54 protein-coding genes and 2 pseudogenes (1 of these 56 only partly in view) are annotated in these 55,617 nt (G+C 71.0%); 26 read left to right on the forward strand and 30 right to left on the reverse strand.

Annotation, left to right across the window (positions count from 1 at the left end; translation table 11 throughout):
* Positions 1-184 (forward strand): annotated as a pseudogene (locus FXF51_RS38625) (Rrf2 family transcriptional regulator); the annotation flags it as partial.
* Positions 185-235: 51 nt separating this feature from the next.
* On the opposite strand, the gene FXF51_RS38630 reads toward FXF51_RS38625, so the two are convergent.
* From FXF51_RS38630 to FXF51_RS38640, 3 genes are all read right to left on the reverse strand, one after another.
* Positions 236-430, reverse strand: a complete 195-nt coding sequence (locus FXF51_RS38630; protein WP_148439719.1) for a ferredoxin — start codon at positions 428-430, stop codon at positions 236-238.
* A gap of 28 nt (positions 431-458) precedes the next feature.
* Positions 459-1,670, reverse strand: a complete 1,212-nt coding sequence (locus FXF51_RS38635) for a cytochrome P450 (RefSeq protein ID WP_148439720.1) — start codon at positions 1,668-1,670, stop codon at positions 459-461.
* Positions 1,671-1,742: 72 nt separating this feature from the next.
* Positions 1,743-2,921: an NAD(P)/FAD-dependent oxidoreductase gene (locus tag FXF51_RS38640; protein WP_148439721.1), complete on the reverse strand. Its 1,179-nt coding sequence runs from the start codon at positions 2,919-2,921 to the stop codon at positions 1,743-1,745.
* A 136-nt stretch (positions 2,922-3,057) separates the two neighbouring features.
* Between FXF51_RS38640 and FXF51_RS38645 the strand changes: the two genes are divergently transcribed.
* Together FXF51_RS38645 and FXF51_RS38650 are read left to right on the forward strand one after the other, a co-directional pair.
* Positions 3,058-3,690, forward strand: a complete 633-nt coding sequence (locus tag FXF51_RS38645; RefSeq protein WP_148439722.1) for a TetR/AcrR family transcriptional regulator — start codon at positions 3,058-3,060, stop codon at positions 3,688-3,690.
* A gap of 88 nt (positions 3,691-3,778) precedes the next feature.
* On the forward strand, positions 3,779-5,158 hold the full coding sequence (locus tag FXF51_RS38650; RefSeq protein ID WP_262380102.1) for an alpha/beta hydrolase domain-containing protein: 1,380 nt from the start codon (positions 3,779-3,781) through the stop codon (positions 5,156-5,158).
* 9 nt (positions 5,159-5,167) lie between these two features.
* On the opposite strand, the gene FXF51_RS38655 is transcribed toward FXF51_RS38650, so the two are convergent.
* Complete coding sequence (locus FXF51_RS38655) at positions 5,168-5,902, reverse strand: SDR family oxidoreductase (RefSeq protein WP_148439723.1); 735 nt, start codon at positions 5,900-5,902, stop codon at positions 5,168-5,170.
* Between the two features lie 77 nt (positions 5,903-5,979).
* On the opposite strand from FXF51_RS38655, the gene FXF51_RS38660 reads away from it, so the two are divergent.
* The 4 genes from FXF51_RS38660 to FXF51_RS38675 all read left to right on the forward strand — a co-directional run bounded on the left by FXF51_RS38660 (position 5,980) and on the right by FXF51_RS38675 (position 9,803).
* Complete coding sequence (locus FXF51_RS38660; RefSeq protein WP_148439724.1) at positions 5,980-6,789, forward strand: helix-turn-helix transcriptional regulator; 810 nt, start codon at positions 5,980-5,982, stop codon at positions 6,787-6,789.
* A gap of 58 nt (positions 6,790-6,847) precedes the next feature.
* Positions 6,848-8,062, forward strand: a complete 1,215-nt coding sequence (locus FXF51_RS38665; RefSeq protein ID WP_148439725.1) for a winged helix-turn-helix domain-containing protein — start codon at positions 6,848-6,850, stop codon at positions 8,060-8,062.
* A gap of 192 nt (positions 8,063-8,254) precedes the next feature.
* Entirely contained in the window at positions 8,255-8,902 is a 648-nt protein-coding gene (locus FXF51_RS38670; protein WP_148439726.1) for a hypothetical protein, read from the forward strand.
* A gap of 154 nt (positions 8,903-9,056) precedes the next feature.
* Positions 9,057-9,803, forward strand: a complete 747-nt coding sequence (locus FXF51_RS38675) for an MBL fold metallo-hydrolase (RefSeq protein ID WP_148439727.1) — start codon at positions 9,057-9,059, stop codon at positions 9,801-9,803.
* Between the two features lie 10 nt (positions 9,804-9,813).
* Here the strand turns inward: FXF51_RS38675 and FXF51_RS38680 are convergent, their stop codons facing one another.
* Positions 9,814-10,890 (reverse strand): LacI family DNA-binding transcriptional regulator, encoded by a 1,077-nt coding sequence (locus FXF51_RS38680; RefSeq protein WP_148439728.1) that lies wholly within the window; start codon positions 10,888-10,890, stop codon positions 9,814-9,816.
* Positions 10,891-11,065: 175 nt separating this feature from the next.
* Here FXF51_RS38680 and FXF51_RS38685 point away from each other — a divergent pair, with 175 nt between their 5' ends.
* Together FXF51_RS38685 and FXF51_RS38690 are read left to right on the forward strand one after the other, a co-directional pair.
* Entirely contained in the window at positions 11,066-12,904 is a 1,839-nt protein-coding gene (locus FXF51_RS38685) for a DUF2264 domain-containing protein (RefSeq protein WP_148439729.1), read from the forward strand.
* A 39-nt stretch (positions 12,905-12,943) separates the two neighbouring features.
* Positions 12,944-14,329: a S28 family serine protease gene (locus FXF51_RS38690; RefSeq protein ID WP_148439730.1), complete on the forward strand. Its 1,386-nt coding sequence runs from the start codon at positions 12,944-12,946 to the stop codon at positions 14,327-14,329.
* Positions 14,330-14,371: 42 nt separating this feature from the next.
* Here FXF51_RS38690 and FXF51_RS38695 read toward each other — a convergent pair whose 3' ends face one another.
* Genes FXF51_RS38695 through FXF51_RS38715 form a run of 5 tightly spaced genes read right to left on the reverse strand, consistent with a single transcriptional unit; the run spans position 14,372 to position 19,230 of the window.
* Positions 14,372-15,460, reverse strand: coding sequence for a Gfo/Idh/MocA family protein (locus FXF51_RS38695; RefSeq protein ID WP_222871638.1), 1,089 nt, complete (start codon positions 15,458-15,460; stop codon positions 14,372-14,374).
* Positions 15,457-16,236, reverse strand: coding sequence for a ThuA domain-containing protein (locus tag FXF51_RS38700; protein WP_148439731.1), 780 nt, complete (start codon positions 16,234-16,236; stop codon positions 15,457-15,459). Before FXF51_RS38700 ends, FXF51_RS38695 begins: the two co-directional genes overlap by 4 nt.
* 13 nt (positions 16,237-16,249) lie before the next feature.
* Positions 16,250-17,056, reverse strand: coding sequence for a carbohydrate ABC transporter permease (locus FXF51_RS38705; RefSeq protein ID WP_148439732.1), 807 nt, complete (start codon positions 17,054-17,056; stop codon positions 16,250-16,252).
* Positions 17,053-17,991: a carbohydrate ABC transporter permease gene (locus FXF51_RS38710; RefSeq protein ID WP_148439733.1), complete on the reverse strand. Its 939-nt coding sequence runs from the start codon at positions 17,989-17,991 to the stop codon at positions 17,053-17,055. Before FXF51_RS38710 ends, FXF51_RS38705 begins: the two co-directional genes overlap by 4 nt.
* Positions 17,992-18,003: 12 nt before the next feature.
* The gene (locus tag FXF51_RS38715; protein ID WP_148439734.1) at positions 18,004-19,230 is read right to left on the reverse strand and encodes an ABC transporter substrate-binding protein; all 1,227 of its coding nucleotides are present in this window, start codon (positions 19,228-19,230) and stop codon (positions 18,004-18,006) included.
* A gap of 238 nt (positions 19,231-19,468) precedes the next feature.
* On the opposite strand from FXF51_RS38715, the gene FXF51_RS38720 reads away from it, so the two are divergent.
* The 5 genes from FXF51_RS38720 (at position 19,469) to FXF51_RS38740 (ending at position 27,131) form a co-directional block, all read left to right on the forward strand.
* Positions 19,469-20,476, forward strand: coding sequence for a LacI family DNA-binding transcriptional regulator (locus tag FXF51_RS38720; protein WP_148439735.1), 1,008 nt, complete (start codon positions 19,469-19,471; stop codon positions 20,474-20,476).
* A gap of 132 nt (positions 20,477-20,608) precedes the next feature.
* A complete protein-coding gene (locus FXF51_RS38725; protein ID WP_148439736.1) occupies positions 20,609-24,562 on the forward strand; it encodes a metallophosphoesterase in 3,954 nt (1,317 codons plus the stop codon).
* A 62-nt stretch (positions 24,563-24,624) separates the two neighbouring features.
* Positions 24,625-25,257 carry a hypothetical protein gene (locus FXF51_RS38730; protein ID WP_148439737.1) on the forward strand — a complete coding sequence of 211 codons (633 nt, stop codon included), beginning with the start codon at positions 24,625-24,627 and terminating at the stop codon, positions 25,255-25,257.
* A gap of 76 nt (positions 25,258-25,333) precedes the next feature.
* Positions 25,334-26,698 (forward strand): sensor histidine kinase, encoded by a 1,365-nt coding sequence (locus tag FXF51_RS38735; protein ID WP_262380103.1) that lies wholly within the window; start codon positions 25,334-25,336, stop codon positions 26,696-26,698.
* Between the two features lie 145 nt (positions 26,699-26,843).
* Complete coding sequence (locus FXF51_RS38740) at positions 26,844-27,131, forward strand: hypothetical protein (RefSeq protein WP_148439738.1); 288 nt, start codon at positions 26,844-26,846, stop codon at positions 27,129-27,131.
* A 5-nt stretch (positions 27,132-27,136) separates the two neighbouring features.
* Here FXF51_RS38740 and FXF51_RS38745 read toward each other — a convergent pair whose 3' ends face one another.
* Positions 27,137-27,505: an STAS domain-containing protein gene (locus FXF51_RS38745; RefSeq protein WP_187414800.1), complete on the reverse strand. Its 369-nt coding sequence runs from the start codon at positions 27,503-27,505 to the stop codon at positions 27,137-27,139.
* Positions 27,506-27,686: 181 nt separating this feature from the next.
* Here FXF51_RS38745 and FXF51_RS38750 point away from each other — a divergent pair, with 181 nt between their 5' ends.
* Positions 27,687-28,031, forward strand: coding sequence for a winged helix-turn-helix transcriptional regulator (locus tag FXF51_RS38750; RefSeq protein ID WP_222871639.1), 345 nt, complete (start codon positions 27,687-27,689; stop codon positions 28,029-28,031).
* Here the strand turns inward: FXF51_RS38750 and FXF51_RS63020 are convergent.
* The 3 genes and pseudogenes from FXF51_RS63020 to FXF51_RS63905 all read right to left on the reverse strand — a co-directional run.
* Positions 28,012-28,899 carry a DNA-3-methyladenine glycosylase family protein gene (locus tag FXF51_RS63020; RefSeq protein ID WP_148439741.1) on the reverse strand — a complete coding sequence of 296 codons (888 nt, stop codon included), beginning with the start codon at positions 28,897-28,899 and terminating at the stop codon, positions 28,012-28,014. The two genes, FXF51_RS38750 and FXF51_RS63020, sit on opposite strands and share 20 nt — an antisense overlap.
* A 26-nt stretch (positions 28,900-28,925) precedes the next feature.
* Complete coding sequence (locus tag FXF51_RS63025) at positions 28,926-29,132, reverse strand: hypothetical protein (RefSeq protein ID WP_262380104.1); 207 nt, start codon at positions 29,130-29,132, stop codon at positions 28,926-28,928.
* A 65-nt stretch (positions 29,133-29,197) separates the two neighbouring features.
* Positions 29,198-29,296: pseudogene (locus tag FXF51_RS63905) on the reverse strand (hypothetical protein); the annotation flags it as partial.
* Positions 29,297-29,549: 253 nt separating this feature from the next.
* Here FXF51_RS63905 and FXF51_RS38765 point away from each other — a divergent pair.
* Entirely contained in the window at positions 29,550-30,131 is a 582-nt protein-coding gene (locus FXF51_RS38765; protein ID WP_148439742.1) for a TetR/AcrR family transcriptional regulator, read from the forward strand.
* Here the strand turns inward: FXF51_RS38765 and FXF51_RS38770 are convergent.
* Together FXF51_RS38770 and FXF51_RS38775 are read right to left on the reverse strand one after the other, a co-directional pair.
* Complete coding sequence (locus FXF51_RS38770; RefSeq protein ID WP_148439743.1) at positions 30,106-31,044, reverse strand: MerR family transcriptional regulator; 939 nt, start codon at positions 31,042-31,044, stop codon at positions 30,106-30,108. The genes FXF51_RS38765 and FXF51_RS38770 overlap by 26 nt on opposite strands.
* A 33-nt stretch (positions 31,045-31,077) precedes the next feature.
* Positions 31,078-31,776, reverse strand: coding sequence for an SDR family oxidoreductase (locus FXF51_RS38775; RefSeq protein ID WP_148439744.1), 699 nt, complete (start codon positions 31,774-31,776; stop codon positions 31,078-31,080).
* An 82-nt stretch (positions 31,777-31,858) separates the two neighbouring features.
* Here FXF51_RS38775 and FXF51_RS38780 point away from each other — a divergent pair, with 82 nt between their 5' ends.
* The 4 genes from FXF51_RS38780 (at position 31,859) to FXF51_RS38795 (ending at position 35,024) form a co-directional block, all read left to right on the forward strand.
* Positions 31,859-32,221 carry a MerR family transcriptional regulator gene (locus FXF51_RS38780; protein WP_148439745.1) on the forward strand — a complete coding sequence of 121 codons (363 nt, stop codon included), beginning with the start codon at positions 31,859-31,861 and terminating at the stop codon, positions 32,219-32,221.
* Between the two features lie 41 nt (positions 32,222-32,262).
* Positions 32,263-33,078, forward strand: coding sequence for a patatin-like phospholipase family protein (locus FXF51_RS38785; protein ID WP_148439746.1), 816 nt, complete (start codon positions 32,263-32,265; stop codon positions 33,076-33,078).
* Positions 33,079-33,103: 25 nt separating this feature from the next.
* Entirely contained in the window at positions 33,104-34,117 is a 1,014-nt protein-coding gene (locus FXF51_RS38790) for a 1-acyl-sn-glycerol-3-phosphate acyltransferase (RefSeq protein ID WP_148439747.1), read from the forward strand.
* A 94-nt stretch (positions 34,118-34,211) separates the two neighbouring features.
* Positions 34,212-35,024, forward strand: a complete 813-nt coding sequence (locus FXF51_RS38795; RefSeq protein WP_148439852.1) for an SAM-dependent methyltransferase — start codon at positions 34,212-34,214, stop codon at positions 35,022-35,024.
* A gap of 59 nt (positions 35,025-35,083) precedes the next feature.
* Here the strand turns inward: FXF51_RS38795 and FXF51_RS38800 are convergent, their stop codons facing one another.
* Complete coding sequence (locus tag FXF51_RS38800; protein ID WP_148439748.1) at positions 35,084-36,568, reverse strand: cobyric acid synthase; 1,485 nt, start codon at positions 36,566-36,568, stop codon at positions 35,084-35,086.
* A 125-nt stretch (positions 36,569-36,693) separates the two neighbouring features.
* Here FXF51_RS38800 and FXF51_RS38805 point away from each other — a divergent pair, with 125 nt between their 5' ends.
* Entirely contained in the window at positions 36,694-38,019 is a 1,326-nt protein-coding gene (locus FXF51_RS38805) for an MFS transporter (RefSeq protein WP_148439749.1), read from the forward strand.
* 44 nt (positions 38,020-38,063) lie between these two features.
* On the opposite strand, the gene FXF51_RS38810 is transcribed toward FXF51_RS38805, so the two are convergent.
* Entirely contained in the window at positions 38,064-38,345 is a 282-nt protein-coding gene (locus tag FXF51_RS38810; protein WP_148439750.1) for an antitoxin, read from the reverse strand.
* Positions 38,346-38,492: 147 nt separating this feature from the next.
* On the opposite strand from FXF51_RS38810, the gene FXF51_RS38815 reads away from it, so the two are divergent.
* From FXF51_RS38815 to FXF51_RS63030, 3 genes are read left to right on the forward strand one after another with little or no spacing between them, the layout of a single operon-like run.
* Complete coding sequence (locus FXF51_RS38815; protein WP_148439751.1) at positions 38,493-39,404, forward strand: ATP-binding cassette domain-containing protein; 912 nt, start codon at positions 38,493-38,495, stop codon at positions 39,402-39,404.
* Positions 39,382-40,173 (forward strand): ABC transporter permease subunit, encoded by a 792-nt coding sequence (locus FXF51_RS38820; protein ID WP_148439752.1) that lies wholly within the window; start codon positions 39,382-39,384, stop codon positions 40,171-40,173. The genes FXF51_RS38815 and FXF51_RS38820 overlap by 23 nt, the downstream gene beginning before the upstream one ends.
* Entirely contained in the window at positions 40,173-41,510 is a 1,338-nt protein-coding gene (locus FXF51_RS63030; RefSeq protein ID WP_262380105.1) for a PucR family transcriptional regulator, read from the forward strand. Before FXF51_RS38820 ends, FXF51_RS63030 begins: the two co-directional genes overlap by 1 nt.
* Positions 41,511-41,778: 268 nt before the next feature.
* Here FXF51_RS63030 and FXF51_RS38840 read toward each other — a convergent pair whose 3' ends face one another.
* Together FXF51_RS38840 and FXF51_RS38845 are read right to left on the reverse strand one after the other, a co-directional pair.
* On the reverse strand, positions 41,779-42,399 hold the full coding sequence (locus FXF51_RS38840; RefSeq protein WP_148439753.1) for a LysE family translocator: 621 nt from the start codon (positions 42,397-42,399) through the stop codon (positions 41,779-41,781).
* 36 nt (positions 42,400-42,435) lie between these two features.
* Positions 42,436-43,383, reverse strand: a complete 948-nt coding sequence (locus FXF51_RS38845) for a quinone oxidoreductase family protein (RefSeq protein ID WP_148439754.1) — start codon at positions 43,381-43,383, stop codon at positions 42,436-42,438.
* 107 nt (positions 43,384-43,490) lie between these two features.
* Between FXF51_RS38845 and FXF51_RS38850 the strand changes: the two genes are divergently transcribed.
* Entirely contained in the window at positions 43,491-43,988 is a 498-nt protein-coding gene (locus tag FXF51_RS38850; RefSeq protein ID WP_148439755.1) for a hypothetical protein, read from the forward strand.
* 377 nt (positions 43,989-44,365) lie between these two features.
* On the opposite strand, the gene FXF51_RS38855 is transcribed toward FXF51_RS38850, so the two are convergent.
* Positions 44,366-45,322: a virginiamycin B lyase gene (locus FXF51_RS38855; RefSeq protein ID WP_222871640.1), complete on the reverse strand. Its 957-nt coding sequence runs from the start codon at positions 45,320-45,322 to the stop codon at positions 44,366-44,368.
* A 256-nt stretch (positions 45,323-45,578) separates the two neighbouring features.
* Complete coding sequence (locus FXF51_RS38860) at positions 45,579-47,240, reverse strand: ABC-F family ATP-binding cassette domain-containing protein (RefSeq protein WP_262380106.1); 1,662 nt, start codon at positions 47,238-47,240, stop codon at positions 45,579-45,581.
* Positions 47,241-47,427: 187 nt separating this feature from the next.
* Here FXF51_RS38860 and FXF51_RS38865 point away from each other — a divergent pair, with 187 nt between their 5' ends.
* Positions 47,428-47,964: a TetR/AcrR family transcriptional regulator gene (locus tag FXF51_RS38865; protein WP_262380107.1), complete on the forward strand. Its 537-nt coding sequence runs from the start codon at positions 47,428-47,430 to the stop codon at positions 47,962-47,964.
* A gap of 169 nt (positions 47,965-48,133) precedes the next feature.
* On the opposite strand, the gene FXF51_RS38870 is transcribed toward FXF51_RS38865, so the two are convergent.
* The 8 genes from FXF51_RS38870 to FXF51_RS38905 all read right to left on the reverse strand — a co-directional run.
* Positions 48,134-49,747 (reverse strand): serine/threonine-protein kinase, encoded by a 1,614-nt coding sequence (locus FXF51_RS38870; protein WP_411268419.1) that lies wholly within the window; start codon positions 49,745-49,747, stop codon positions 48,134-48,136.
* A 64-nt stretch (positions 49,748-49,811) separates the two neighbouring features.
* Positions 49,812-50,387, reverse strand: coding sequence for an RloB family protein (locus FXF51_RS38875; RefSeq protein WP_262380109.1), 576 nt, complete (start codon positions 50,385-50,387; stop codon positions 49,812-49,814).
* Positions 50,388-50,449: 62 nt separating this feature from the next.
* Positions 50,450-51,652, reverse strand: coding sequence for an AAA family ATPase (locus FXF51_RS38880; RefSeq protein ID WP_148439759.1), 1,203 nt, complete (start codon positions 51,650-51,652; stop codon positions 50,450-50,452).
* 41 nt (positions 51,653-51,693) lie between these two features.
* Positions 51,694-52,299 carry an HAD family hydrolase gene (locus FXF51_RS38885; protein ID WP_148439760.1) on the reverse strand — a complete coding sequence of 202 codons (606 nt, stop codon included), beginning with the start codon at positions 52,297-52,299 and terminating at the stop codon, positions 51,694-51,696.
* Positions 52,289-53,362, reverse strand: coding sequence for an ABC transporter ATP-binding protein (locus FXF51_RS38890; protein ID WP_148439761.1), 1,074 nt, complete (start codon positions 53,360-53,362; stop codon positions 52,289-52,291). Before FXF51_RS38890 ends, FXF51_RS38885 begins: the two co-directional genes overlap by 11 nt.
* Positions 53,359-54,210, reverse strand: a complete 852-nt coding sequence (locus tag FXF51_RS38895; protein ID WP_148439762.1) for an ABC transporter permease — start codon at positions 54,208-54,210, stop codon at positions 53,359-53,361. Before FXF51_RS38895 ends, FXF51_RS38890 begins: the two co-directional genes overlap by 4 nt.
* Positions 54,198-55,025 (reverse strand): ABC transporter permease, encoded by an 828-nt coding sequence (locus tag FXF51_RS38900; protein WP_148439763.1) that lies wholly within the window; start codon positions 55,023-55,025, stop codon positions 54,198-54,200. The genes FXF51_RS38895 and FXF51_RS38900 overlap by 13 nt, the downstream gene beginning before the upstream one ends.
* Positions 55,022-55,617: the 3' portion of an ABC transporter substrate-binding protein gene (locus tag FXF51_RS38905; protein ID WP_148439764.1), read on the reverse strand. Its footprint extends 559 nt past the window's final position; the window shows 596 of its 1,155 coding nt (coding positions 560-1,155); its start codon lies off the right edge, out of view; the stop codon is at positions 55,022-55,024. The genes FXF51_RS38900 and FXF51_RS38905 overlap by 4 nt, the downstream gene beginning before the upstream one ends.

The raw sequence follows: 55,617 nt of genomic DNA on the forward strand, positions 1-55,617 counted from the left end.
GCAGGGGCGGGGCGCGCTGCCGCCGGAGGAATGCCGGCGGGCCTGCGTCCTGGCGGAGAAGATGGCCGACGCGCACCGGGCGTGGCGGGCCAGCCTCGCCGGGGTCACGCTCGCCGACATCCTGGCCGAGCTGCCCGCGCACGCGCCCCGGCGCACCAGGTCCATCCTCGCCGGCAGGCCATGAGAAGGGCGCACGTGCGATCGATCACGCACGTGCGCCCTCAGCCCTTCAGGGTTACTCGCTCACCTCGATGGCGGCTCCGGGGCACACCACGGCGGCCTCGCGGACCGCCGCGTGCTGGTCCTCGCCCGGCTCGGCGTTCAGCAGGACCACGATGCCGTCATCGTCACGCTGGTCGAACACCTCGGGGGCGACCAGCACGCACGAGCCGGCGCCACAGCACTTGTCCTCGTCGACGGTGACTCTCATATCAGGGTTCCCTCCTCGTGAATCGATGTCACCAGCGGACCGGCACCGTACGCAGGCCGCCGACCGCCAGCCCCTCCACCCGCTCCAGCTCCGCCACCGGCACGGCCAGCTCCAGCGCCGGCAGCTTGCGCAGCAGCACCTCCAGCACGACCTGCAGCTCCGTGCGGGCCAGCGACTGGCCCAGGCAGGAGTGGGCGCCGGAGCCGAAGGCCAGGTGCGCGTTCGGGCTGCGGGTCAGGTCCATCTCGGCCGCGTCCTCGAAGGCGCTCTCGTCGCGGTTGGCCGCGGCCATGCTGCAGATCACCGTGGTGCCCTTGGGCAGGGTCTCGCCGCCGATCTCCGCCTCCACGGGCAGGTAGCGGGGCAGGCCGAAGCCCGAGTTCGCGTCGAGGCGCAGCGTCTCCTCGACGGCGGTGCGGATCAGCGACGGGTCGGCCTGGAGCGCCTCCCAGCGGGCGCGGTCGGCCAGGAGCATGGAGACCATCTTGCCGATCATGTTCGCGGTGGTCTCGTGGCCCGCGACCAGCAGCGCCATGCCGGTGACGATGATCTGCAGGTCGGCCAGCCCGCCGTCGTCGGGGCCGCCGGCCGCGAGCAGCTCGCTGAGCAGGTCGTCGCCCGGCTCGGCGCGCTTGGCCGTGATGAGGTCCGACATGTACTGGAAGAACTCGGCCTGGGCGGTCTCGATCTCCTCCTTGCCGTACCTGGTCAGGTTGAGCAGCGTGTCCGACCAGTACGAGAACCTGTCACGGTCCTCGGCCGGCACGCCGAGCATGTCGCAGATCACGTACACCGGCAGCGGGAAGCCCAGCGCGGCCCGCAGGTCGCCGGGAGCGCCGCGCTTGACCAGGTCGTCGATGAGGTCCTCGGCGATCTGCGCCATCCGCGGCCGCATCGCGGCCATGCGCTTGGCCGTGAACCACTTGCCGACCAGGCGCCGCCAGTGCAGATGCCCGTCGCCGCTGTCGGGGATGATCGTGGCCACGTCGCTGTTGAAGACCCCGCCGCCGTCCGCCGACAGCCGGGCCGCGTCGGGCGCGGTGAGCTGGCGGGTGAAGCGGGGGTCGGCCAGCACCTGCTTGACGTCCTCGTAGCGGGTGATCAGCTTGGCCGCGTCGCCGCTGGGCAGCTTCACGTGCGCCACCGGGCACCCGCTGCGCAGCTCGGCCCACTCGGCGGGCGGGTCCAGCGCCGCGTCGTTGGGGATCGGGTAGCTCAGGACCTGCTCGTTCACACTCATTCGGCATTCTCCTCGTGCGCGGATCGGACGACCGCCACCGGGCGGCCGGTGTTCATGCCCGGGTCGCCGCCGTCACGCCGTGACGGGACGGGCAGTGAGGTGCTGCTGTCTCAGTACGCGGGCCTGCTTGGCCATGTTCCAGCCGAGCACGCCGGTGACCTGGCCGTTCTCCTGGTAGAGCGCGGCGAAGCGGCCCTGCTCCGGGTCGCCTTCCGCGACGCTCACCTCGGCCGCCGCTGACAGCAGGCCGTGGGCCTGGATCTTGGCGTCGTACTGGTCGGTCCAGAAGTACGGGATCGGCTCGTACGGGCGGTCGGCGCCGAGCACGTTGGCCGCCACCACCTGCGCCTGCTCGGTGGCGTTGGTGCGGTTCTCCAGGCGCAGCCGCCTGCCCAGCCCCTCGTGCTGCCAGGACGCCACGTCGCCGACGGCGTACACGCCTTCGGCGGCGCGGCAGCGCGAGTCGCACTCCACGCCGTCGCCCAGCGCGAGGCCGCTGCCCTCCAGCCAGCCGGTCGCGGGCCGGCAGCCGATCGCCACCACGACCGCGTCGGCGGGCAGCAGCTCGCCGGTGGCCAGCCGCACCCCGGTGACCCGGCCCTCGGCGGACGTCAGCTCCTCCACCGCGACGCCGAGCCGCAGTGCCACCCCGCGTTCGGCGTGCGTGCGGGTGAGCAGCTCGGAGGCGGGGCCGCCGAGCTGGTCGGCGAGGATCGCCGGGCCGAGGCCGACGAGGGTGACGTCGAGGCCCAGCTTGCGGGCGGTCGCGGCCACCTCGCCGCCCAGCACACCCTCGCCCACGACCACCAGCCGCCTGGCGGCGGTCAGGTGGGCGCGCAGGGTGAGCGCGTCGTCGAGGCCGCGCAGCTCGTGCACCCCCGCGAGCCCACGCTGCCCCGGGAGACGGCACGGCGTCAGGCCCGTCGCGATGACGACGGCGTCTCCGCGCAGCACCCGGCCGGTGACCGTGCGCACCTCGCGGGCGGCGGCGTCGAGGAAGGCGGCGGGCTCGCCGCGGACGAACTCCGCGTCCAGCGCGTCGAGCTGCGCCTGCGTACGGAGCTGGGCGCGGGACGGCTCCCAGTCGCCGGCCAGGACCTGCTTCGACAGCGGCGGCCGGTCGTAGGGGAGGTGCGGCTCGGCGTCGAGCAGCGTGAGCCGCCCCTGGTGGCCTTGACGCCGCAGCGCCTCGGCCGTGCTCAGGCCGGCGGCAGAGGCGCCGACGATCAGGACGCTGCCGGGCGTGGTCACGCCGCTCCGCTCCGGTGGGAGGCCGTCCTACCTGCAGAAATCCGCATAGGTCGTAGTCCTTTCCCTCGTGTCGCCCACAGATTACCCTACATCTGTAGGAAAACCTGCACATGTAGTGAGACGGTAGGGTGAAGTCGTGGCCACGAGCAGAGGAAGCACCACCCCGACGGGCGACCGGCGCGTGCGCCGCACCCAGGCGGCCCTGGCGCGGGCCCTGCTGCGGCTCGTCGAGGAACAGGACCTGTCCCGCGTCACCGTCGCCGACGTCGCCGAGCTCGCCGGCGTGAGCCGCTCCACCTTCTACGACCACTACCGCGACGTGCACGAGCTGGCCGAAGCCGCCTGCACCGCGATGATCGACGGCCTCATCGAGTCGCTGCCGGGAGACTTCAACGCCGCCGACCCCGGGCGGGAGGCCACCGAGTCGCTGGAGGCGTTCTTCGGCAGCCTCGCCGAGCACGCCGGGCTCTACCGGGCGTTGCTCGGGCCGCAGGGCAGTGCCCGGGTGGCCGATCACATCCGGCATCGCAGCACCGTGGCCATACAGGAGCGGCTGCGGGAGGCTGTGGAGAGCGCCGAGGTGCCTGAGATGGCGCGGCCGTTGCTGGAGTTGCCGCTTGACGTGCCGGCGGCGTTCACGGCGGGGGCGCTGATCGGGGTGGCCGCGGAGTGGCTGCAGGGTGGGTGTACGCGGTCGCCGGGGGAGATGGCGGCCTTGACGTGGCCGTTGTTCCACTCGCTCTTCCGCATCGACGCTCGTCCCGCTTGATCGCCGGTGATTGTGCCGATGCGCGCGACCGGCGGACGGGGGAGCATCGGACGTGGCGTCTTCCTGGGCCCCGGAAGGAGATCACGCGATGGCGGCATTTCCCAGAGCGGCACGGATCGCGGCCGCGGCACTGCTCACCACGACCCTGCTCCCCGCGACGGCCTCGGCACGGGCGGCGGTCACTCCGGTGGACGTCCCGAGAGCCGCCCCGGTGGACGTCCCCAAGGTGGAGGGCCCGCTGCCGGGCGACCTGCCGGGCGACCCCGCCTCGCCCGAGCTGTCGGAGACCTACCCCTGGCTGGCCACCGACGCCGACCTGCGCGCCCTCGGCTATGTCGAGCAGGAGTTCCACCTGTCGGGCAACGCCGACGCCTACAGCGCCACGGGCGAACTGCTCGCCCCGGACGTCCCGTACAGGACCAGGGTGGTCGTCCGCCGCCCGGCGAGCCAGGCCAAGTTCAACGGCACCGTGCTGATGGAGTGGCAGAACGTCACCGCCGGATACGACCTGGACGCCCTCTGGAGCACCGAGCAGCTCACCCGCGCCGGGTACGCGTGGGTCGGCGTCTCCGCCCAGCGCGTCGGAGTGAACCAGCTCCGCCAGTGGAGTCCCGCCCGCTACGGCACCCTCGACGTCACCGGCGGCGGCCGGTTCATGACCGACCAGCTCTCCTACGACGTGTTCTCCCAGGCGGCCCAGGCCATCAGGACGTCGGCCCGTCCCACACTGCTGGGCCGCCTGCGCGCGGACACCGTGCTGGCCGTCGGCGCCTCGCAGTCGGCCGGACGGCTGACCGTCTACTACGACGCCGTGCTGCCGCACATCGAGAGCGTCTTCGACGGGTACGGCCAGATCGTCGGCCCCGCCCCCACCCGGGCCGGCGCGGAGCCGGTGTTCCAGGTGCTGTCGGAGACCGACGTGCGCACACCCGTGCGCCCGCCGGACACCGAGCGGTTCCGCCGCTGGGAGGTGGCGGGCAGCGCGCACTCCGGCTGGCACGGTTACAGCGCCCGCGCCCCGCTGCTCGCCCGCGATCTCGGGAGCGCGCCGACGTACACGTGCGACAGGCCGCCCTTCAGCCGCGTCCCGCTGCACCACGTGCTGGCCGCCGCCTACGATCACCTGACCCGCTGGGCCCGGCGGGGTGCCGCGCCGCCCGTGGCGCCGCCGCTGGAGTTCGCCCCGGACGGCACCAAGGCCCGCGACGAGCTGGGGCTGGCGCGCGGCGGCATCCGGTTGTCGCAGGTGGCGGCGCCCACGGCGCTGAACACGGGCGACAACTCCGGCGAGACGTTCTGCGTGCTGTTCGGGACACACGTCCCGTTCGAGCAGGAGCAGCTCGACGAGCTGTACCCGACGCACGGCCACTACGTGGCGGCGGTCGTCCGCGCGGACGCTCACAACCTCAAGGCCGGTTACCTGCTGCCCGGCGACGCCCGCCAGAACCTCGCCGACACGCGGCCGTGACCGCCGGGGTCACCAGGGCATGGGGGTCCCGTCCCAGGAGAAGAAGCCGCCGGTGGGGCCGTCGTCCGGCAACAGCGCCAGCCTGACGGCCCCCGCCGCGGCCTCGGCGGGATCGCCGTCGCTCCCGGCGGCCCGGTCGTTGAGCTCGGTCCGCCGCAACCCCGGGGCCAGCGCGTTCACCTTGAAACCGGCCTCGGCCAGGGTCTGGGCGTAGAAGAGCGTCAGGGCGTTCAGCGCCGTCTTGGACGAGCGGTACGCCGCGCCGGCGCCTCCCGCCACCGCGAACCCCTGCGCGGGGTCCGTGCTCAAGGTCAGCGAGCCGGTGCCGCTGGAGACGTTCACGATGCGGGGGGCGGGTGAGCGGCGCAGCGCCGGGAGGAAGGCGTTGGTGACGGTGAGCACGGCGAAGAGGTTCGTCTCGAACGTGCGGCGGAAGCTCGCCGCGTCGGCCTCGTCGGGACGCCTGTCGTCCACCATGATCCCGGCGTTGTTCACCAGCACGTCCAGGCTGCCCACCAGCCGCGCGGCGGCGGCGACGCTGTCGTCGTCGGTGACGTCCAGCAGCAGCGGCCTGGCGCCGCCGCCGATCTCGCTTGCGGCCCGCTCTCCCCGTGCGGCGTCGCGCGACCCGACGTAGACGGTCAGCCCGGCCGCCGCGAGCTGCCGCGCGATCTCCTTGCCGATGCCCTTGTTGGCCCCGGTGACCAGGGCGATGGAATCCTTCGACGTCGCAGAGTGGTTCATACCGTTGACCCTTCCGCGCAGGTACGGGCCGCATCCAGGGACAACCGATCCCTGGCAGCCGGCATTGGAGGAGACGCGTGGCGAAACAGGAACTGGCCCGCTTCCTGCGGGCACGGCGCGAAAGCCTGCCGCCCGCCGACGTCGGCCTGCCCGCCGACCGGCGCCGCCGCACCCCCGGCCTGCGGCGGGAGGAGGTGGCCGAGCTCGCGCACATGTCCGTGGACTACTACGTACGGCTGGAGCAGGCGCGCGGGCCGCGGCCGTCGCCGCGCATCCTCGACGCGCTCACCGGCGCGCTCCGGCTCACCCGCGCTGAGCGGCGGCATCTGTTCCAGCTCGCGGGCACCGGCCCCACGCCGCCGCCTGGGCCGGTGCGCAGCGTCCGGCCGCAGGTGGCGGCGTTGCTGGAGCGCATGCCCGACACGGCGGCCATCGTCACTGACGCCGCCTATGACGTGCTCGCCTGGAACCCGCTCGCGCAGGCCGTCCTGGGTTATGACCAGCAGCTCAACCTGGCCCGCCGCCGCTTCGCCGACACTGGAGGGTTCGGCTACGTCGAGTCGTCCAGCGCTGAGGAGTTCGGCCACATCGCCGTCTCCCGGCTGCGTCGCGCCGCCGAACGCTACCCGCGCGACGAGGCACTCCAGCTCCTCCTGACGGAACTACGCGCGGGCAGCGAGGAGTTCGTGCACATCTGGAACACCGACCCGGTCCACGAACCAGGCCACCGCACCAAGGTCGTGCAACACCCGGAGGTGGGAGCGCTGCGCCTCAACTGCGACGTCCTCCTCGTCCCCGACGACGACCAGCAGGTCGTCTTCATCACCGCCGACGCCGGCACCCCCTCCGCCCGCGCACTCCGCCACCTGTCCGCCTCGGTACGGTGAGCAACCCGCCCCCCGCCCCCGCTTTGCCCTCGAACACCTCTTCGATTAAGCTCCTCCCGTGGCCCTCACCCTCACCCTGGAGTCGGCACGAAAACTGGCCGTGATGTGCCAGCAATTGGGCGGCCCACGCCCCGGCAGCGACCTGGCGGGCCTGCGCTCGATCCTGCGCAGCCTCCGCTGCCTGCAACTCGACCCGGTGAACGCGGTGGCCCGCAGCCACCTCCTCGTCCTCTGGAGCCGGGCGGGCCACTACGACCTCACCGCCCTCGACACGCTCCTCTGGCAGGAGCGCTGGCTGTTCGAATACTGGGCCCACGCCGCCTCGATCGTGCTGGCCGAGGACTACCCGATCCACCACCTCATGATGCGCCGCCACGCCGCCGGCGACTCCGACCACGCCCGCATGGTGCGCGGCTGGCTCGACTCCAACGACGCCTTACGCCGCCACGTGCTCGACCGGCTGCGCGACGAGGGCCCTCTCCCGCCGGGCGCGTTCGAGGACCTCGCGGCGGTGCCGTGGAAGTCCACCGGCTGGACCAACGGCCGCAACGTCGAACGCATGCTGGACTTCCTGTGGACGCAGGGCCACATCATGGTCGCCGCCAGACAGGGCCGCACCCGCCACTGGGACCTCGCCGAGCGCTGGCTCCCCGACTGGGCGCAGTCCGCGCAGCTGTCCGAGGAGGAGGCGGTGACCCAGGCGGCCGAGCACGCCCTGCGCGCCCTCGGCGTGGCCCGCGCCGCCGACATCGACAACCACTTCACCCGGAGCCGCTACCCGGGCCTGCCCGCCGTGCTCTCCGCCCTGCACCACTCTCAGCGCGTCGTCCCCGTCACCGTCGAGGGCGGCGACGAGACCTGGTACGCGCACGTGGACGCCCTCGCCCTGCTGGAACGCGACGCCTGGCAGCCGCACACCACGCTGCTGTCCCCGTTCGACAACCTCATCTGCGACCGCGAACGCACCCAGCGCCTGTGGGGCTTCGCGTTCCGCACCGAGATGTACGTGCCCAAGCACAAGCGGCAGTACGGCCACTACATCATGCCGATCCTGCACGAGGAGCGGCTGATCGGGCGGCTGGTGCCGCGCATGGATCGGCGGCGCGGGGTGCTGGAGATCGAGGGCGTCTTCCCGGAGGACACCGCTACGGAGGCGAGCGCTGTCCGGGCTGTCACGGGGGCGATCGAGGAGCTGGCGACCTTCGCTGGCGCACGCGAGATCGTCTACGGCGAGAAGGTGGCGGCTTCGTGGCGGGGCGCCGGGGTGGGGTAACGGGCCTGTTCCCTGCGGTATTCGGTCTGTGGCAGTCGTTACGGATGAGCCGCGGAGGCAGTTGGGCCGGTTTTGACGCCGGAGCGGGATGGGACCTCCCGGCTCCGGGGCAGCCCGACAGGTGACTGCAGGACGACGGCTCTCCCACCAGGAGCAGCGGTCGCGGAGAAGCAGGAATCGGGGGTACCCGCGATGCGGACCACCATCACCAAGTTCGCCGTCGCCGGCGCCGTAGGCGTAACGGGCCTGCTCGGCGCTGCGGCGACGGCCCAGGCCGACGTGGGCCAGGTTCGTGCCCAGGTCGCCCAGCCGGTGCCGGACGACGACGACCTCCGGGTGGCCGACCCTGAAGGCGCACCCGTACGTGCGGGGCCGGGGCCCGCGTACGAGATCGTCGATCGGATGGCTTACAGCGAGCCGGTGCAGTACGAGGAGACGGCCGGCTACATCGAGATGACGCCGGAGGAGGCCGCTCAGATCGCCGGGATGCTGCCGGGCGGTGAGATGCCTGGCGGTGAGATGATGCCGGGCGGCGAGATGCCGAGCGGTGAGATGATGCCGAGCGGTGAGATGATGCCGGGCGGCGAGATGATGCCGGGCGGTGAGATCGACGGTGACGGCACCTCCGGCGGTTCGGCGGCCCATGACGTGTACGGCGAGATGAACACCGGCGACCTGTCCGGTTCCTCCGCCGCCACACCCGGCCAGGCGACGGCCGGCTACTCAGCCGCGTACGTCGTCCAGCAGGTCGCGAACGCCATCGGCCCGAGCACCTCGCAGGACGCCTGGCTGGACGTGGGCGACGGCTACGTCTGGCTCGGCGACGTGGAGCCCGACTGAGCCTCGGCGCCCAAGGGCACGGCCCTGCGCCCGGCCCCTGAGGCAGCCTTCGCACAGGCTCCAGGAATGCGCCACCTCCTCCAGGCGATCACCGACCCGGATCCGGCACACCCGCGCCGGCCATGACCGCCCGGGGGACTGGCATCCTGGACGGATGCGACAAGTGACCGTCCTCGGCAGTTGCGGTGCGTTCCCCGAGCCGGGCCGCGCCTGCAGCGGTTTCGCCGTGGACTGGGACGGTTACCGGCTGCTGCTCGACCTGGGCTACGCCACGCTGCCGAGGCTGCTCGCGCACTGGCCGGACGGCGCGGTGGACGCCGTCGTCGTCACCCACGAGCACCCCGACCACTGCATCGACCTGCACGGCCTGTTCCGGATGCGTTTCTACGGCGACCCCGGCGGCCCGCGGCTGCCGCTGTACTGCCCGCCGGGCGTGCTCGACCGGCTCGGCGGGCTGGAGCCCGACGTCGATCTGCACGCGGTGTTCGACGTGCGTCCGCTGCCCGGCAGCCACCGGGTGGGGCCGTTCGCCCTCACCGGGCTGCCGCTGCCGCACTACGTTCCCAACGCAGGCATCCGCCTGGAGGCTGACGGGGTCGTTCTGGCCTACACCGGCGACACCGGTCCGACACCGGCGCTCGCCGAGCTGGGGCGCGACGCCGACCTCTTCATCGTCGAGGCCACTGACCGCGCCGGCGAGACCGGCCGCCCCACCCGCAATCTGCTGGCCTCCGCGGAAGCCGGTGAGTGGGCCGGGCGGGCGGGCGCGCGCCGGTTGATGCTCACCCACTTCTGGCCGGGCAACGACCGGGCCGCCGCCGTGGCCGCCGCCAGGAAGGAGTTCGGCGGCGAGGTGCTGGCGGCCGAGGAAGGCCTCACCGTCCCCCTCGGACGGAAGTGACCGGCCGCCCTCAGCCCAGCTCGACCCGCACCGGCCGTACGGAATCACGAACGATGATGTGCGTCCCCAGCAGCACATGCTGCGCGGGCGCCACCGCCTTCTCCTGCCGCCGTTCCAGCGCCAGCCGCACGGCCGTCCGCCCCAGCTCCTCGTGCGGCACGTGCACGGTGGTCAGGTCGATGTCCGCCGCCGGCGGCAGATCGTCGAACCCGACCATGGACACGTCATCAGGCACCCGCAGCCCGTGCTCCCGCAACGCCTGACGAGCCCCGGCGGCGATCAGGTCGTTCCCCGCGAAGACAGCGGTGAAGTCGGGCGGCCCCGCCGCGAGCCGTTCCCTGATCATGCGGTACCCCTCGCTCCGCTCCATCGTGCCGTCGGCCTCCAGCCCGGGGTCGTGCGGGACGCGGTGGTCGGCGAGGGCGTTGCGGTAGCCGGTGATGCGGCTGTCGGAGGTGGTGTAGCCCTCGTGCCGGCCGAGGAAGAGGATCCGCCGGTGCCCCGCCGACAGCAGGTGGCTGGTGATGGCGTACGCGCCGCCGGTGTTGTCGTACTCGACGACGAGGGCGGGCACGTCGGGCCCCAGCGTGGGGCGGCCGCACAGGACGAGCTGGGAGCCGGCCGCCGCGAGCGCGCGGGCGTAGTCGGCCATGCGTTCGCGGTAGGCGTCGTTGTTGACGACGTTCCCGACGAGGATGACGCACTCGGCGTGCTCCTGCCGCATGAGCTGGACGGTGGCCAGCTCGCGCTCCGCGTCGCCACCGGTGGTGCCGACGATGCACAGCTTGCCTTCGAGGGCGGCCTGCGTCTGCACCCCTTGCGCGACGTGCGCGTAGTGCGGCGAGACGACGGAGTTGACGATGATGGCGACGCTGCGGCTGCTGGCTCCGGCGAGGTTGCGGGCGTTGGCGTTGGCGACGTAGTCGAGCTCGCGCACCGCCTTCATGACCTTGCTGCGGGTCGCCGGGGCGCTCGGGTAGGAGCCGGACAGGATGCGGGACACAGTGGCCACCGACACGCCCGCGTGCGCGGCCACGTCGCGGATCGTCGTCGGCCGCTGCTCCCCGCTGTCGGACCGCCGGACCATGCCACCTCCCAGTGAAACACATGGGTAAACCGCTTACACGAATTGTTTCCACCTGGCTGGCGCAGTGTCAAATCATCCCGCCGACCGCCAGCCCTCCGCACTTAGGTAAAACGCTTGCAGGACGAAGCCGTCTACGGGCTCCATTTTCCCGGCTTATTGGCTTAGTATCCGCTTCATGTCGATGACCCGAGAGCGCTGGGAGGCCATGGCGGACCACCTGCTGGCCGCCGTGCAGCCGTACGCGACGGAAGGCTTCGCCCAGTACCGCCTGCCCGGCAAGGCCAGCAGGTCGGGGCCGGTGAGTGACGGGCTCGAAGGGTACGCGCGCACGTTCCTGCTCGCCGCGTTCAGGATCGCCGGAGCGCGCGGCGACGTGCCGGCGGGGCTGATCGAGCGGTACGCGAGCGGACTGAGCGCCGGCACCGACCCCGCGCACCCGTACGCGTGGCCCGCGCTGACCGACATGTCGCAGCAGCTCGTGGAGGCGGCCTCGATCGCGCTGGCGCTGCACGAGACCCGGCCGTGGCTGTTCGACCGGCTCTCGGAGGTGGAGCGGGAGCGGGTGGTGCGGTGGCTGGCCGGGTTCGTGGGGAAGCGGACTCCGGACAACAACTGGGTGATGTTCCGGGTGGTCGTCGAGCAGTTCCTGGCCGAGGTGGGCGGGCCGCACGAACCGTCCGAGATCGCCGGCGGCCTGGAGCGCGTCGAGGAGTGGTACGCGGGCGACGGCTGGTACTCCGACGGCAAGGGCAAGAACTTCGACTACTACTGCGGGTGGGCGCTGCACCTGTACCCGTCGCTGTGGGCCAGGATGAGCGGCGACACCGCCAGGCAGGAGCTGTACGCGGGCCGGCTGCGCCGCTTCCTGGAGCAGTACCAGCACTTCTTCGCCGCCGACGGCGGCCCGGTGCACCAGGGGCGGTCGCTGACGTACCGGTTCGCGACGGTCGCGCCGCTGTGGCTGGGGGCGCTCACCGGCGCCTCGCCCCTGCCGCCCGGCCGGACCAGGCGCATCGCCGGACGGGTGCTGAGCCACTTCGCCGAGCGCGGCGCGCCGGACGAGCGCGGCCTGCTCAACCTCGGCTGGTACGACGCGTTCCCGCCCATCGCGCAGTCCTACTCGGGCCCGGCGTCGCCGTACTGGGCGAGCAAGGCGTTCCTCGGCCTCCTGCTCCCGCCCGGACACCCGGTCTGGACGGCGCAGGAGGAGCCCGCGCCCGTCGAGCTGGCCGACCAGTCGCTCACCATGCCCGCCCCCGGCTGGTTGCTGCACACCACCAGCGCGGACGGTGTCGTCCGCCTCGTCAACCACGGCAGCGACCGCGACCGCGTCCAGTCTCCCGACGGCGACCCCGACCCGTACTACACCAAGCTCTCCTACACCACCCACACCGGCCCTGAAGTGGGCGAACGCGCCCCGGGCGTGGACAACCACCTGGCCGTCATCGCCCCCGGCGGGACCGCGTCGCTGCGCCGCTTCATCGAGCCGCTCGCCGCGGCCGACCGCTTCGCCGCCTCGGCCTACCAGGACGGCCCGGTACGCGTGGTGACCGCCTCCGTCGTGGACGGCGCCGCGGAGATCAGGATCCACCGCGTCACCGCCCCGGCCGGGCACCAGGTGCGGGACGGCGGCCACGCCCTGGCCGCCACGACCGCTCCTGACCTGCGAGAGGGCGACTCCCTCGCGCTGGCCCGCCGTCCGGACGGGCTGACCAGCGCCGTCCGCGCCCTGCACGGCTACTCGGGCACCGGCGTCGTCACGGCGGTGGACGCCAACGCCTTCGGCCGCCACTCCGCCGTCCCGTACGCCTTCGCGACGGCCCATCCGGGCGGCACCGCTCTCTACGTCAGCCTGGTGTGGCTGTCGGGGACGGCGGTGGAGCCGCCCGGTGTGTCCGTGCGGATCGAGGACGGCGAGACGGTCGTCCTGACCCTGGACGGGGGAGAGACGGTGACCGTCCGCATGGGGGACGTGCCCTCGGCGACACGGTCGCTTCTGGCCGGAGGGGCATGATCGGTATACGTTCGGGCGATACCGGAAGGAGTGCGTATCGTGCGATTACGGTTTCTGGCCGCGCTGGCGGCCTCGCTGGCCCTCGTCCTGCCCGCAGCCCCGGCCACCGCCGCGGCCCAGGACGACCTGCTGGAACGGCTGAAGGCCATCCCCGGGATGACTGTCGTATCGGAGACGCAGCCGTCCGGCTACCGCTTCTTCGTCCTGTCCTACACGCAGCCCGCCGACCACAGGAACCCCGGTCAGGGCACGTTCCAGCAGCGGCTCACCCTGCTGCACCGCTCCGAGCAGGCGCCCGTCGTGCTGGCCACCGGCGGGTACGGGCTGCCGGTGAATCCGACGGCCTCGCGCAGCGAGCCGACCCGGCTGATCGACGGCAACCAGGTGTCCGTCGAGCACCGGTTCTTCCGATCCTCGCGACCGTCGCCGGCCGACTGGGACGACCTGACCATCTGGCAGGAGGCGACCGACGAGCACCGGATCGTGCGGGCGCTCAAGACGATCTATGGCGGGAAGTGGATCCAGACGGGTGTGAGCAAGGGCGGCATGACCTCCGTCTATCACCGCCGCTTCTACCCGGACGACGTGGACGGCGTGGTCGCCTACGTCGCGCCCAACGACCCGATCAACCCGCTGGACCACGCCTACGACCGGTTCTTCGCTCGCGTCGGCACCCCGGAGTGCCGTACGGCGCTGGAGAACGTGCAGCGTGAGGCGCTCAAGCGGCGTGACCGGATGGTGGCGCTGCTGGAGGCGGACGCCGCGGGTAACGGCTACACCTTCGCCAGGACCCTGGGCAGTGCGGACCGGTCGTTCGAGATGACGGTTCTCGATACGGCGTGGGCGTTCTGGCAGTACATGAGCGTGGCCGACTGCGCGTCCGTGCCGCCGGCGACCGCCACGGACGAGGAGTTGTACGCGTGGATCGACAACGTGGCCTCGTTCGCGTTCTACACCGATCAGGGCCTGGAGTACTACACGCCGTACTACTACCAGGCGGCCACCCAGCTCGGCTGGCCCGATCTCGCGTTCCGGCATCTGCGGGGGCTGACCAGGTACCGGGGGCTCTACCAGCCCAACTCGGTGCTGCCTCCTGAGCTGCGCTCCCGGCATGATCCGCGGCCGATGCCGGACGTGGACCATTGGGTGCGTACGCGGTCGGAGCGCATGTTGTTCGTGTACGGCGAGAATGATCCGTGGAGTGCTGAGCGGTTCGCGCCGAGCAGGAGGGATTCCTACCTGTACGTCGCGCCGGGAGCCAACCACGGGGCCAACATCGGGTCGCTGCCCGAGCAGGAGCGGGCGGCGGCGACGGAGACGTTGTCGCGGTGGGCGGGGGTGCCGGCCGACGGCCGGCGGGCCGCCGAAAGCGTGCCTCTCCTTCCGGACGACCCCATGCTGCCCGATCGGCACCACCTTTCCTGACCACGCGGGGACACCGGGCCGCGAGGCGGCGGCCCGGTGTCGTCAGCTCAGGATGGTGGCCACGGCACCCCAGGACTTCAGCCGCTCCCTGACCTCGTCCCGCATCGGCAAGGCCAGCGCCTCCTCATGAGCGCGCTCCATCAACGCCCCGACGTTCACCCGATCCCCCGTCTCGGCCGACCGCACGGCGGCCTCGACCATGGCCAGACTCCCCAGGTTCCCCCGGATGGCGCCATCCGGCCGGCTCCCCGTCCGCACCGCCTCGACGAACTCCGCGAGCGCGCCCGCGATCTGCTCGTGCGCCCCCGGCATCACGTCCTCCTCCACCTCTCGCAGGCTGGAGGTGACGCGCGACTCCCCGTCCCAGGTGGCGGTGCCGCCGGCTGCGACGGCTCGCCACTCGCCGTTCCAGGACGTGTCGCGCCCTTCCGCGCACCAGCTCCCGGTGAACACGTACCGGGTGCCGTTGGAGAACAGGAAGGTGGCGGTCGCGGACGCGTCCCCCTGGAACCAGCTCCAGGACGGGTTCCAGCTTTCGCACACGACGGAGATCGGCTCGGCGCCGAGGAGGTGGCGGCTCGCGTCGAAGGCGTGGATGGCCATGTCGACCAGCAGCGGCTGGGGCATCTCCTCGCGGAACCCGCCGAAGTGCGGGGCGCGGTAGAAGCCGGTGGTGAGGAGGCCGGGTGGGCCGAGCTCCGCGACGCGTTCGCGGAAGGCGGTCAGGGCGGCGAAGTAGCGGCGGGACTGGCTGATCATCAGCAGGCGTCCGGCCGCCTCGGAGGCGGCGGCCTGGACGAGTGCCTCGGCGAGGGTCGGGGCGGCCGGCTTCTCGCACAGGACGGGGAGCCCGGCGAAGAGCGCCTCGATGTTGACGGCGCTGTGGGCCGCCGGGACGGTGACGTTCACGACCGCGTCGGGCTCGACGGCCGTGAGCAGCTCGCCGAGCGACCCGGCCACCACGGGCGGATCATCGGGGAAGACCGACCGCACAGCGGCCTTCGCCCGCCCCACGTCGAGATCCGCCACCCCCACCAGCTCGACCCCGTCCGCCGCCGCGATGGTCCGCAGCCACGCCACCCCCATGGCGCCCGCCCCCACCTGCACGAGGCGCAACGGCCGCACACTCACTGGGCGCTCTCCTTGTTGTGCATCGCACCCCGATACCCGTGCCCGTTGAAGAAGTCCCCCGCCTCGTACCGCAGCAAGGCAGGCATCTCCCGCCGCGCGGGATCCCCGGCGGCCCACTCCACCCCGTTGGCGATGACCTGCAGCACATCGGGATGGTGGTAGACGGGATAGTCCTGATCCCCGGGACTGAAGTAGAAGATCTTCCCGTTCCCGCGCCGGAACGTGCACCCGCTCCTGAACACCTCACCCCCGGTGAAGGAGCTGATGAAGATGAGCTCGTCGGGGGTCGGGATGTCGAACTGCTCCCCGTACATCTCCTGGGCGGGAATCTCGATCGGATGCGGAACGCCGCGCGCGATGGGATGGCCGGGCATGACCGTCCAGATCAGCTCGCGATCGTTCTCGCTGCGCCACCGCAGCGTGCACGTCGTCCCCATCAGCTTGGTGAAGATCTTCGACCAGTGGCCGGAGTGCAGCACCAGCAGCCCCATGCCCGACAACACGTGCCGATGCACGCGTTCCACCACCTCGTCCGCGACCTCCGCGTGGGCGGCGTGCCCCCACCACGTCAGCACGTCGGTCCGGGCGAGCGCCTCTTCGGTCAGGCCGTGCTCGGGGTCGTCGAGGGTGGCGGTCCGTACGGTGGCCCGCTCGCCGAGCCGCTCCTCCACCCCTCGCCGGATGGCGTTGTGCATGCCGTCGGGGTAGATCTTGGCGACCTCGGGCTCGGCCTGCTCATGGCGGTTCTCGCCCCACACCAGGACACGGATCGTCATGTCAAACAACTCCTCACTTGACGGCGCCGGCGACGGCGCCTGCCGCGATGTAACGCTGCGCGAAGATCAGGAGCAGGGCCGCGGGGACGGAGGCGAGGACGGCCGTGGCCATCACCGTGTCCCAGTCCTGGGTGTTCGCGCTGATGTAGTCGTAGATGCCGAGGGTGATGGGCCGCACTTCGGGGGTGCTGGTCAGGGTCAGCGCGAACAGGAAGTCGCTCCACGCCGACAGGAACGTGAACAGGGCGGCCGTCACGATCGCGTTCTTGCTGATGGGCACGACGATGGAGACGAACGCCCGCAGGTGGCCGGCCCCGTCCACCATGGCGGCCTCCACGAGCGCCCGCGGGATGGACCCCATGAACGCCCGGATGAGCAGCACCGCGAACGGGATGCCCGCGGCGGTGTTGGCGAGGATCAGGCCGAAGATGTTGTTGATCAGGAAGAGCGAGTTGAACAGCGGGTAGAGCGCGTTCGCGATGACCATGGCGGGGATCATCTGGGTGATCAGCAGCACCAGCACGAAGGCGCTCGCGCCGCGCGAGCGCAGCCGCGACAGGCCGTAGGCGGCGGGGGTGGCGACGACCAGCGTGAGGACGACGGCGCCGAGGGCGATGAGCAGGCTGGTGACGAAGTTCTGGCCCTGCTCGGTGATGGCCTTGGCGTAGCCGGAGAAGGTGGCGTGCAGGGGGAGCCAGTCCCTGGTGGTGGCGCCGGAGCTGGACTGCAGGCTGCTGTTGAGCATCCAGTAGACCGGGAAGAGCATCACGGCCAGGAAGAGCACGCCCAGCGCGGTCATGGGGAGTCGTTTGAAGGTCATTCAGAGGGCTCCCGGCGCGAGAGGTACAGGTAGACCAGGGCGAAGACGAGCGAGACGACGATGAGCACGTTGCTGATCGCGGCCCCCTCACCGAAGTTGAACTCCACGAACGACTTGTTGTACGCGTTCGTCGCCAGCGTCTGCGTGGAGTTGGCCGGGCCGCCGCCGGTCAGGCCGAGGATGATGTCGACGACCTTGAGCGTGTAGACCACGCCGAGCACGATGACGACGCTGACCACGGGCCGCAGGTTCGGCCAGGTGATGTGCCGGAACGCCTTCCACCCGGTGGCGCCGTCCAGCGAGCCCGCCTCGTACAGCTCCTTGGGCACGGCCTGCAGCCCGCTGTAGAGGATGGCGACGTTGAACGGGATGCCGAGCCAGATGTTCACGCAGATCACGCCGGCCAGCGCGAGCGTGGGGTCGACCAGCCACGGCACGGCGGGCACGCCGAACAGGCCGAGGAACTGGTTGAGCGCGCCGCTCTCCTGGTCGAGCAGCCATTTCCAGACCGCGCTCGAGGCGATCAGCGGGATCAGCCAGGGCAGCAGCAGCATCGCGCGCAGGAACCCGCTGAGCGGGAAGTTGCGCTTGAAGAACAGCGCGAGCGCGAGCCCGATGGCGAACTGGAAGGTGATCGATCCGATGGTGAACAGCGCGGTGTTCACCATCGTCGTGGTGAACAGGTAGCTCGACAGGATCGTCGCGTAGTTGGCGATGCCGACCCAGGGCGCCCGCCCGCTGTAGAACGTCGAGGTCGTGTACTCCTGGAAGCTCATGACGACGTTCTGGACGATCGGGTAGCCGAAGAACATCGCCACGAACACGATCGCGGGCAGGCAGAACAGCCAGGGCGTGGCCCGCCGGAGCAGCCGCGTCCACAGGATGGTGCGGTGTTCGCCCGCCGTGGCCGGCAGGCTCAGATGGGCTGAGGTCATCAGCGGTGCTCCTTACTGCTCGCCCTGCGCCTGGCGCAGGGCTTCGGCGGGAGCGGCCTTGCCTGTCAGCGCGATCTGCACGGCGTTGTAGATCTTGGTCGCCGCTTTCGGCCAGTCGGGGCCGAGCAGCGCGGTACGCGAGCGCGCGGTGCGCACGGTGGTGACGAACGGGGCGAGCGCCGGGATCTCCTTGCCCGCCTGCTCGGCGACCTCGGGGTTCGACGGCACCATCTGCTTGATCTTCGCCGTCCGGAGCTGGTTGTCCGTGGAGACCAGGCATTTCACGAACTGTCCTGCCTTGGCCATCCTGGCCTGGTTCCCGGTGCGCGGCACGGTGAAGACCTCGCCGCCGAGCGGCGCGACCGTGGTCTGCGACGGGTCGCGCTTGGGGATGGTGAACACGCCCCAGTTCACGTCCCGCTGCTCCTGGAGGGCGGGGATCTGCCACGGCCCGTTGACCACCATGGCCGCCTTGCCCGCGATGAACTGGTCGATCACGTCGTCCTGGCTCCAGATGATCGAGCTGCGCGACATCGACCCGTCGTTCTGCAGGTCGAGCAGGAAGCGCACCGCCTGTTCGGTCTGCTGGGTGGTGATGTCCTGCTCGGTGCCGCCGTTGCCCCACATGAAGGGCAGGAACTGCCAGGTGCCCTCGTAGGTGTTGACGGTGCTCATCGCGAAGCCGTAGCGGTCCTGGCCGGTGAGCCTCTTCGCGGTGGCGCGCAACTCGTCCCAGGTCGTGGGCGGGGTCGTGATGCCGGCCTGCTGGAACAGGTCCTTGTTGTAGAAGATGCTCAGCGTGTTCACGGCGGGGGCGAGGCCGTACAGTTCGCCCGCGTACGTGCCCGCCTTCACCACGGCCGGCAGGATGCCCGCGCCGTCCACGCCGTAGTCGGACAGCGGGGAGAGCGCGCCGGACTCGGCGATCTGCTGCACGTCGGGGTTGTCGAGCATGAGCACGTCGGGCAGGGTGCGGGAGGAGCTCTGCTGGAGCACCTTGGGGATCAGTCCTGGCCCCGCCACGTGGCTGATCTCGATGGAGACGCCGGTGCTCCGCGCGCACGAGTGGTAGATCGGGTCCTGGGCCTCGTCGTAATAGTCCTGAATGGTCAGCGTGTTGGGGGATTCCGTGCCGGAGGCGGCCGCTCCGCCGCACGCGGTCAGCGTGAGGGGGGCGAGCACCGCCGCCGCGACAGCCACTTTGGGCGCCTTTCCGTGGCGCTTCTGCGCTGTCTCCATGTGATGACTCCTGTCCCGTTGGAGCGGGTCGCGGAAATCGGCAGTGGAGGGCTGGTGAGCAGGGGGAACGAGGGTGATGGGCCGGACTCGCGCTGATCGATCAAAGCGCTTAACCGGCGTTCGCTTGTTGTGTATGTTGCGCTGATCTGTCTGTGATGTCAACAACAAGTTAAGCGTTTTGACGGAAGCGTCCTGGAGATATAGTCGCAGTGCTTCCTCACGGAAAGAGCCGGCAGCCATGGTCACGATGCGCGACGTCGCCGCGCGGGCGAATGTCTCCATCGCCACGGTGTCCTTCGTGCTCAACGGCACCAAACGGGTCGCGCCGGAGACCAGGGCGCGCATCGAGGCGGCCATCGAGGAGCTCAACTACCGGCGCAACGTCGTGGCGCGCGCCCTGGCCAGCTCGCGCACCCGCATCCTCGCCCTGCTCCACCCCGACCTGGAGTCGCGGGCGAACGCCACGGTGATCCAGTTCGTCATGGGCGCCGCGCACGGCGCCCGCGAGCGCGGCTACGACCTGGTGCTGTGGCCGGTCAACGACGACGAGCAGATGTCACACCTGCTCGCGGGCGGGCTGGTGGACGGCGCACTGCTGATGGAGGTGCAGATCCGCGACGCGCGGGTCGAGCGGCTGGTCGCCTCCGGCCTCCCGTTCGCGCTGATCGGCCGTACGGAGAACGACGACCTCCCGTACGTCGACATCGACTTCGCCACCACGATCCAGGAGGCGGTCGCCCACCTGCGCTCCTACGGCCACGAGCGCATCGCGCTGATCACCGACCGCGCCAGGGGCGGCCCGGGGCCCGGCCGGATCATGCGGGTCGAGTCCGCCTACCGCGACGCGATCGCCCCGCTCGGCGCCCAGCCCGTGATCATCGCGGTGGACAGCACGTCGGCCGGCGGGCGGGCCGCCGCGCGCACGCTGTGCGCGGAGCATCCCGAGTGCACCGCCGCCATCCTGGTCAACGAGGGCGCCTCGGCGGGGCTGGCCAAGGAGATCAGGGCGGCGGGCCGGTCCATCCCCGGCGATCTGTCCGTGATCTCGGCGTCCACCACGCGCGAGCTGGGCGAGATGATCGAGCCCGAGCTGACCGTCATGGCCGCGCCCGCCGCGGAGCTGGCCCGCCTGGCCGTGGACGCCCTCATCGACCAGCTCGAAGGCGTCCCCGACGCGCCGCCGCACACGCTCATCCCGTGCACGCTGGTGCCGGGGGAATCCGTGGGTCCCGTCACTGTTTCGTGACAAATGACCAGAATGAGTAGACATTTCCTGTTCTCTTCAGCCACTCCACGCTCAGCGTTCACACGAGCGCCCCAAGGTGCCCGGGGGCCGCCTGACCGGCGCCCCTGAACGTTTGAGAAGGGACTGCACCCGATGCAGCCAACGGCATCACGAAGATTATTCAGGCGCGGGCGGCTGGCCATTGCCGCCACGCTCACCGCACTGCTGGTCAACACCCTGGTGACGGCAGCGCACGCGGACCCGGAGCAGCAGGAGCGGGGCAGGCCGACCCCGACCCCCACCGCCTCCCAGAACCCGCCCGCCCTCACCCCGGCCGACGGCTCCTACCTCGAAGGCACGGTCAAGGCCGCCGCGGTCCCGGTCACGGCCGGCGACAGCGTCACGAAGCTCGCCGTGGACGACGCCGCGATCGAGGGCGCCACCCGTACCGTCGGCGTCTCCAAGCTCGCCTTCGACGTCGGCTCGAACTCCACCGAGGCGATCTACCACAGCTACGTGCTGGTCAACGGCGCGTACAAGGTCGAGATCGGGAACTACGTCAGCCAGCGGGCGACGCTCGACATCCCCAACGAGCACCTGGTCAAGGGCGAGAACACCGTCGAGATCGTCGTCGGCGCCATCTCGTCGTCCTGCGGCACCAACTACGACGACTTCGTGCTGTCGGACGTGGGCCTCGAACTGCTCGGCGAGATCGCCGACGGCGAGGACAACCCGTACACGCTCTCGTTCGGCGACGGAAGCTGCGGCACCAACACCTCGCTGCTCAAGCGCGCCACGCTGAAGTTCTTCACCCAGTCCGACCCGCAGGGCACCACCGGCCTCGCCGCCGACGTGGACACCACCAAGCTGGCCAACGGCCCGCACGTGCTCAGCGCCACCACCGCGGCCGGCATCACGGTCAGGCACACCGTGACCGTCAACAACGCCCCGGCCGGCGCGCCGCGCCTGCTGCCCACCGACGGCACGCTCGTCGCGGGCACCAAGGCCGTCTTCGCGACGGTCCCGGCGGGCAGCTCAGGCGGCGTCAAGAAGCTCACCGTGGACGGCGAGGAGCCCGTCATCAAGGCCACCCTCGGCAACGGGGCCGCGATGCTCGCCTTCGACGTGGGCGCCGACCCGCTCGACGACAAGAACAACAACTTCCTGCTCGTCAACGGCAAGCGCGTGGACCTCGGCGGCTCGTACGCCAACGGCCGCGCCACCGTCGCCGTGCCCGCCCGCTTCCTGACCCCCGGCGACAACACGATCAAGGTCGTCGCCGGCGACTACAAGGAGTCCTGCGGCATCGACCGCGACGACTTCACGATCTCCAACCTGGCCCTGACGCTCGACGGCGCCACGGTGACCGGGCAGGGCGTCGAGGCGTCGTACGCGATGGGCGACGGCGTCTGCGGCAGCGACCAGGCGGCCAAGCGCGAGGCCGAGCTGCGTTACACCATCGACGCCCCCGCCGTGCACCTCGTCGAGACGCTCGGCTCCGGCGAGGCGAAGCTCAGCTTCACCGTGGGCAGCAACTCGATCGAGGCCCGCTACCAGAGCTACCTGCTCGTCAACGGCCAGAAGATCATCGTGGACGGCGACTTCGTCAGCAAGCGCGTCGACCTGACGATCCCGAACGAGTACCTGGTGCCCGGCTGGAACACCATCGACTTCGTGACCGGCACGTACCCGACGTCGTGCGGCGACAACCGCGACGACTACACGATCTCCAACATCGCCCTGACCCCGGCGCAGGGCACGGCCACCGGCCAGATGCTGAAGAGCTCGTACGGCATGGGCGACGGCAACTGCGGCGACACGGTCAACCCGCTGACCGAGATCGACCTGGAGTTCCTCGTGGACGCCCCGGCCGGCGGCCTGCGCGCCGACCTCGACACCACCGCCATCAAGGACGGCAAGCACACGCTGGCCGCCGAGTCGGGCAGCGGCGAGAGCGCCACCCGCACCCTCATCACCGACAACTCCGCGCCGAAGGTCACCAGGAGCGTCCCGGCCGCGGACGAGAAGATCAGGGCCACGGTCGTGCTGGACGTCAAGCTGGAGGACGCCTCCGGCGTGGTCACCGGGCCCGACGTCAAGCTCGACGGTCAGCCCGTCCAGCTCGGCACCCAGATCGGCCCCGGCCTGAAGGCCGGCGAGCACACGCTCTCCGTCACCGGCGCCGACGGGCTCGGCAACACCGCGACCCGCGAGATCGTGTTCGAGTCGGCCGGCATCCCTGACGTGCCCGCCGAGCTGAGCCCCGCGCTGGGCGCCGTGGACGTCTCCGACCCCGCCACCCTCTCGGCCAAGGTGGCCGAGCCGGACGGCGGCCAGGTCACGGCCACGTTCTCGCAGGCAGAGATCCTCACCCCGAACGAGGTCTACCAGGGCACGGCCAAGGAGCTGCCCACCACGCTCCAGGTGCCCGGCGAGAAGAAGGTCAGGACGCGCGGCCTGGAGCCCGCCGACGGCCAGACGCTCGACGCGCCCACCGGTCAGGACCTGGTCTACCAGCGCTTCGACGTCCAGGTGAAGGGTCACGCGGACAGCCCCGTGCTGCGCTGGGAGGGCTCGATCGACCCCGAGCGGCTGGCGTCGCTGCGCGTCTGGAACACCAAGGCCAAGGCGTGGGACCTGCTGACCAGCTCCCGCGGCGTCGCCGGGGGCAAGACCGCGCTCACGGCCGTCGTGGACCCGAAGTACATCGACCGGCAGAAGGTGCACGTCATGGTGACGGGTGAGGACCCGTTCGCCGACGACATCGAGCCCGGCGACCCCAACGGCTTCGCCGACCCCTCGACGTACGACTTCTCGATCGTGCACTTCACCGACACGCAGTACATCTCCGAAGGCGCGGTCGAGCAGGAGACGGCCGAGGAGCGCGCGGTGTGGGAGTCCGCCTACGCCGGGATCGTGAACTGGATCAAGGACAACAAGGACCAGCGGAAGATCTCCTACGTCGCGCACACCGGCGACATCATCGAGAACAACATCCGCAAGCCCGCCGACGAGGCCATGCAGCGCCAGATCACCGGCGAGTTCGAGGTGTCCTCGAAGCAGCAGCGCGTGCTGGACGACGCCGGCATCCCCAACGGCGTCATCGCCGGCAACCACGACAACCAGTCGGGCACCGAGGAGGGCCCGGGGGCCATCTACAACCAGTACTACGGCCCCTCCCGCTACCAGACGGCCGCGCAGGGCTGGCAGCACGCCGAGTACGGCGGCCCGTGGAAGGAGGGCGACAACCAGAACCACTACGACCTGTTCTCCGCGGGCGGGCTGGACTTCGTGGTGGTCGGCCTGTCGTACGGGGTGACGAGGGACGAGGCCGAATGGGCCGACTCGATCTTCAAGAAGTACCCCAACCGCAACGGCATCCTGCTCTCGCACGACTACATCGTGCCGAGCACCAACCCTGACGGGCGCGGCGCGGGCTTCTCCGCCCCCGACGGCTCGATGTTGTACAAGACGGTCGTCGAGAAGAACGCGAACGTCTTCCTCATCCTCGCCGGCCACGAGCACGGCGTGGGCACCAACGTCAAGCCGAAGGTCGGCCAGGTCGGCAACGGGGTCGTGGAGCTGCTGGCGGACTACCAGTTCTACACGGTCTCCGCCGACCGCCTCGGGCTCACCGAGATCGGCGGATACAACCCGACCGACCAGCTCCAGTTCGGCGCCAGCTTCCTGCGGATGCTGCAGTTCAACGTCAAGCGCTCGGAGCTGATCGTCGACACGTTCTCGCCGCTGCTCAACGAGTTCGGCGCCACCGAGTACGACCCGCTGCGCCGCTACAACGGGCTCGAGGACAACATGGTGCTGCCGATCGACCTCACCTCGCGCACCACGAGCCTGCAGACCGACTCGCTGGCCGTCTACAAGCCCACCCGCGTCATCGGGCGCGACCGGGTCGCCTCCGGCCAGGTCGCCTCCGTCGAGTGGGACCGGCTCAAGGACGACACGGCCTACGCCTGGTTCGTCACCGCCCGCTCCGCCGGCGGCGGCGTGACCGCGTCCGAGCCGAGCGTCTTCGTCACCAAGGACGAGCACGGCCGTCCCGGCAGGTGGGACGCCGACTCGCCCATGCACCGCTGGTTCAACCGCTAGAGAAACCTGCCGCCCCGGGCCCGGCGTCCGGGGCGGCAGCCCCTCTTTCACTGGAGATGGACATGTCCCGCTGGCTGCCCGCCATCGTGCTGCTGGCCGTCCTGCTGCTCCCCGCCCCCGCCGCCGCGCATGACGCGTCCACGACCGCCCGCGCCGAGGTGACGGGCACGGGGGTGAACGTGCGGGTCGTGCTGGACCTGGAATACGACGTCCTGATGAAGTCGGCCTGGCTGTACGCCTCCGCCTACGACGCCAAGGAGCGGGCCGAGCAACTGCGGCAGCTCGCGCTCAACCGCGACGCCGTGGTCGACTACGTCACCCGGCGCTTCGCCGTCGCCTACGACGACCGGCCCTGCGCCCCCTCCCTGACCCGCGACGCCGACGTGCGGACGCGCGAGAACAAGAGCTTCGCCGTGCTCGCCCTCGCCTTCGCCTGCCAGGGCGAGCCGGGCGGCACGCACGCCGTGTCCAGCGCGCTGTTCCCGGACGCGGAGACGTTCGTGCACAGCACGGAGACGGTCGTCCGGTACGACCTCGGCGGGGAGCGCGGCTCGGCGGTCCTGGTCGCGCAGAGCCCGACCCTGAAGGTGGGGGAGCGGGCGGAGAGCGGCCGGCCGGGCTGGCTCCTCCTGGCCGGCGCCCTGGTCGTGCTCGCCGCCGTAGCCCTCCTGCTGATCAGGCGGCTGCGCCGGTAGGCGGATTTGTCGGGGAATCTCCCGAGGTTGGCGGCGAACACACCCGCTGTGTTCTGCTGATCCTCGGGGGAGGGGCGTGAGCAGACGGTTGGGCCGGTCCTTGCGGACGCGGCTGGCACTGTTGGCGAGCATCGCGATGTTGCTGCTGAACGTCATCGTGAGCGCGTTCGTGCTGTTCGGCATCCGCAACGAGGTGGCCGAGATCAAGGTGCGGGAGGTGTCGGGCCGGACGGTGCCCGTGCTGCTGCGGGTCAAGCGCGGCAAGCTGCCGCAGGTGCTGCCCCAGGACGGGCTCGACGGCCTTCAGGTGGTGGACCCGCGAGGCCGCCCGGTGGCCTGGTCGCCGGCCATGGCGGGCGCGCCGCGACTGACGACTCAGCTTCCCCGCCGCAACATGGCCAACGACTTCGCCAAGCTCTGCGATCTGCCCCGGTTCCCCGGTGAGTGCAAGACGGTCGTGGCGCTGGTGGCGTACCAGCCGGAGGGCGAGTGGGTGATCTACGGCATCGGCCCGGCCGTGCCGTGGTACGTCGCGCCGCAGGTCATCGCGTTCCAGGCCGCCGTGACGGCCGCGCTGGTCGCGCTGGCCTGGTTCGGGGTCTCCCGGGTGGTGGCCAGGACGTTGCGGCCGGTCAGCAGCATCACCAAGCGGCTCGCCGAGATCAGCGAGGGCGGCGGCGGGATGCGGGTGCCCGTGCCCGAGACGGACGACGAGATCAGGGCGCTCGCCGAGACGGGCAACCGCACGCTGGAGCGGCTGGAGTCGGCGCTGGAGCAACTGCAGGTGGCGATGGAGCGGCAGCGCCAGTTCGCCGCCGACGCCTCCCACGACCTGCGCAGCCCCATCACCGCGATGCGCGCCCAGATCGAGGACGCCCTGCTGCACCCCGAGGACACCGACTGGCCGGAGACCGGCAACGAGGTGCTGACCAGCCTGGATCGGCTGCAGGCGATCGTGGCGGACCTGCTCACGCTGAGCAGGCTGGACGCGGGCGCGCCCGACGAGCGCGAGCCGCTCGACCTGAGCGAGCTGGCGGCGGCCGAGACGGCCAGGCCGCGCTCCAAGCAGGTCGTCACCACGTTGCAGACCGGCGTGACGGTCAACGGCGACCGGCTGCGACTGGCCCGCCTGCTGACGAACCTGCTCGACAACGCCGAGCGGCACGCCGAGTCGCAGATCATCGTGACCGTGCGGCGGCAGGGCGACGAGGCCGTCCTGGAGGTGGTGGACGACGGGACGGGGATCGCGCCCGAGCACCGCGAGCTGGTCTTCCAGCGCTTCACGCGGCTGGACGCCTCGCGCAGCCGCGACGCCGGCGGCACCGGGCTGGGCCTGCCGATCGCCCGCGAGATCGCCACGGCGCACCTCGGCACGCTCACCATCGAGGACTCCGGTACCGGCGCCCGATTCGTGCTCAGGCTGCCGGTGCAGGAGGCCTGACCGGGTGCTTTCCGCGACGTGATCCGCCAGGCGATGGGCAAGAACCCCTGACGGGATCGCCGCGCCATGCTGCGGCATGACTGACCTCGCGGCGATCGGGGCATGGATCTCCGCACCAGGGTTGCGAGACCGGAGGGAGATCCACATGGACCAGCGGGGCTTCGGCGGCGGAGACGTCCGTACCGTTGACGGGCGAGCGCCCGGACGCGTCCGCTGCACGCCTCCCGCCGCCGCCGAGCTGTTCGAGATCGCCGTGCTGGACACCACCGGCGACGACGGCGAGGCGCGCTGGCACACGATCGGCTGGGGCGTGGACCGGGGCCACGCCGACAGCATCGCGGAGGCGTACGTGACGCGCCCGCTGTGCCCCTACGACGAGGCGCAGGTGCGGCACAACGGTCACCTGGTGGGGGTGCACCGCCGTCCGGCGTAGCCGCTTCAGGCGTGCTCCGATGGGTTGACCAGGTCGAGGTCGGCGACCGCGGCGATGGCCTGCTCCACGTGGTCGTAGATCGTCACGGCACGCTCGGCCCCGGTGATCTCCAGCAGGCGGGCCGGCATCGACTGGAGCCCGGTCACGTGCACGCCCACGCCGTGGGCGCGGGCGAGCATGGCCGCGGCCAGCAGGACGGCCAGGCCCGAGCTGTCGAGGAACGACAGCTCGCTCATGTCGATGATGAGGTGCTCGTCCAGCCGTACGCGGTGCTGGTCGATGTACTCCTCGAGCTGGGCGGAGGTCGTGGTGTCGACCTGCCCTGCCACGGCGATCAGCGTGGCCCCCGGGAGGTGACGACAGGTGAGGTTCACGGGCACTCCTGGCGGTGGATGGAGCGGTGGTGGGGTCAACTGTTACCGCGGGTCTGCCTGCGTTGACCGCAACTCTATGCCCGTAGGTAGATACCGGAAAGACTTTTCGTCATAGGATCTTCGTGAAAGGTGTTTCGCTTGCCCGTCAAGGGCCATGATCGGGGCCGAAGAGGCGAAGGACGTGAGCACAGCCGACGACAGGACGTCCAGTTGGACGTTCCTCACCCACCATGCCCGGGTGCTCGTGGAGATCGCCCGGGATCCCGACATCCGGCTGCGTGACATCGCCGCCGGGATCGGCATCACCGAGCGCGCGGTGCAGAACATCGTGCGCGACCTGCTCGAAGGCGGCTATCTCAACCGCGACAAGATCGGGCGGCGCAACCGCTACACCCTCAACCTCGACCAGCACTTCCGCTACCCGACCGAGGCCGCCCTGCCGATCAGCCTGCTGATCGACATCTTCACCCAGCACGACCTGCCGCGCGGCAGCAAGGCGGACGGGCTCACTCCCGATCGTCCATGACGCCGTACGCCGTCGCCCTGAACAGGAACGACGCCCACGAGCGGTAGGGCCGCCACGAGTCGGCGAGTTTCCTGTAGGCCGACGGCGGCGCGTCCTCCGCGAGCCCGTACGCCTCGCGCAGGATCGCGAACAGCCGCGGCTCGTCGCCAGGGAACGCGTCGGGGGCGCCCGCGCCGCGGATCAGGATCAGCCCCGCGGAGAACGGCCCCACGCCGGGCAGCGCCCGCAGCTCGGCCAGAGCCTCCTCAGGGGCGAGCGAGCGCAGGTGCTCGGTGGTCAGCAGGCCGTCGAGCGCCGCCCTGGCCAGGCCGCGCACCCACTCCTCCTTCTGCGCGGGCAGCCCGAGCCCGCCCGCGTCGAGCAGCGAGACGGGCGGCGGGAAGGCGGTGTACGGCTGCCCGTCCACCTCGACGCGCGCGCCGTACCGCTCGGCGATGCGCTGCTTGATCCGGGACGCGATCAGCATCGAGGAGCGCTGCACGATCACGGCCCAGCACGCCGCCTCCCACGGGCTCCAGAAGCACACGGGACGCAGGCCGGGGCGCAGCCGCCGCAGATCGCCGAGCACCGGGTCGGCCTCGCCCAGCTTGGCGAAGCCGGCGCCGTCCACGTCGAGCGACAGGATCCGCGCCACCTCGCCCCGGATGCCGGGCCCGGCGGGGCGGGTCGTGGTGACCGCCACGCCGCCCGGCTCGCCCGTCACGCTCACGCCGATCGGCCGCCAGTCGGACTCCGCGCTGTAGGCGAAGCGCAGCGTCGTGCCGTCGGAGGGCAGCGCGCTCGTGGCGGGCCAGTCCTCGACGAAACGCAGCGAGTCGGCGAAGTCGAACGGGCCCTCGGCGGTCAGCGTGAATCCGTGCGTGGTCATGCGCGTATGGTAGGCGGGCCGTACGACTACAGGCGGCAGCTGATCTCCATGCCGTCCTCCACCGGGAACGGGACGCTCTGGTAGCCGTTGGCCGGGTCGCGCACGTAGTCGAGGTAGGGCCGGACGCTGTCGAAGGTGGTGTCGTCGGCGGCGACGAGGGTGCCGGGGGCGAGGCGGGGCTCCAGCATCCGCAGCACGGGCAGGTAGAGGTCCTTCCAGCCGTCCAGCAGCACGAAGCCGGCCGGCTCCGCCAGGCCGGCGAGGGGTCGCGGGCGTCGCCCTCCAGCACGGTGACCACGTCCTCCAGCCCGGTCTCGGCGAACGTGCGGCGCGCGGCGGCGACCTTGGCCTTGCTCAGCTCCGTGGTGAGGACGCGGCCCATGCCGTTGTCGCGCACGGCGGCGGCCAGGTGGAGGGTGGAGATGCCGAACGAGGTGCCGAACTCGACGACCGTGGCGGGGCGGGCCGCGCGCACCAGGGTGTAGAGCAGCCGGCCGCCCTCGGCGGAGATCGGCATGTAGATCTCGGCGGCGGCGTCGGCCCGCTCCTGGTGCGACATGGTGCCGCTGCCCGCGTAGGCCCGGGTCGCGTCGCGCCCGGCCTCGGCGAACAGGTGGTCGAGCGCCGTCGCCAAGCGAGGGTCTTCGAGCGTGTTCTGGCGCAGCGAGGCCGCCCGGCAGGCGGTGCTTCAGGCGGCCGACGACCTGCTGGCCGAGAAGGGCTTCGCGGGCGTCACCATGGAGGGCATCGCCGCGCGGGCCGGAGTCGCCAAGCAGACCGTCTATCGGTGGTGGAGCGGGAAGACGGCGGTGCTCGTGGACGCGTCCGTCGAGGACCTGGCCGAGGAGCTGACGCCGCCCGACCACGGCAGCCTCGCCCTCGACCTGCCCGCCTACCTCGGCCGGCTCGCCCACGTGCTGAGCGCCACCGACACCGGGGCCGTGTTCAAGGCGCTGATCGCGCAGGCGCAGCACGACCCGGTCTTCGGGGCCGACTTCCGCGCCCGCAACCTCGACGAGCAGCGGCGGCGCGACCGGCTGCCGCTGGAGCGGGCTGTGGCGCGGGGGGAGCTGCCCGCCGATCTCGACGTGGCTGCCGAGACGGATCGGCTCGTGGGGCCGCTCTACTACCGCGTCCTGGTCACCGATGAGCCGATCGGGGGCGAGTACACCGATCGGCTCGCGGCGGACTTCCTGCGGCGGGTGGTCAGCGGGCGCGCAACGCCCGCGTGAACCAGGCCGTCGCGGGGGCCAGGGGTTGCGGTGGTGGCCAGGCGTTGATCACTGCCAGGAGGCGGAGGTACCGTTCCCTGCGCGGGTCGCCGGCCGGCTCCAGGCGGGCGGCCAGCGCCTCGCGCTCCTCGCCGGTGGCCGTGACGAGCGCCGTGACGTACGGCTCCGCCTCCGGAGACGCCGGGTCGACGCCGGCCGCGAGGGCGGGGGCGGCGAGGTCGCGCGCCATGGCGGCGGGATCGGGCCGCAACACGGGCTCCCGGACGCGATCGTCGGCCGTGCCGCCTGCCCGGCTCTCGGCGCGTCCCGCGCGGCGGTCGGCGGCGTAGTCCGACGCGCTGCGGCGCATCACGGCGCGGAAGCCCGGGTCGCGGGACAGCTCCGCCAGCTCGACCCACGCCTCCACCTGCTCGTCCGACGGATCGTCCGGCAACTCGGGCGTCAGCGAGGTCATGACCCCCGCGAACTCAGCGCCCAGGCCGCCGAACGCCTCGGCGAGGAAGTCGCCGATCAGGCGGTGCCGCTCGTCCTCCGACAATTTGGCGAGCTCGTGCATCAGTTCCATCTCCTCCGGTGTGGAGCCGCGCCTGGCCACCGCCGTCAGCACCGCCCGCCGCAGCCGCAGCGTGCGGATCTGCGCGGCCAGGGCCTCGGCGTGCGCCGCCGCGACCCGCGGCAGCGACGCCTCCCGGTCCACCACCTTGCGGATGGTGGGCAGGTCGAGCCCGAGGTCGCGCAGCGTGCGCACGAGGTCAAGGCGGGCGGCGGCGGCGCGGTCGTACAGGCGGTAGCCGGCGGGGCTGCGGCAGGTGGGCGGCACGATCCCCGTGTCGGAGTAGAACCTGACGGTCTTGACCGTCAGCCCGGTGCGCCGGGCCAGGTCGCCGATCGAGTAGAGCGTGTCCCCGTCCATGTGCTCACTCTGGCGTCTCCCCTTGGTGGAGACTCAAGCGGCGTCGTAGAACGCGCGCGGGTCGCCGGCCAGCGACGCCTTGACGTGCGCGGACCACTGGTCGACCACGACCTCGTACGCGTCCGCCTCGACGCCGTCGAGCGCCGCCCGCGCGACGTCCGCCGGGTCGAGCAGGTCGCCCTCGTAGCCGGCCATCATGTCGGTGTCGGCGGCGCCCAGGTGCACGCCGGTGACCAGCGTGCCCTGGCCGCGCAGCTCCAGGCGGACGCCGTTGGTCAGGCTCCACGCGGCGGCCTTGGCCGCGGCGTAGGCGTTCGCGCCGTCGTAGGAGAACCACGACAGCGCCGACAGCACGTTCACGATCGCGCCGCCGCCGCCCGCGCCCAGGACGGGGGCGAAGGCGCGGACCATGGCGAGCGTGCCGTAGAAGTTGGTGTCCAGCTCCAGGCGGATCTGGTCGAGGTCTCCGGTGACGAGGTTCGTGTACGTGGCGACGCCCGCGTTGTTGATCAGCAGGGTGACGTCCTGGGCGGCCTCGGCCGCCGCCGCCACCGAGGCCGGGTCGGTGATGTCGAGCCGCAGCGGCTCCACGCCGGGCAGGTCGATGCGCTCGGGGTCGCGCGCGGCGGCGTACACCTTCTTGGCGCCCCGCTCCTGGAGCTGCTGGGCGAAGTGGCGGCCGATGCCGCGGTTGGCGCCGGTGACGAGCGCGACCGATCCTGAGATGTCCATCGATTCCTCCTGATTGAGTGACGTGCGGATACGCTAAAACCTGACGTTGACGTCAGAGGCAAATGGTTGTGAGGGGGATCACGTGCGAATCGGTGAGCTGGCCGCCAGGACCGGGGTGAGCGTGCGCGCGCTGCGTTACTACGAGGAGCAGCGGCTGCTCGTCGCCGAGCGCAGCCCGAGCGGGCAGCGGGTGTATCCGGACAGCGCCGTGGACCGGGTGTGGATGATCCAGCACCTCTACGCGGCCGGGCTGCCGAGCAAGGCGATCGAGCCGCTGATGCCGTGCGTGATCTCGGGGGAGGTGACGCCCGAGCTGCTGAAGCGGCTGCGGGCGGAGCGGCAGCGCATCGAGCAGCGGATCGATGACCTGGTCAGCACCCGCGACAGGCTCGACTCGATCATCTCCGTGGCCGCCGCCCACGAGGGAGGCGTCTGCCCGAGGTGAGCCCGTTATGAGCAGCCCGCCGGAGGGTACAGAATCTCTCCATGGCCGGGACCGCGTTCGTGCTCGGTGGCGGCGGCGTGCTCGGCGCTTACGAGGTGGGCATGCTGCGAGCGCTCGACGAGGCGGGCATCCGTCCTGATCTCGTGGTGGGCACCTCCGTCGGCGCGCTGAACGGCGCCGTCATCGCCGCCGACCCCGCTGAGGCCGTCTCCAGGCTGACGGGTCTGTGGCAGTCCGACGTCGTCCGTACGGCGTTCGCCGGGTCCTGGGTGTCGCGGTTGTCCACCTTGGCCAGGACGGGCACCCACCTGCACCCGATGAGCCCGCTGCGCGCGGTGCTGAGCAGGACCGTGGAGGTCGCCCTGATCGAGGAGCTGGCCGTGCCGTTCCAGTGCGTGGCGGCCTCGGTCGAGCGGGCGGCGGCGCACTGGTTCGACGGCGGGCCGCTGGTGGACGCGGTGCTGGCGTCGTGCGCGGTGCCGGGGCTGCTGCCGCCCGTCGTGATCGGTGGCGAGCACTTCTACGACGGCGGCCTGGTGCACAGCATCCCGATCGGCAGGGCCGTGCAGCTCGGCGCCGAACGGGTGTACGTCCTGCACGTCGGCCGCGTCGAGCGCCCGCTGTCGCCGCCCAGGCGGTTCTGGGAGGTGGGCATGGTGGCGTTCGAGATCGCCCGCAGGCACCGGTTCGCCGAGGACCTGGCCATGCTGCCGCCGGGGGTGGAGGTGCACGTGCTGCCGACGGGCGTGACCGAGCCGCTCTCGCCGCTGCGCTACCGCGACGTCTCGCAGATCTCGGCCTGCATCGACCGGGCGTACCAGGCTTCTTCCAGCTACCTGCGGAACAGGGCAGGATGAAGAGGTAGCCCTGAAGGAGGCCCGGGTGCTTCCACCTCGGATCGTGCGCCGGCTCGTGCTGGCGCCCCTGGTCATCGTGCTGACCGTGTTCATGGTGGTGACGCTGCCGCTGTGGCTGGTCGTCGCGGCCGCCGCCGCACTCCGGCTGCCGCCGCCGCAGCGCAGGAGCGCGCGGTTCGTCTGGTTCGCGGTGGTGTGGCTGACGCTGGAGTCGGCCGTGCTGGCCGCCTGCGCGTGGTTGTGGGTGGCGGGCGGGGCCCGGCGGCAGGAGCGCCACTACGCGCTGATCAAGTGGTTCCTGGAGAAGGTCTTCACGACAGCCGTGCACATCTTCCAGTTGCGCGTGGACATCGAGGAGCCGGAGCTCGCGGAGCTCGCGGCGGGGGAGGGCCGGCAGGTCAAGCCGATCATCGTGCTGTCCAGGCACGCGGGCCCCGGCGACTCCTTCCTGCTGATCCATCAGCTGCTGGAGCGCTACGACCGCCGGCCCCGCATCGTGATGAAGGCCGCGCTCCAGTACGACCCCTCGCTCGACGTGGTCATCAACCGCCTGCCGAACGCGTTCGTCCCCCGAAAGTCCGGCCACACGTTGGTGATCGAGGAGATTCGCCGCCTGTCCGCCACGATGAGCGGCCAGGACGCCCTGGTGATCTTCCCCGAGGGCGGCAACTTCACCCCGCGCCGCCGCCAGAAGGCGATCGCCCGCCTGGAGGAGAAGGGGCTGCTCGCCGAGGCGGAGCGGGCGCGCGGCATGGACCACCTGCTTCCGCCGCGCCCGAACGGCGCCATCGCGGCCATCGAGGCGTGCCCGTCGGCGGACGTCGTCTTCGTCGCGCACACCGGCCTCGACGACCTGGTCACGATCCGCGACATCTGGCGCTACCTGCCTGTCCGCGCGCACATCACCGCCAAGTGGTGGCGGGTGCCCGCCGCCGCCGTCCCCCGCGAGCGGGAGGACAGGATCGACTGGCTGTACGACCACTGGGAGCGCATCGACGAGTGGATCACCGCCCAGCGCATGGCCGCCAGGCACGGTTGAGATCTTCGGTGGTGATTCGTCCCTCATGCCCGGCTGCGGGCGTCTATGTTGATCTCTGACAGCAAGAAGCATGGACGCCGACGGGGAGGCACGAATGGGCGAGGGGCCCGAGATCGACAGGGCGGCGGGCCTGGCCCGCATCGACACCTCAGTCCCGCACCCGGCCCGCGTGTGGGACTACTGGCTGGGCGGCAAGGACAACTACGCGCCCGACCGCGAGGTCGGCGACCAGATCGTGAAGGTCATGCCGGACCTGCCGGTCAACGCCCGCGCCGAGCGCGAGTTCATCGGCCGCGCCGTGCGCCACCTGGCCGGTGAGTGCGGCGTCGACCAGTTTCTCGACGTGGGCACGGGCATCCCGACGGAGAGCAACACCCACGGGGTGGCGCAGTCGGTCAACCCCGCCGCCAAGATCGTGTACGTCGACAACGACCCCATCGTGCTCGTCCACGCCAGGGCCCTGCTGGTCGGCACCGAGCAGGGCGAGACCGACTACATCGACGCCGACCTGCGCGAGCCCGAGCACATCCTGCGCGAGGCCGCGCGGACGCTCGACTTCTCCCGCCCGATCGCGCTGATGCTCATGGGCGTGCTGGAGTTCGTCCCCGACGCCGATCAGGCGCACGCCGCGGTCGGCACGCTGGTCAAGGCGCTGCCGCCGGGCAGCTACCTGGCGATCGCACACAGCCTGCGCAGCCCGTCCATGGAGGAGGCCGCCGCCCGCTGGAACGCCAGCGGGGCGACGCCGCTCGCGTTGCGGACGGAGGCGGAGCTGCTGGCGTTCTTCGACGGCATGGAGCTGGTGGAGCCGGGGCTGGTGTCGCTGCCGAAGTGGCGGCCGGAGCCTGACACGAGCTTCACCGACCGCGAGGTGTTCCAGTACGGCGTCGTCGGCCGCAAGCCGTAAGGCGTTTTCTGGAGGCGGCGTCGGTCGCGAGCCGGAGCGCGTTCGGGGGCGGTCGCTTCTCACACGGTGCCGGGCGGCAGCGTCGGCATGCCCTGTGGCGGGCCGTGCTCGATGAGGCGGAGCAGCGCGTCCGTGTCGAGGTGCTGCTCCACCAGGTCGCCCAGCGCGTCGAGCCGCTGCTCGCGCAGCCCCGCGAAGTCGGTGGCCGGGTCGGGCACGAAGTCACGCCCCGCCCGCGCGGCCACGTCGGCGAGGAAGGCACGGCGGAAGCCGTCGTTCTCCAGGGCGCCGTGCCAGGTGGTGCCCCAGACGTCGCCGACCCGGCAGCCGTCGAGGAACGGCTCGCCGCCCTCGACCGTGGCGATCCCGTGGTGGATCTCGTAGGCCCGCACCGGCTGCCCGTAGGCCGTGCCCGCGGGCCTGGCCAGGCGCTTGTCCTGGCCGAAGCGCACCCGTACGGGCAGGAGGCCCAGCCCCTCGACGCGCCCGGCGCCCGACTCGACCTCGTCCACGATCTCCTCGGCGAGCATCTGGTAGCCGCCGCAGATCCCCAGCACCGGCCCCTTCCTGCCGCGGACGGCCGCCGCCAGCCCGGTCTCGCGCAGCCAGGCCAGGTCGGAGACGGTGGCGCGGGAGCCGGGCAGCACGACCAGGTCGGCGTCGTCCAGCTCGGCGGGGTCGGTGGCGAAACGCACCACGACACCCGGCTCGGCGGCCAGCGCGTCCACGTCGGTGAAGTTGGAGATCCTGGGCAGCCGCACGACCGCCACCCGCAGGGTCTGCCGTCCGTACGGGGCGCGCACGGCGACGTGGCGGTTGTCGAGGGCCAGTGAGTCCTCCACGTCCAGCCAGAGCCCGTCGAGCCAGGGCAGCACCCCGTACACCGAGCGCCCGGTCAGCTTCCTGATCATGTCGAGCCCCGGCTCCAGCAGCTCCTTCGCGCCCCTGAACTTGTTGACCACGAACCCGGCGACGTGCGACTGGTCGGCGGCGTCCAGCAGGCCCACCGTGCCGTAGAACGCGGCGAACACGCCGCCTCTGTCGATGTCCCCGACCACGATGACCGGCAGGTTCGCGGCCCTGGCCAGGCCCATGTTGGCGAGGTCGCCGCGGCGCAGGTTGATTTCGGCGGGGCTGCCCGCCCCCTCGCACACCACCACGTCGTACTGCTTGCGCAGCCGCTCCAGCGCCTCCAGGGCGGTGTCGCGCAGCAGGTCCTTGAGCGCGCCGTACTCCATGGCGTCCACGTCCGCCACCGGGCTGCCCATGAGGACGACCTGGCTGCGGCGGTCGCTGCCCGGCTTGAGGAGGATCGGGTTCATGTCGGCGACGGGTTCGAGGCCGCAGGCCTGCGCCTGCATGGCCTGGGCGCGGCCGATCTCGGTGCCGCCGGCGGTGACGTACGAGTTGAGCGACATGTTCTGCGCCTTGTAGGGCGCCACCCGGATGCCCTGACGGGCCAGCCAGCGGCAGATGCCGGCCGTGACCACGCTCTTGCCCGCGTCCGACGTGGTGCCCGCGACCAGCAATGCCCCCTTGACCATGAGATCACCGTACACGCCGGGAATTTCCCCAGATTTCCCTCTTCACGAACGCTGTGACTTCTGCCACTCTGTCTAGAACATTGCCCTAGAACTCAATTCTAGATTTCCCTACGGAAAGGGTGGGCATGGTCGGGACGTTCGGTTCGCCACGGACAGGCACCATCGACGCGCAGTCCCGCGCGCCATTCGGCTGGGCACCCCTCGTGGTGCTCTTCATCGTCGGGCTAGTGGACCGGATCGAGCACAACCTGCTGTCGGGCGTGCTCCCGCTCATCCAGAAGGAATGGGGCTTCAGCGACACCGCCGCCGGCTCCATCCCGACGGCCGCCGCGCTGGCCGCCGTCGTGGTGTCGCTACCCGCCGGATACCTGGCGGACCGCTTCAGCCGCACCCGCATCATCACGATCGTCGTCTTCTGCTGGGCCATCGCCACCCTCGGCTCCGGCCTCGCGACCGGCTTCGCGATGTTCTACCTCATGCGCGTGTTCCTGGCCGCGGCCGAGAACATCGACAACCCGGCCGCGGGCAGCCTGCTCGCCGACTACTACCCGCCGGTCAGCCGGGCCAAGGCGTACGGGCTGACGCGCGTCACCACGTACCTGGGCGGCGTCGGCACCCTGCTCGGCGGGGTGCTGGCCGACGCGTTCTCGTGGCGCACGGCGTTCCTCATCATGGTCGTCCCCGGCGTGCTCACCGCGGTGCTCGTGTGGTTCCTGCGCGAGCCGCGACGCGGCGAGCTCGACCGGCTCGTCGCCACCGGCGAGGCCGCCTCCGAGCCGGACGACGCGAAGCAGCCGCAGGTCAAGCCGCCGTTCTGGGCGCAGCTCCGCCAGGTGGTGGCCATCCCCACGCTGCTGTTCGTCTGCGCCGGCCTGGCGCTGCTCAGCCTCGGCCTGGCCGGCGTCTTCTTCTGGCTGCCCACGCTCATGGTGCGCGGCTTCGGCGCCAGTGTGGGCGCGGCCGGGTCCATCAGCGGCCTGATCACCATCGCGGGCACGCTGGTCGGCACCCTCGTCGGCTCCTGGCTCGGCAGGAAGTGGCACGGCACCCGCAAGGGCGGCAGGCTGCTGGCGGGCGGCAGCGGCATCACGGCCGGCTCGCTGGTGCTGGCCGCGGCGCTGTCCATGGACTCGCTCCTCGGGCTCACGGCCCTGGTGCTGGTGGCCTGCTCGCTGATGTCGATCGCGATCCCCAACATGACCGCCTGCCTGGCGGACGTCGTCCCGGCCGCCTCGCGCGGCCTCGGCTTCGCCGTCCTGCAGCTCCTGCTCACGTTCGGCACCGCGTTCGGCTCGCTCGTCGTCGGCATCGCCTCCGACCAGTTCGGGTCGCTGCTGTCCGGCATGTACGTCCTGGTCGTGCCCATGGCCATCGGCGGCCTGCTCACGCTGGGAGCCAGGGCCTCGTTCGAGCGGGACGCGCGCAAGGTCATGGAGGCCGCGGGCCGCTGACGGCGGCATGAGAAGGGGGCGTGGCCCGGCCACGCCCCCTTCGTTCAGCTTCGCCGCTCGCGTTCCTCCTGCGAGTACGGCTGAGCCGGCTGCTGCTGCTGAGGCGGGTACGGCGGCCGCTGAGTGTTCTCAGGGCCGGTGCCGCCGGACCCGCCGCCGTAGCGGCGCTGCACGGCGTCCACACCCTTGGTGATCTGGTCGTCGTACTTGTGCCCGGTGCGCTCCTTCACGTACCGCTCGGCGCGGTCAAGCGCCTGGTCGGCCTGCTTGGAGTGCCCTCTGGCAAGGTTCTCCGCCTTCTTCAGCCAGTCTCCTATGCGGCTCATGACCCATTCCCCGTTCCTTCAGACTCCGGTCCTTGCCCCTACCCCGGTAACCCCGGTTGATGTTTGCCGGGCTCCGGAAGCGAACCTGGGCACAAGCTGCCGTACCTGGTCCATGACGCCAGGCCCGGCAAGCGGGACGATGCGGGCATGACAGCAGTAGTGCAGGCCGAAGGGCTGACCAAGTACTACGGCAGGCGCCGGGGCCTGGAAGACCTCACGCTGGAGATCCAGCCTGGGGAGATCTTCGGTTACCTGGGGCCGAACGGCGCGGGCAAGACCACCACGCTGCGGCTCCTGCTCGACGTGATCAGGCCCACCCGCGGCACGCTGCGCGTGCTCGGTGGAGCCCCGCGCGAGCCCGCCACCCGCGCCAGGATCGGCTACCTGCCGGGCGAGCTCGTCCTGGAGGGCCGCGACCGCGCCGCCGACTACCTGCGCTTCCTCGGACAGGTGCGCGGCGGCGTGCCGGTCTCCCGCATCGAGGCGCTGGCCGAACGGTTCGACGCCGACCTGACCGTGCCGATGCGCAAGCTCTCCAAGGGCAACAAGCAGAAGATCGGGCTGATCCAGGCGTTCATGCACGAGCCCGAGTTCGTCATCCTCGACGAGCCCACCATGGGGCTGGACCCGCTGGTGCAGCAGGAGTTCCTGGCGCTGGTGCGCGAGGTGCGCACCTCCGGGCGTACCGTCCTGATGTCCTCGCACGTGCTGGCCGAGGTGGAGAGCGTCTCCGACCGGGTCGGCATCGTCCGCGCGGGCCGGCTCGTCGCCGTCGAGAACGTCGCCGCGCTGCGCGAGAAGGCCGTGCGCAGGATCGAACTGCACTTCGAGTCGCCCGTCCCCGCCTCCGCCTTCGAGAACCTGCCGGGCGTGCGGGACCTGCGCGTCGAAGGAGCCGGCGTACGCTGCACCATCGACGGACGGCCCGACGCGCTCATCAAGGCGGCTGCCGCATTCACGGTCGTCCACCTGGTCAGCGCCGAACCGGACCTCGAAGAGATCTTCCTGACCTACTACAGCGGCGAGGAGGAGCACGATGATCGCCAGAAGCCTGCGTGACCACCGGCGGATGCTGATCTGGTGGACCATCGGCATCAGCGCCTTCATCGCCCTGTACCTGAACGTCTACGCCAGCGTCCAGCAGAACCCGGAGGTGTACGGCCCCGCCGCCGCCGCCAAGTTCCCCGGCCCGCTCCGCGACCTCATGGGCGGCATGACGGACATGGTCTCCGGCGCCGGCTACCTCCAGACGGTCGTCTACCAGCTCTTCGTTCCCATGCTGTTCATCGCCTGCGCCACCCTCCTGGCCAACCGGGCACTCGCGGGGCCCGAGGAGACCGGCACGCTGGAGCTGATCGTCACCCTGCCGGTGGACCGGCGGCGGCTGGTCCTCGACAAGCTCGCCGCCCTGGCCCTCAGCCTGCTCCTCGTCGCCGCCGGGACGTTCGTCGTCGCCGCGGGGAGCAGCGCGCTCGTGGACACGGGGGTGCCGCTCGACCGGATCCTCGCCGGGCACACCGGAGTGCTCCTGCTCGGCCTCTTCTTCGGCACCGTGGCCCTCACCGTCGGCGCCGCCACCGGCCGCCGGCTCGTCGCCTCCGCCGTCGTCGGCGTGTGGGTCGCGGCCGGCTACACCGTCGTCACCGTGGGCCGGTCCGTGGAGGCCATCGCCTGGCTGAAATGGGTATCGCCCTTCCACTACTACGCCGAAGGCAGGCCCATCTTCGAAGGGCTGCCCGTCGGGGACTACCTTGTTCTGGCGGGGGCCACGGCCGTGCTCGCGCTCACCGCGGTGCTCGCCTTCGACAGGCGTGACGTAGGAGTCTGATGGCGATCTCCGAGCCGCCCGCCGACCTGCTCAAAGGGCACCGGCAGCGGCTGGCCGACCACGCGGCGACCGGTCGCCTGCCCGATCGTGAGGCCCTGGACGCCTACCGCGCCGCCGGGACCAGGGCCGCCGAGCTGGGGGTGCCGCTGCGGGCGCTGGTCGATGCCGCGCTCGCCGCCGGGGAGGGGGTGCCGGGGGTGGTGCCGGCGCTGCGGAAGGCTGTTTCGGCGTTGATGGAGGGGTATGAGGCGGCGCAGCTCGCGGCCATTCGTAGTGAGGAGAGTGCGCGGCGGGAGTTCGTGGATGATCTGCTGCAGGGGCGGGCTGAGCGGTTGGCTGAGCGGGCTGAGCATTTCGGGCTGCGGCTGGCGGAGTCTTATGTGGTGGCGGTGGCGCGCGGGCTGCGCACCGGCGCCTCGGGGGACGGCTCGGGGGGCGGCTCGGGGGGCGGCTCGGGGGGCGGCTTCGGGCACGGCTTCGGGCACGGCTTCGGGCACGGCTTCGGGCACGGTGGCCAGGACGGCGATGGCCTTGGGGGTGGCGGCCAGGACGGCCGTGGCCTTGGGGGTGGCGGCCAGGACGGCCGTGGCCTTGGGGGTGGCGGCCAGGACGGCCGTGGCCTTGGGGGCCGCGACCAGGACGGCCGTGGCCTTGGGGGCGGCGGCCAGGATCGCCGTGGCTTAGGGGGCGGCGATGGCCTTGAAGACGGCGCCAGGGACCACTCCGGGGGCGCCGCACCGGACTGGGGCAGGATCGAACGCGACCTGATCGCCCGCTTCGGCTCCCACAACGTGCTCATCGCCGTCCGCGACGCCCTGCTCGTCTGCGTCGCCCCCGCCACCCTCCCCGCCGCCGTGGGCGAATTCACCCACCACGTACGCACCCGCTTCCCACCCGGCTGGCGCGTCGGCGTCGGCCGGGCCCACCGCGGACCGGGGGGAGTGGTGACCTCCTACCGCGAGGCGGCCCAGGCTCTGGAACTGGCCGACGGACTCCGCCTCGCCACCGAGGTGGTCAAGGCCGCTGACCTGCTGGTCTTTCCTGTGCTGTTGCGCGACAGGAGCGCCATCGAAGATCTGGTGACCAGTGTGCTCAGCCCGCTGCTGGAGGCGCGGGGCGGGCATGAGCCGCTGCTGGAGACGTTGGAGGCGATCTTCGCCTCCCAGGGGAACCAGACGGCCGCGGCACGGCGGCTGAAGGTCAGCGCTCGGGCGGTGACGTACCGGCTGGAACGCATCCGCCGCCTGACCGGCTTCTCACCCGACGACCCGACCCAGCGCTTCACCCTGGAAACAGCCGTCCTGGGCGCCCGCCTCCTCGGCTGGCCCTTCGACTGACCAGCCCACCCGTCCGAACGGCGCCCCGCACACCGCCCAGCACCTGAGCGGCCCCAGACACCAAGCCACCCGCCGCCCACGACTCACACCGGGAACACCCGCCCAGCCCCTCAGAACGAGCTTCAATCCGCCCAGATACGCACGCCGCGCCTCACACGCGTCCGGCCTCACACGCGTCCGGCCTCACACGCGCCCGTCCTCACACGCGCCCGGCCCCACCCGGCCCGACCACCCGCCGCCCGACCACTCCCGGTGGGCCGCACCCCGTTCACTCACTCACGGCGAGCCGGACGCCGAACCCCACGATCACCACCCCGGTCAGCCGGTCGAGGAACCGCCGGACACCGGGCGACCGCAGAACCCCACCCATCCACGACGCGAACCCGATCAGCACCACACTCCAAACCAGCCCCTCAACCACATGCACCCCCGCCAACGCCAGCCCCATCAGCGCATGCGGCGCCCCCTCGGGAATGAACTGCGGCAACATGGCCACATAGAACGCCCCCACCTTGGGATTCAGCAGGTTCGTCAGCAACCCGCGCCGCAGCCCCATCCCGAAGCGCATCTCCTCGGGCCGCTGATCCTCAGCAAGCCGCTCATGCCTCGTCAGCAACATGCGCACCCCCATCCACACCAGGTACGCCGCCCCGACCCAGCGCAGCACGTCATAGGCAAGCTGCGAGGCGGCCAGCAACGCCGACAGCCCGGCGGCGGTGAGGACGCCCCAGCAGAGCGTGCCGAGCTGGATCCCCAGCGTCACCCCCCAGGCAGGTCGCCGCCCGCCCAGGAGGGACGTACGCAGGACCAGAGCCGTGTCGAGGCCGGGAGTCATCGTCAGCAGAGCGACCACGGCGGCGAACGACCAGATTGATCCTGCGATGTCCATGAACGCGAGGCTACAGCAGGGCCAAAAACGGATATTTCACGGAATGAGGAGCAGCTTTCCGGTGGTACGGCGAGCCGCCAGATCCTCGTGCGCCTGCCGCGCGTTGGCCAGCGCATAACGGTGCGAGATGTTGATCGCGAGCTGTCCGGCGGTGATCCACCCGAACAGGTCGGAGGCCCGCTGCAGCAGCTCACGCCGCTCGGCGATGTAGTGGACCAGCGTGGGCCTGGTGAGGAAGAGCGAGCCCTGCTTGTTGAGCGTCTGCGGGTCGAACGGCGGGACGGGCCCGCTGGCGGCACCGTACAGGGCCATGAGGCCGCGCGGACGCAGCGCCTGCAGCCCGCCGTCGAACGTGGACTTGCCGACACCGTCGTACACCACGTCGATCTTGCCGCTCAGCGCCTCGGCGAAGTCCTCGTACCGCAGCACCTCGTCCGCGCCGGCCGCCCTGGCCAGCTTCTCCTTCTCGCCGGTGGAGACCGTGGTGTAAACCTTGGCGCCCTTGAGCTTGGCGAGCTGGATCAGCAACTGCCCCATGCCGCCGGCTCCGGCGTGCACGAGCACCTGGTCGCCCTCCTTGACCTCATGCGTGGAGTGCGTCAGGTAGTGAGCCGTCATCCCCTGCAGCATCGCCGCGGCCGCCACCTCGGCCGACACGCCCTCCGGCACCGGCACCACCCGGTGAGCGGGCACGACGGCCTTCTCGGCGTAACTGCCGAGCACGTTCGCCCATGCGACGCTGTCGCCCACGGCGACGTCCCGCACCCCCGGCCCGACGGCCGACACCGTGCCCGCCCCCTCCGAGCCGATGGGGGTGGGGGGGGACAGGGGGTATGCGCCTGAGCGGTGGTAGATGTCGATGAAGTTCACGCCGGCCGCGGCTACGTCGATCACGACCTCGCCGTCACCGGGGACAGGGTCCGGGCGATCGACGTATTCAAGGGCCTCGGGGACGCCTGGGGTGGAGACGATGATGGCATGCATGGTCCTAGTCAACTCCTCTCCTCGGGATCAATGCCACCCGGGCCGCGCCCCGTACGCTCCATGTCGACCTCCCGCGGAATCGTTCGCGCCCGAAGGAGTGCGGCCACATGGCGAGCCTGCTCAACAGCCTGATCGACAACATCTCCATCGATCTGGGTGAAAGTTTCCTCATCACCGAGATGACGAACGGTGAGATCACCGGCGACCCTGGTCCGGGGGACATCCCTCCGAACGGCAATCCAGACATACGAGTGGGCCCCAGCGGCCTCCTCCTGACCAGCCGGGTCGATCAAGGTGACAAGCACTTCGTCCGTTATGAGCTGTGGGACGCCTGTCCGGATGCGCCGGGGTTCTGGGACGAGATCTGGACCGGCGAGTTACACATCGACTCAGGGACGATCGCGATCGCGGAATGGAATTCCTGGAGCGAGCCGAAGGACTTCGCGGTCTTCGACCTCGGAGAGGCGGGGCTGACCTGGCCCATCCGGGTGCTGACCAAGGTCATGAGCAACACCGAGGAGCCGGACTTTCCTGAGGACGTGTTCATGGTCCAGCTCTATCGGCTTCAGCTCTGGCGAGCGCCGGCCACGGAGGCGGCCAGGTGAAAGGGAGGGATCACGACGGCCGCATCAGCTCAGCACGGCTGCACCACATTGGGACGGCCGTGTCCGATCGCTCGGCTGCACCGAACCGGGACGGTCGCATCCGATCAGGACGGCCGCACTCGCTCAGCACGGTCCGTCAGGAGCAGTCCCCTCCCTGAGCAGCCGGCATCGGGGGCCTCCGCGGATCGGCGTCCCGCATGCGCGATCAACGCGGCCCCGCGTTCTCCGCCGAGAACAGCTTGAGGGCTGCAGCATCCGGGCGGCTGGTGTCGGCGCCGTTCGGCGGTCGAGACGCTCCGGCCCGACGCCCGTGGTGCCGCGGGCGGTGGTCAGCCGAGCTGTTCGGGGCCGACCGGCTGCGGTGCCGCGGGCGTCGGTCAGCCGAGGCGGGCCAGTGCGCCGGCCTCCAGCGCGACCCAGATCGCGCCGTCCGGCCCGACCGTCAGCCCGTGTGGCTCAGCCTTCCCTCGACCTTTCAGCTCACCCGGCTGATCCTCGGCTTCACCCGGCTGATCCTCGGCTTCACCCGACTGATCCTCAGCTTCGCTCGGCTGATTCTCGGCTTCGCCCGGAAGGCTGGGCAGCGGATGCTCCTCGATGACGCCCTCCACGGTGATGCGGCCGACGCGGTTGGCCGCCCACTCGGTGAACCACAGCGCACCGTCGGCTCCGGTGATGATCGCGTGCGGGCGCGCACCCCGGTCGGGGAGTGGATATTCGGTGATCTTGCCGGAGGTGTCGATCCGCCCGACCTGACCTGCCCCGATCTCGACGAACCAGAGGGCGCCGTCGGGCCCGGCCGTGATTCCCACCGGTGCTGCCCCCTCGGTGGGCAGCGGATGTACGGTGATCTCGCCGGCGAGTGAGATGCGCCCGATCGCGTTGCCCTGGTTGAGCGTGAACCACAAGGCGTCGTCGGGCCCCGCCGTGATGAACGACGGCATACCGCCTGCCACCGGCACTTCGTACTCGGTCAGCGCCCCATCGGCCCCGATACGGCCGATCTTCGTGGTTTCGAGCTGGGTGAACCACATCGTCCCGTCCGGTCCTGCGGCGATCCCGTACGGCGTGGCCGCCTCGTGGACCGTGAGCCGTCCGTCGGCGGTGATGCGGCCGATGCGCCCGCCCTTGTACTCGGTGAACCACATCGCGTCGTCAGGGCCCGGAGTGATCACGGTCGGGAGCCCGTCGGCCGGGTCGAGCTGGTGGATCGTGGGCTCCTCGCCCGGTATCAGCCTGCCGACGCGTCCCTGGTGGACGAGTGTGAACCAGAGGGCTCCGTCGTGAGCGGTCGCAATGCCGTACGGCGCGCCTGCCTCGATCTTGGTCAACATGCGTGTCCCCCGATGATGGTGGGGGTGGCTCTGGACGGCTGCTGGTTTGCGGCTGCCGAGGTCTCGGTTGAGTTGGCCCGGGTCTCGGGTGATGCGGCCGGGGTTCCAGGTGATGCGGCCGGGCTTGTGGGTATTCCGGCCGGGGCTTTGGGTGTTCTGGCCGGGGTTCCGCGTGATGCGGCCGGGGGCTTGGGTGTTCCGGCCGAGGTTCTGGGTAATGCGGCCGCGGTTTTGGGTGGTGCGGTCGAGGTTTTGGTCAGCGTACGCGTCCTCCGATCAGCTCGATCCGGGTGCCTCGGAAGCGCCGGACGAGCGCGCGGTCGTGTGAGACCAGGACGAGCGCGCCCCGGTAGGAGGTGAGCGCCTCCTCCAATTCCTCGGCCAGGGCCGGGGACAGGTGGTTGGTCGGCTCGTCGAGCAGCAGCACGTCGTGCTCCCGGGCCAGCAGCCGGGCCAGTGCCAGCCGGCGCCGCTGCCCGACCGACAGCTCGCCCACCTTCTGGTCGAGGGTGTGCGCTTGGAAGAGGCCGGTGTTCAGGAGCATCGTGCGGCGTTCGTCCGCGAAACCCTCGCCGTACGCCTCCAGCACGCTCTGGGCGGGATCGAACGACACCTCCTGCGGCAGGTAGCCGACCCGGCAGCCGGTCGCGCCGTCGGCCAGAGCGCGCAGCAGGGTGGACTTGCCTGCGCCGTTGGCGCCCTGCACCAGGAGTCGCTCGCCCTTCCGGATCGTCAGCGACTCGAGGTGCAAGCGGTCACCGACCCGTACGTCACGCAGCTCCAGCAGGATGCGAGCGCCCGCGTCGGTGCTCATGCTCGCGTCTGGGTGCGCGTCGGTGCTCATGCTCGCGTCTGGGTGCGCGTCCGTGCCCGTGCTCACGTCAGGGGCCGCGTCGGCGACTGGTCGGCGCTGGGGCGCGTGAGGCTCGTCGAGGGGTACGGGGGCGTCGAAGCTGCCGTGGAAGCGGAGTGGGGCCGGTGGGCGAGGGACCGGGGCGGCCTCCAGGCGGCGTAGACGCTCCTGTGCGTTGCGGACGCGGGTGGCCACCGAGCTCTGCACCCGCCCGGCGTTGCGGTCGTAGGCCATCTTGTTGTTGTCGCGCATCACCCGCCCCGCGGCCACCCGGTGAGCGGTGGTGGAGGCGTACGCGCGGACTTGGCGCACCTCCTCGCACCACGCCGCGTACGACTGCTCCCAGCGCGCCCTGGCCGCCGCCTTGGACGCCAGGAAGCCCGTGTAGCCGCCGCCGAAGCGGGTGGCGGAGCCGTGTTCGACCTCGACGATCGCCGTGGCGACGCGATCGAGGAAGACGCGGTCGTGCGAGACCACGGCCACCGCGCCCCTGTGCTCGCGCAGCCGGTCTTCGAGCCAGGTGAGCGCGGACTCGTCGAGGTGGTTGGTCGGCTCGTCGAGCAGCAGCACGCGCGGTGCGGCGGCCAGCACGCAGGCCAGGCCCAGCCGTGCCCGCTCGCCGCCCGACAGGCTGGACAGGCGCCGGTCGCGGCTCACGTGGGCGAGGCCGAGGCCGTGGAAGGCGCGGTTCACGCGGGCGTCGGCTTCGTAGCCGCCGCGCAGCTCGTACGCCGTGAGCAGCTCGCCGTACTCGTCCATGATCTCGGCGCTTGTGATCTCTGCGGCTGTTACCTTCGCGTCCGTGGCCTCCTCGGTCAGTGCGGACTCCAGCTCTCGCAGCCTGCGCTCCATGGCCCGCAGGTCGGCCAGTGCGGTGTCGACGGCCTGCTGGACGGTGTGGGTGGGCGGCAGATCGAGCTCCTGGCCGAGGTAGCCGACCTCGCCGGTCACCCGTACCGCGCCGTCGTCGGGATGCTCGGCGCCGGCCAGCAGGCGCATCAGCGTGGACTTGCCAGAGCCGTTCTCGCCGACGATGCCGATCCGGTCGCCCGGGCCCGCGGACAAGGAGATGCCGGCCAGGACGGTGCGCCCGGCGTAGGACTTGTAGACCTTGCGGAGACTGATCAGGGTGGAGCTCCAATCGCAACTCGGGTAGCGTTAGTTTGGCATGGGGTTGGGGTTAATGCAACTGGAGTAGATTTTGCAGACGAGTAAGCGACCCGGAGGGCGTAGCGCGCGGGTCCGTGATGCTGTGCGGCAGGCCACGCTCGCCGAGCTGGGCGAGAAGGGCTATCAGGGGTTGACGGTGGAGAACGTCGCCGAGCGGTCAGGTGTGCACAAGACGACCGTCTACCGGCGCTGGGGCGGCGTTGAAGGGCTGATCTCCGACGCTCTGGAGCTGGCGAGCGGTGAGCCGTGGCCCGTTCCCGACACCGGCTCGATCGAGGGTGATCTGCGGGGGGTTGTGCAGCTTGTGCGTAGTGGGTTCGCCGATCCGGAGCTGGGGCCGGTGTCGTCGGCGTTCGTGGCGGCGGCCGTGCAGGATGCGGCTGCCGCGCGGGCGCTGCACGGGTTCTTCGCGGCCAGGCACGAGCAGTCGGCGGAGGTGGTGCGGCGGGCGGTCGCGCGCGGGGAGCTGCCCGGCGTGGTGGACGCCAGCGAGGTGATCAGGGTGGCGGTGGCGCCCGTCTACTACCGGTTGTTCGTCGCGCACGAGCCGGTGACGGAGCGGGACGCCGACCGCGCCGCCGACGCGGCACTGGCCGCCGCCCGCGCGGGTGTCCTTTGAGCGGACGCCTAGACGGGGGTCCTGTGAGCGCACGTCAATGTGGACGTCCTGTGAGTGGACGCCTACACGGGGGTCCTGTGAGCGGACGTCAACGTGGACGTCCCGTGGGTGGACGCGTACGCGGGCGTCCTGTGAGCGGGGACGAAGGCGGGCGTTCCGGACGCGGCGGTCAGGGCTCCTTCGTACCCCGCAGCTCGAAGTCGTCGAACGACATCTTCAGCACCGACTTACGGTCCTTCGGCGTACGCACGAACAACCCCACATACCCGTTGCCGATCCCGTTCGGATCCTCCACCTCGTGCACCTGCTCTCCATTCACCCACATGGCGAGCCGCACCGCCGACCCGGACTTCTCGCACGATGCCGTCACCCGCGCCTTGCCCGACAGCCCCTCCACCTTGACGGGCTGCGCCAGCGTGCTGCCCGACCCGTCGAAAATGCGCCGGATCCTGGCCTTGCCGGTCGTGTCGAGCCCGAACTCGTAGTACGTCCCGTCCTCGACGGCGTGACAGTAGAGCCCGTACTCGCCGACCCCGGTGGCCTTCCTGACCTCGGTGATGGCGCTGACGAGCACGGTCTCGGGCAACATCGGCGTGGGCGTGGCCGACGAGCTGGGCGTGGTGGTCGGCTTGGCGATGAGGAAGGGGGCGGGCGCCTGGGCCCAGTTCTCCTCGTTGAACGGCTCGGCGTCCAGCCCGTACGTGCCGTCCGTGCGGTAGCCGCTGCTGGCCGACAGCACGGGGTCGTACGTGCCGCTCCAGCCCCCGGACGTCTGCGTGAAGTCCTCGGCGTACAGCAGGTTCAGCTCGGGCGGCCCGCTCGGCCGCAGCACGGCCCAGGCGCCCACGCCCACGGTCACCAGGACGGCCGCGGCCGCCGCCAGCCCCGCGTACAGCCGCCCGCGCCGCCGCCCCGCCGTCTGGGGAGCGGCCGTGTAGGGGGTGGTGGACCAGGCGGCCTGTACGGTCTGAGCGGCCTGCTCGGGCGCGGCCGCCCGCCCGACGAGGTGGTCGAGCAGTTGCTGCGCGGTGGGCCGCATGGCCGGGTCCTTGCGCAGCGCCGCCGCGACCAGCTCGCGCAGGCCCGGTTCGACGGCGCCGAGGTCCGGCTCGGTGTTGAGCACCTGGTAGACGATGGAGGGCAGGGTGTCGCCGCCGAACGGCGCCCGCCCGCTGGCCGCGAACGTTACCAGGCAGCCCCACGAGAACACGTCGCACGCGGGGGAGACGGGCTCGCCCCGCAGCACCTCGGGCGCCATGTAGCGGGGGGTGCCGACGAGCTCGCCGGTGCCGGTGACGCCGCCGAGCGTGTCGAGCGCCCGCGCGATGCCGAAGTCGATCACGCGCGGGCCGACGGGTGACAGCAGCACGTTCGACGGCTTGAGGTCGCGGTGCACGACCCCGGCGCCGTGGATGGCGGTGAGCGCGGTGGCCACGCTGACGGCCAGGGCGTCGAGGCTGGAGCCGCGCAGAGGGCCCGACTGGCGGACGGCGGTGTCCAGGTCGGGGCCGGGCACGTACTCGGTGACCACGTAGAGCTGGTCGCCGTCGAGCGCGGCCTCGATCACGGCGGCCGTGCAGAACCTGCGCACCCGCTGGGCCGCGTCCGCCTCCCTGCGGAAACGCATGCGGAACTGCTCGTGCTGGCTGAGCTCGGGGTTGATCACCTTGACGGCGACCCGTTGCCCAGCGGGATCCTCGGCGAGATGCACCGTGCCCATCCCGCCTCGTCCCAGCACGCCAAGCAGCCTGTAGCGCCCGATCCGGGAGGTATCACCGCTCACGGCGCGCTAGCTTACCGACATGCGGCTTCCCGCTGCAGACCACAAGAGGCGAAAAGCTCAACGGTCAGCCACGCGTTCCTGATCGGCGGATGGCTTCGACTATCAGCCAGGCGTTGGTGGAGGGATTGCGGCCCTTCCTGTTGGGCTCGCAATGCTCCGGGTCGGCTCGCCGGGCCCGATCGCGCGCGATCTGGTGATGAGCGAAGGGAAAATCCCGCCCCAAGTGCTTGTCGTAATCCTTGAGGTGCTTCCTGAGTCGCTGCCTGACGCGTTCCTGATCGCAGGCGGCTGTGTGATCCTCGAAGTGGTAGAGGATCCACAGTTCGAAGCAGGGCAGGGAGATGACGAGGTTGACACGCCCTCTCCTGGCCTCGATCACAGCTTGGTCGAGGGTCTTGTGCCCATCGACGTCTACGACGCACCACACCTCGTCGTAGGCGATGTTGGCGTCCCGCTGTGTGCGCGCCTCCTTGTCCTTCTTGTCGCGTTCCTTGACGGCGTACGTGACGATGGCCGCCGGGTCGCGCCCGAGACCGATCACCTTGCAGTTGCGGATCTCCACGGGAAGAGAGCGGAAGTAATCGCGGACGCCTTGGAAGTATTCGACCTCCGTGACCTCACCCTCGCACACGATGAGCACGCGCTTCTTGGGGGCTCGGCGGCCAGTAGGACGGTCAAGGCGTGGAGGGCTACGCCTGGGACTCATGGCTTCAGGACGGGCCCTTTCATGAAGATCTCGCGAATGTTCTCGAAGTTGAGGTAAGGCGCTGCCCCGTAACGGCCTTGGAGATAACCGCGTTCGATGTTCTCGTCACGCCGGGTGTGGAATTCGGCGAGTGAGTAGAGGCTGGTGGCCCCGGAGTCGTCCTTCTCGGTGAACCAGACCTCGTCCCTGGCCAGAACCTCCTCCTCGAGCAGGGAGCCGAGGAGCGTGGTGTCATGCGAGGAGAAGATGAGCTGGGCGCCGTGCCGATTGATGTCAGGGTCCTTGAACATCCGGATCAGCGTCGAGCTGAGCAGCGGATGCAGGCTGGAGTCGATCTCGTCGGCGAGCAGGGTGCCGCCGATGTAGAGAATGCTCAGCGTATGCCCCAGCAGGGAGAGCCATGCCCTTGTTCCCGCGCTCTCCTCCTCCAGGCTCAGCGGCGGAGCGTCGATCCGGCGGCGCAGGACCACCTTTTTCTCCTGCGGGCCTGTCTCCACGAGTTCCATGCGCTCGACGCCCAGGTCCGCGATGCGGAGGAGTTCGTTGATGTCGTCCGTCACATATTCCGCGTCCAGAATGTGCTTCACGACGTCGAGGCGGAACTTCTCGTGGATCTCGCCGTGCTGGATGAAGTAGGCGCCGCTGGACGTCAGGCTCTCGTAGAGGCCGCTGAGCAACGGATGGTTGTTGGAAGCCGCGCAAGAGAGGTAGAGCGAGTTCGGGCGGGTGAGCTTGCGTATGCGCTGTGTCTCGCCGGTGAGACCGCGTCCGAAGGTGAAATCGGCTGGCCCGCTGCGGTCGAAGAGTCTCCTGGTGCGGCCACGCGGAAAGGTGTTGAGCCATTCACCGAGCACCATTTCGTCATCGGCCTCGAAGCCGTAGGAGTAGCGGACGCCCTCATGGAGGAAATCGATCTCGTAGAACGACGGGGTCTGCCGTCCTGCGGGGGAGAGCTTGAACGGTCGTCGCGGCACGCCTCCGGTCGGCTTCCAGTGGGTGTGGGACAACCGGATGGCATCGGACATCCACCGCAGGGAGTCCAGGACGTTGGACTTACCTGAGGCGTTGGCCCCGTAAATGCCGGCGACCTCAAGTGGTGTTGCCCGCTTGGCCTCTCCCCGGCGTGACGCGGCCGTCAGGGAGAGCGTCTGCTCGTCGCGGATCGACCGGTGATTGGCGACCCGGAAACGCAACAACACAGCCTTCTCCCCGCCTTGCAGTCGACTGGAACCTTACACTTTCAAGCCTCCTCAGGGAGAGTTTCCCCGTGACGAGCCCGCCAAGCGCGGACAGCGTGCAAAGGGGGCAGGCCGGTCTCCGGTGACGCCACCAGCACCCGGCACCCCGCCGCCAGGGCCGCCGCGATCCCCGCCGGGCTGTCCTCGATGGCCACGCACCTCGACGGCGCGGCCCCCAGCCGCCTGGCCGCCTCCAGGTACGGATCGGGCCACGGCTTCCCCCGCTCCGTGTCCTCGTTCGTGATCACCAGGTCGAACGCGTGCCCCAGCCGTGGCAGCACCAGCTCCACGATGCTCCGGGGAGAGGCGCTGACCAGCGCGGTGGGGATGGCGCTGGCGGCCAGGCCGGCGAGCAGTTCGGGCGCTCCCCGCACCACGGTCAGGTCCTGGTGGATGCGTTCGGCGAAGGCGTCGGTGAGGGGACCGGTGAGGGTGACGGAGCCGAGGTGGACGGCCACGTCCTCGATGGTGCGCCCGTGGACGAAGGGGACGTCCGCGTCGGTGAGCGGACGTCCCGCGACGGCGGCGACGGCCTGCCACCACAGCCCTTCCGTGTCCACCAGGGTGCCGTCCATGTCGAGCAGGACGGCCGCCGGGTCAGACGGCATCGGCGGCCACGACGGGGGCGGGGACAGTGACGGTGCGGGCCGCCACGAGGACGGGCCGCTCCACCAGGCGCACCTGGACGCGAGCGCCGGGGCCGAGCGTGGCGGCCTCGTGGCCGGGCACGTCGGCGAGCACCTCGCCGCCCTCGACGGCGAGGCGCAGCCGTACGGAGGCGCCGCGGAAGGAGGCGGCCAGCACCTCGGACGGTCCGTCGTCGGCCGGGACGACCCGGACGGCTTCCGGACGGACCAGCACGTCCACGGACGGATCCGCCGGAACGGGACCGTCCACGGGCAGGAGCTGGCCGAGGACCGTGACCTGGGCGCCGGAGACCTGCCCGGCCAGGTGGTTCATGGTGCCGACGAACTCGGCCACGAACGGCGTGGCGGGGCGGTCGTACACCTCGGCGGGCGCGCCGACCTGCTCCAGCCGTCCGTCGCGCAGCACCGCGACCCGGTCGGCGATCGACAGGGCCTCCTCCTGGTCGTGGGTGACGAAGACGGTGGTGATGCCCAGGTCGAGCTGGAGGCGGCGGATCTCCTCGCGCAGCGCGACCCGTACCTTGGCGTCCAGCGCGGACAGCGGCTCGTCGAGCAGCAGCACGCGCGGCTCCAGGGCGAGCGCGCGGGCCAGCGCGACGCGCTGCTGCTGGCCGCCGGAGAGCTGGTGCGGGTAGCGGTCGGCGTGCGTCGGCAGGCCGACGAGTTCGAGCAGTTCGGCGGCCCTGGCGTGCCTGGTGGCCACGGGGACCTTGCGGACGCGCAGGCCGAAGGCGACGTTGTCGCGGGCGTTCAGGTTGGGGAAGAGGGAGTAGGACTGGAAGACCATGCCCGCGTCCCGCTTGTTGGCGGGGACGTCGGTGACGTCCTTGCCGTCCACCAGAACGGCGCCCGAGTCGGGCCGTTCGAACCCGGCCACGCAGCGCAGCGCCGTCGTCTTGCCGCAGCCCGAGGGGCCGAGCAGGGCGACGAACTCGCCGGGCGCGATGACGAGGTCGAGGCCGTCGAGCGCGACCGTCTTGCCGAACGTCCGCCGCAGCGCCCGGAACTCCACCGATGCGGTCATTTCCCCCCCTTTTTCCTGCTGAAGACCGTGGACACGGCCAGCAAGAGCAGCCAGATGAGCAGCAGGCTCAGGATCGACACCGCGACCGAGAGCTGCCCCTTGGACCCCGACACGGTCACGATCCACACCGCGAACGGCTCGTAGCCGAGCAGGCTCGCCACGGTGTACTCGCCCAGCACCAGCGCCAGCGTCAGGAACGACGCGCTGGCCAGCGCCGAGCGCAGGTTGGGCACCACGACCCGCATGAGCACGTACGGCCACGACGCCCCGAGGTTGCGGGCCGCCTCGACGAGGGTCCGCACGTCCATGGTGCGCAGCCCGGCGTCCAGCGACCGGTACACGAACGGCAGCACCAGCACCACGTACGCCAGCACCAGCACCACGGGGAACGCCGGGTCCTGCACGGCGATCAGGGTGGCCCAGAACGGCGTCGGGGCCAGCAGGTCGGTCCCGCCGCGCAGCGCCGTGCCGATCCCGACCACGAACGTGATCGGCGGCACGATCAGCGGCAGCGTGCACAGCACCTCCATGACGGGCCGCAGCCGGGGCGCGAAGAGCCGGACGGCCAGCATCGCGGGCAGCGTCAGCAGCAGCACGAGCACGATGGTGGCCACGGACAGCCCGAGCGAGAGCGACAGCGACCGGACGAAGCCCTCGGCCGTGAGCAGTTCCCCGTACGCCGACAGCGACACGCCGGCGGTGGGCGTGTAGACCGTGTACCAGAAGGCGGTGCCCAGGGGCACCAGGAAGTAGATCGCGGCGAGCAGGAACACCAGCCCGCGCCACCAGGCCCGCCGGGGGCGCGTGGCGGTGCCGGAGACCCGTTCCAGGCCGGTCAGTGCAGCCATCGGGAGGTCCTCCTCTGCAGCGGCAGGTAGATCGCCATGACGAGCCCGGCGACCACGACCATGTCGAGGCTGAGCGCCAGCGCGATGTTCTCGTAGCCGATCAGCACGTCGCCGGTCAGCGCGCTGGCGATCTTCAGGGTGACGAGCGGGACGACGGTGCCGACCATGGCGTTCGCGGTGGCGTACGCGGAGAAGGCGCCGCCGAACAGCAGCACGAACCCGCCGAGCATGGCCGGCGCCAGCACGGGCAGCGCGACGAGGCGCCAGTAGTGCCAGGCGGTGGCCCCGCTGTTCGCCGCCGCCTCGTACCACTGCGGGCGCAGCCCGTCGAGGGCGGGGGCCATGGTCAGCACCATGAGCGGGATGGAGAAGTACAGGTAGACCACGACCAGCCCCCAGAACGTGTACAGGGAGCCGGAGGGCAGCCCCACCAGGCCGCTGACCACGCCGGAGTTGCCGAGCGTGGCGATCCAGAAGAACGCCAGCGGCACCCCGCCGAAGTTGGCCAGCACGCCGGACGCGGTCAGCACGGCGTCGCGCAGCAGCGTGCTGCGCGAGGCCACGATGGCGTACGCGAGGAACGTGCCGAGCACGGCCCCGAGCACCGCCACCACGGCCGACAGCCGCACGCTGCCGAGCATGGCGGTGAGGTAGCCGCCCTGGAGGCTCTGCGACACGTTGGCCAGGCTGAGCCGGCCCTGCGCGGTGAACGCCCCCGCCACCAGCACGATGGCGGGAACGCCGAACACGAGCGTGAAGAACGCCAGCAGCGGCAGCGCTCCGAGCCAGCCCCTGGACGATCGGGAGCGGGTCATCCCGAGATCGCGGTGTCCCAGCCGGCGGCCAGCTTGGCCTTGGCCGCGTCCACCTGCTCGGGCGTCGGGAACGCCGGCTCGCCCTCGACGGCGGGCAGGTTGGCGGTCAGCGTCTTGTCCACGGTGCCGTCGGCGGTCATCGCGGGCAGCAGGACGGGGCGGGCGAAGCCCTTGAGGTAGAGGTTCTGGCCTTCGGCGCTGTAGAGGTACTCCTGCCACAGGCGGGCGGCGGCCGGGTGCGGGGCGTCCTTGTTGACGGCCTGGGCGTACATCTGGAAGTACTTGCCGTCGGTGGGCACGTTCACCTTCCAGTCGATGCCCTTGGCGGTGAGCTGGGGCGCGTAGGCGGCGTTGTTGTAGTCCCAGTCGATGCTGATCTTGGTCTCGCCGTTCTCGATGGTGGCGGGCGTGGTCTCGACCGGGTTGTAGTTGCCGGCGTCCTTGAGCTTCTTGAAGAAGTCGATGCCGGGCTGGATGTCGTCGAAGGAGCCGCCGTTGGCGATGGCGGCGGCGTACACGCCTGCGAAGGCCGAGCCGGACTCGGTCGGGTTGCCGTTCATCGCGACCTGCCCCTTGTACTCGGGCTTGAGCA

This window comes from Nonomuraea sp. PA05, from assembly GCF_008086045.1.
In the GTDB taxonomy this organism is placed as follows: domain Bacteria; phylum Actinomycetota; class Actinomycetes; order Streptosporangiales; family Streptosporangiaceae; genus Nonomuraea; species Nonomuraea monospora.

Coding starts and splice junctions, on each gene's coding strand:
- FXF51_RS38630 (WP_148439719.1), bottom strand. CDS start 430: ATGAGAGTCACCGTCGACGAGGACAAGTGCTGTGGCGCCGGCTCGTGC.
- FXF51_RS38635 (WP_148439720.1), bottom strand. CDS start 1,670: ATGAGTGTGAACGAGCAGGTCCTGAGCTACCCGATCCCCAACGACGCG.
- FXF51_RS38650 (WP_262380102.1), top strand. CDS start 3,779: ATGGCGGCATTTCCCAGAGCGGCACGGATCGCGGCCGCGGCACTGCTC.
- FXF51_RS38655 (WP_148439723.1), bottom strand. CDS start 5,902: ATGAACCACTCTGCGACGTCGAAGGATTCCATCGCCCTGGTCACCGGG.
- FXF51_RS38670 (WP_148439726.1), top strand. CDS start 8,255: ATGCGGACCACCATCACCAAGTTCGCCGTCGCCGGCGCCGTAGGCGTA.
- FXF51_RS38675 (WP_148439727.1), top strand. CDS start 9,057: ATGCGACAAGTGACCGTCCTCGGCAGTTGCGGTGCGTTCCCCGAGCCG.
- FXF51_RS38680 (WP_148439728.1), bottom strand. CDS start 10,890: ATGGTCCGGCGGTCCGACAGCGGGGAGCAGCGGCCGACGACGATCCGC.
- FXF51_RS38685 (WP_148439729.1), top strand. CDS start 11,066: ATGTCGATGACCCGAGAGCGCTGGGAGGCCATGGCGGACCACCTGCTG.
- FXF51_RS38700 (WP_148439731.1), bottom strand. CDS start 16,236: ATGACGATCCGTGTCCTGGTGTGGGGCGAGAACCGCCATGAGCAGGCC.
- FXF51_RS38705 (WP_148439732.1), bottom strand. CDS start 17,056: ATGACCTTCAAACGACTCCCCATGACCGCGCTGGGCGTGCTCTTCCTG.
- FXF51_RS38710 (WP_148439733.1), bottom strand. CDS start 17,991: ATGACCTCAGCCCATCTGAGCCTGCCGGCCACGGCGGGCGAACACCGC.
- FXF51_RS38715 (WP_148439734.1), bottom strand. CDS start 19,230: ATGGAGACAGCGCAGAAGCGCCACGGAAAGGCGCCCAAAGTGGCTGTC.
- FXF51_RS38720 (WP_148439735.1), top strand. CDS start 19,469: ATGGTCACGATGCGCGACGTCGCCGCGCGGGCGAATGTCTCCATCGCC.
- FXF51_RS38725 (WP_148439736.1), top strand. CDS start 20,609: ATGCAGCCAACGGCATCACGAAGATTATTCAGGCGCGGGCGGCTGGCC.
- FXF51_RS38730 (WP_148439737.1), top strand. CDS start 24,625: ATGTCCCGCTGGCTGCCCGCCATCGTGCTGCTGGCCGTCCTGCTGCTC.
- FXF51_RS38740 (WP_148439738.1), top strand. CDS start 26,844: ATGGACCAGCGGGGCTTCGGCGGCGGAGACGTCCGTACCGTTGACGGG.
- FXF51_RS63020 (WP_148439741.1), bottom strand. CDS start 28,899: ATGACCACGCACGGATTCACGCTGACCGCCGAGGGCCCGTTCGACTTC.
- FXF51_RS38770 (WP_148439743.1), bottom strand. CDS start 31,044: ATGGACGGGGACACGCTCTACTCGATCGGCGACCTGGCCCGGCGCACC.
- FXF51_RS38775 (WP_148439744.1), bottom strand. CDS start 31,776: ATGGACATCTCAGGATCGGTCGCGCTCGTCACCGGCGCCAACCGCGGC.
- FXF51_RS38785 (WP_148439746.1), top strand. CDS start 32,263: ATGGCCGGGACCGCGTTCGTGCTCGGTGGCGGCGGCGTGCTCGGCGCT.
- FXF51_RS38795 (WP_148439852.1), top strand. CDS start 34,212: ATGGGCGAGGGGCCCGAGATCGACAGGGCGGCGGGCCTGGCCCGCATC.
- FXF51_RS38800 (WP_148439748.1), bottom strand. CDS start 36,568: ATGGTCAAGGGGGCATTGCTGGTCGCGGGCACCACGTCGGACGCGGGC.
- FXF51_RS38805 (WP_148439749.1), top strand. CDS start 36,694: ATGGTCGGGACGTTCGGTTCGCCACGGACAGGCACCATCGACGCGCAG.
- FXF51_RS38810 (WP_148439750.1), bottom strand. CDS start 38,345: ATGAGCCGCATAGGAGACTGGCTGAAGAAGGCGGAGAACCTTGCCAGA.
- FXF51_RS38815 (WP_148439751.1), top strand. CDS start 38,493: ATGACAGCAGTAGTGCAGGCCGAAGGGCTGACCAAGTACTACGGCAGG.
- FXF51_RS38820 (WP_148439752.1), top strand. CDS start 39,382: ATGATCGCCAGAAGCCTGCGTGACCACCGGCGGATGCTGATCTGGTGG.
- FXF51_RS63030 (WP_262380105.1), top strand. CDS start 40,173: ATGGCGATCTCCGAGCCGCCCGCCGACCTGCTCAAAGGGCACCGGCAG.
- FXF51_RS38840 (WP_148439753.1), bottom strand. CDS start 42,399: ATGGACATCGCAGGATCAATCTGGTCGTTCGCCGCCGTGGTCGCTCTG.
- FXF51_RS38845 (WP_148439754.1), bottom strand. CDS start 43,383: ATGCATGCCATCATCGTCTCCACCCCAGGCGTCCCCGAGGCCCTTGAA.
- FXF51_RS38850 (WP_148439755.1), top strand. CDS start 43,491: ATGGCGAGCCTGCTCAACAGCCTGATCGACAACATCTCCATCGATCTG.
- FXF51_RS38855 (WP_222871640.1), bottom strand. CDS start 45,322: ATGTTGACCAAGATCGAGGCAGGCGCGCCGTACGGCATTGCGACCGCT.
- FXF51_RS38885 (WP_148439760.1), bottom strand. CDS start 52,299: ATGCCGTCTGACCCGGCGGCCGTCCTGCTCGACATGGACGGCACCCTG.
- FXF51_RS38890 (WP_148439761.1), bottom strand. CDS start 53,362: ATGACCGCATCGGTGGAGTTCCGGGCGCTGCGGCGGACGTTCGGCAAG.
- FXF51_RS38895 (WP_148439762.1), bottom strand. CDS start 54,210: ATGGCTGCACTGACCGGCCTGGAACGGGTCTCCGGCACCGCCACGCGC.
- FXF51_RS38900 (WP_148439763.1), bottom strand. CDS start 55,025: ATGACCCGCTCCCGATCGTCCAGGGGCTGGCTCGGAGCGCTGCCGCTG.